General features: G+C 66.9%; 51 protein-coding genes and 1 tRNA gene (2 of these 52 cut by a window edge). 24 read left to right on the top strand and 28 right to left on the bottom strand.

Annotation, left to right across the window (positions count from 1 at the left end):
• A protein-coding gene (locus tag BOS5A_RS12415) for a penicillin acylase family protein (protein ID WP_151955403.1) crosses the window boundary here: on the bottom strand, positions 1 to 1,305 show its 5' portion. Its footprint begins 891 nt before the window's first position; only the first 1,305 of its 2,196 coding nucleotides appear in the window; it begins with the start codon at positions 1,303 to 1,305; its stop codon lies off the left edge, out of view.
• A 34-nt stretch (positions 1,306 to 1,339) separates the two neighbouring features.
• Here BOS5A_RS12415 and BOS5A_RS12410 point away from each other — a divergent pair, with 34 nt between their 5' ends.
• Positions 1,340 to 2,617, top strand: coding sequence for a metal-dependent hydrolase family protein (locus tag BOS5A_RS12410; RefSeq protein WP_151955402.1), 1,278 nt, complete (start codon positions 1,340 to 1,342; stop codon positions 2,615 to 2,617).
• Here the strand turns inward: BOS5A_RS12410 and BOS5A_RS12405 are convergent.
• The 15 genes from BOS5A_RS12405 to rplU form a co-directional block, all read right to left on the bottom strand.
• Positions 2,592 to 4,379: a tetratricopeptide repeat-containing sulfotransferase family protein gene (locus tag BOS5A_RS12405; RefSeq protein ID WP_151955401.1), complete on the bottom strand. Its 1,788-nt coding sequence runs from the start codon at positions 4,377 to 4,379 to the stop codon at positions 2,592 to 2,594. The two genes, BOS5A_RS12410 and BOS5A_RS12405, sit on opposite strands and share 26 nt — an antisense overlap.
• 16 nt (positions 4,380 to 4,395) lie before the next feature.
• Positions 4,396 to 7,578 (bottom strand): TonB-dependent receptor domain-containing protein, encoded by a 3,183-nt coding sequence (locus BOS5A_RS12400; protein WP_151955400.1) that lies wholly within the window; start codon positions 7,576 to 7,578, stop codon positions 4,396 to 4,398.
• Between the two features lie 151 nt (positions 7,579 to 7,729).
• Positions 7,730 to 8,749: a hypothetical protein gene (locus tag BOS5A_RS12395; RefSeq protein ID WP_151955399.1), complete on the bottom strand. Its 1,020-nt coding sequence runs from the start codon at positions 8,747 to 8,749 to the stop codon at positions 7,730 to 7,732.
• A gap of 42 nt (positions 8,750 to 8,791) precedes the next feature.
• The gene (lptG, locus tag BOS5A_RS12390) at positions 8,792 to 9,886 is read right to left on the bottom strand and encodes an LPS export ABC transporter permease LptG (protein WP_151955398.1); all 1,095 of its coding nucleotides are present in this window, start codon (positions 9,884 to 9,886) and stop codon (positions 8,792 to 8,794) included.
• On the bottom strand, positions 9,886 to 11,085 hold the full coding sequence (lptF, locus tag BOS5A_RS12385) for an LPS export ABC transporter permease LptF (RefSeq protein ID WP_199857359.1): 1,200 nt from the start codon (positions 11,083 to 11,085) through the stop codon (positions 9,886 to 9,888). Before lptF ends, lptG begins: the two co-directional genes overlap by 1 nt.
• A gap of 234 nt (positions 11,086 to 11,319) precedes the next feature.
• Complete coding sequence (locus BOS5A_RS12380) at positions 11,320 to 13,194, bottom strand: ATP-binding protein (RefSeq protein WP_151955987.1); 1,875 nt, start codon at positions 13,192 to 13,194, stop codon at positions 11,320 to 11,322.
• A gap of 255 nt (positions 13,195 to 13,449) precedes the next feature.
• Positions 13,450 to 14,712: a serine palmitoyltransferase gene (spt, locus tag BOS5A_RS12375; protein ID WP_151955397.1), complete on the bottom strand. Its 1,263-nt coding sequence runs from the start codon at positions 14,710 to 14,712 to the stop codon at positions 13,450 to 13,452.
• A gap of 95 nt (positions 14,713 to 14,807) precedes the next feature.
• Positions 14,808 to 15,050 (bottom strand): acyl carrier protein, encoded by a 243-nt coding sequence (locus BOS5A_RS12370; RefSeq protein ID WP_151955396.1) that lies wholly within the window; start codon positions 15,048 to 15,050, stop codon positions 14,808 to 14,810.
• A gap of 62 nt (positions 15,051 to 15,112) precedes the next feature.
• A complete protein-coding gene (locus BOS5A_RS12365; protein ID WP_151955395.1) occupies positions 15,113 to 16,012 on the bottom strand; it encodes an NAD-dependent epimerase/dehydratase family protein in 900 nt (299 codons plus the stop codon).
• 88 nt (positions 16,013 to 16,100) lie between these two features.
• Entirely contained in the window at positions 16,101 to 17,204 is a 1,104-nt protein-coding gene (gene proB, locus BOS5A_RS12360; protein WP_151955394.1) for a glutamate 5-kinase, read from the bottom strand.
• A 65-nt stretch (positions 17,205 to 17,269) separates the two neighbouring features.
• Positions 17,270 to 18,316: a GTPase ObgE gene (gene obgE / locus BOS5A_RS12355; RefSeq protein ID WP_151955393.1), complete on the bottom strand. Its 1,047-nt coding sequence runs from the start codon at positions 18,314 to 18,316 to the stop codon at positions 17,270 to 17,272.
• A 136-nt stretch (positions 18,317 to 18,452) separates the two neighbouring features.
• On the bottom strand, positions 18,453 to 19,046 hold the full coding sequence (locus BOS5A_RS12350; RefSeq protein ID WP_151955392.1) for a TetR family transcriptional regulator: 594 nt from the start codon (positions 19,044 to 19,046) through the stop codon (positions 18,453 to 18,455).
• A gap of 120 nt (positions 19,047 to 19,166) precedes the next feature.
• The gene (locus BOS5A_RS12345) at positions 19,167 to 19,712 is read right to left on the bottom strand and encodes a GNAT family N-acetyltransferase (protein WP_199857358.1); all 546 of its coding nucleotides are present in this window, start codon (positions 19,710 to 19,712) and stop codon (positions 19,167 to 19,169) included.
• Positions 19,713 to 19,884: 172 nt separating this feature from the next.
• Positions 19,885 to 20,154: a 50S ribosomal protein L27 gene (gene rpmA / locus BOS5A_RS12340; RefSeq protein WP_151955391.1), complete on the bottom strand. Its 270-nt coding sequence runs from the start codon at positions 20,152 to 20,154 to the stop codon at positions 19,885 to 19,887.
• Between the two features lie 13 nt (positions 20,155 to 20,167).
• Entirely contained in the window at positions 20,168 to 20,548 is a 381-nt protein-coding gene (rplU, locus tag BOS5A_RS12335; protein ID WP_151955390.1) for a 50S ribosomal protein L21, read from the bottom strand.
• Positions 20,549 to 20,821: 273 nt separating this feature from the next.
• Here rplU and BOS5A_RS12330 point away from each other — a divergent pair, with 273 nt between their 5' ends.
• Positions 20,822 to 23,437 (top strand): TonB-dependent receptor plug domain-containing protein, encoded by a 2,616-nt coding sequence (locus BOS5A_RS12330; protein ID WP_234419323.1) that lies wholly within the window; start codon positions 20,822 to 20,824, stop codon positions 23,435 to 23,437.
• 202 nt (positions 23,438 to 23,639) lie between these two features.
• Here BOS5A_RS12330 and hspQ read toward each other — a convergent pair whose 3' ends face one another.
• On the bottom strand, positions 23,640 to 24,014 hold the full coding sequence (gene hspQ / locus BOS5A_RS12325) for a heat shock protein HspQ (RefSeq protein WP_151955388.1): 375 nt from the start codon (positions 24,012 to 24,014) through the stop codon (positions 23,640 to 23,642).
• Positions 24,015 to 24,148: 134 nt separating this feature from the next.
• On the opposite strand from hspQ, the gene BOS5A_RS12320 reads away from it, so the two are divergent.
• From BOS5A_RS12320 to BOS5A_RS12310, 3 genes are all read left to right on the top strand, one after another.
• Positions 24,149 to 24,238: transfer RNA gene (locus tag BOS5A_RS12320), tRNA-Ser, on the top strand.
• Between the two features lie 111 nt (positions 24,239 to 24,349).
• Positions 24,350 to 25,255, top strand: coding sequence for an ATP-grasp domain-containing protein (locus BOS5A_RS12315; RefSeq protein WP_151955387.1), 906 nt, complete (start codon positions 24,350 to 24,352; stop codon positions 25,253 to 25,255).
• Positions 25,255 to 26,271, top strand: coding sequence for an LLM class flavin-dependent oxidoreductase (locus tag BOS5A_RS12310; RefSeq protein WP_151955386.1), 1,017 nt, complete (start codon positions 25,255 to 25,257; stop codon positions 26,269 to 26,271). Before BOS5A_RS12315 ends, BOS5A_RS12310 begins: the two co-directional genes overlap by 1 nt.
• 39 nt (positions 26,272 to 26,310) lie before the next feature.
• Here the strand turns inward: BOS5A_RS12310 and hutU are convergent, their stop codons facing one another.
• The 4 genes from hutU to hutI all read right to left on the bottom strand — a co-directional run bounded on the left by hutU (position 26,311) and on the right by hutI (position 31,607).
• Positions 26,311 to 27,972 (bottom strand): urocanate hydratase, encoded by a 1,662-nt coding sequence (hutU, locus tag BOS5A_RS12305; RefSeq protein WP_151955385.1) that lies wholly within the window; start codon positions 27,970 to 27,972, stop codon positions 26,311 to 26,313.
• Positions 27,969 to 28,769, bottom strand: a complete 801-nt coding sequence (hutG, locus tag BOS5A_RS12300) for an N-formylglutamate deformylase (protein WP_151955384.1) — start codon at positions 28,767 to 28,769, stop codon at positions 27,969 to 27,971. The genes hutU and hutG overlap by 4 nt, the downstream gene beginning before the upstream one ends.
• A 136-nt stretch (positions 28,770 to 28,905) precedes the next feature.
• Positions 28,906 to 30,426, bottom strand: coding sequence for a histidine ammonia-lyase (gene hutH, locus BOS5A_RS12295; protein ID WP_151955383.1), 1,521 nt, complete (start codon positions 30,424 to 30,426; stop codon positions 28,906 to 28,908).
• A complete protein-coding gene (hutI, locus tag BOS5A_RS12290) occupies positions 30,417 to 31,607 on the bottom strand; it encodes an imidazolonepropionase (protein WP_151955382.1) in 1,191 nt (396 codons plus the stop codon). Before hutI ends, hutH begins: the two co-directional genes overlap by 10 nt.
• 61 nt (positions 31,608 to 31,668) lie before the next feature.
• On the opposite strand from hutI, the gene BOS5A_RS12285 reads away from it, so the two are divergent.
• Both BOS5A_RS12285 and BOS5A_RS12280 read left to right on the top strand, forming a co-directional pair.
• Positions 31,669 to 33,018 (top strand): formimidoylglutamate deiminase, encoded by a 1,350-nt coding sequence (locus BOS5A_RS12285; RefSeq protein ID WP_151955381.1) that lies wholly within the window; start codon positions 31,669 to 31,671, stop codon positions 33,016 to 33,018.
• Entirely contained in the window at positions 33,015 to 33,725 is a 711-nt protein-coding gene (locus BOS5A_RS12280; RefSeq protein ID WP_151955380.1) for a UTRA domain-containing protein, read from the top strand. Before BOS5A_RS12285 ends, BOS5A_RS12280 begins: the two co-directional genes overlap by 4 nt.
• On the opposite strand, the gene BOS5A_RS12275 is transcribed toward BOS5A_RS12280, so the two are convergent.
• Positions 33,669 to 34,235, bottom strand: a complete 567-nt coding sequence (locus BOS5A_RS12275; protein ID WP_151955379.1) for a pseudouridine synthase — start codon at positions 34,233 to 34,235, stop codon at positions 33,669 to 33,671. The two genes, BOS5A_RS12280 and BOS5A_RS12275, sit on opposite strands and share 57 nt — an antisense overlap.
• Before the next feature lie 102 nt (positions 34,236 to 34,337).
• Between BOS5A_RS12275 and BOS5A_RS12270 the strand changes: the two genes are divergently transcribed.
• The 11 genes from BOS5A_RS12270 to BOS5A_RS12220 all read left to right on the top strand — a co-directional run bounded on the left by BOS5A_RS12270 (position 34,338) and on the right by BOS5A_RS12220 (position 47,331).
• A complete protein-coding gene (locus tag BOS5A_RS12270) occupies positions 34,338 to 36,764 on the top strand; it encodes a TonB-dependent receptor (RefSeq protein ID WP_151955378.1) in 2,427 nt (808 codons plus the stop codon).
• Positions 36,765 to 36,778: 14 nt separating this feature from the next.
• Positions 36,779 to 38,008, top strand: a complete 1,230-nt coding sequence (locus tag BOS5A_RS12265) for a parallel beta-helix domain-containing protein (RefSeq protein WP_151955377.1) — start codon at positions 36,779 to 36,781, stop codon at positions 38,006 to 38,008.
• Between the two features lie 79 nt (positions 38,009 to 38,087).
• Positions 38,088 to 39,257 (top strand): SO2930 family diheme c-type cytochrome, encoded by a 1,170-nt coding sequence (locus BOS5A_RS12260; protein WP_234419322.1) that lies wholly within the window; start codon positions 38,088 to 38,090, stop codon positions 39,255 to 39,257.
• A complete protein-coding gene (locus BOS5A_RS12255; protein WP_151955375.1) occupies positions 39,254 to 40,510 on the top strand; it encodes a D-arabinono-1,4-lactone oxidase in 1,257 nt (418 codons plus the stop codon). The genes BOS5A_RS12260 and BOS5A_RS12255 overlap by 4 nt, the downstream gene beginning before the upstream one ends.
• A gap of 100 nt (positions 40,511 to 40,610) precedes the next feature.
• Positions 40,611 to 41,753 carry a DSD1 family PLP-dependent enzyme gene (locus BOS5A_RS12250; RefSeq protein ID WP_151955374.1) on the top strand — a complete coding sequence of 381 codons (1,143 nt, stop codon included), beginning with the start codon at positions 40,611 to 40,613 and terminating at the stop codon, positions 41,751 to 41,753.
• Positions 41,750 to 42,895 carry an MFS transporter gene (locus BOS5A_RS12245; RefSeq protein ID WP_151955373.1) on the top strand — a complete coding sequence of 382 codons (1,146 nt, stop codon included), beginning with the start codon at positions 41,750 to 41,752 and terminating at the stop codon, positions 42,893 to 42,895. Before BOS5A_RS12250 ends, BOS5A_RS12245 begins: the two co-directional genes overlap by 4 nt.
• Positions 42,892 to 43,506, top strand: coding sequence for a TetR/AcrR family transcriptional regulator (locus BOS5A_RS12240; protein WP_151955372.1), 615 nt, complete (start codon positions 42,892 to 42,894; stop codon positions 43,504 to 43,506). The genes BOS5A_RS12245 and BOS5A_RS12240 overlap by 4 nt, the downstream gene beginning before the upstream one ends.
• Before the next feature lie 27 nt (positions 43,507 to 43,533).
• Entirely contained in the window at positions 43,534 to 43,977 is a 444-nt protein-coding gene (locus tag BOS5A_RS12235; protein ID WP_151955371.1) for a GFA family protein, read from the top strand.
• Positions 43,952 to 44,722, top strand: coding sequence for an alpha/beta fold hydrolase (locus BOS5A_RS12230; RefSeq protein ID WP_151955370.1), 771 nt, complete (start codon positions 43,952 to 43,954; stop codon positions 44,720 to 44,722). Before BOS5A_RS12235 ends, BOS5A_RS12230 begins: the two co-directional genes overlap by 26 nt.
• 63 nt (positions 44,723 to 44,785) lie before the next feature.
• Entirely contained in the window at positions 44,786 to 46,624 is a 1,839-nt protein-coding gene (locus BOS5A_RS12225) for a M2 family metallopeptidase (protein WP_151955369.1), read from the top strand.
• On the top strand, positions 46,618 to 47,331 hold the full coding sequence (locus BOS5A_RS12220) for an SIMPL domain-containing protein (RefSeq protein ID WP_151955368.1): 714 nt from the start codon (positions 46,618 to 46,620) through the stop codon (positions 47,329 to 47,331). Before BOS5A_RS12225 ends, BOS5A_RS12220 begins: the two co-directional genes overlap by 7 nt.
• A 188-nt stretch (positions 47,332 to 47,519) precedes the next feature.
• Here BOS5A_RS12220 and BOS5A_RS12215 read toward each other — a convergent pair whose 3' ends face one another.
• The 3 genes from BOS5A_RS12215 to BOS5A_RS12205 form a co-directional block, all read right to left on the bottom strand.
• The gene (locus tag BOS5A_RS12215) at positions 47,520 to 48,020 is read right to left on the bottom strand and encodes a hypothetical protein (RefSeq protein WP_151955367.1); all 501 of its coding nucleotides are present in this window, start codon (positions 48,018 to 48,020) and stop codon (positions 47,520 to 47,522) included.
• Positions 48,021 to 48,080: 60 nt separating this feature from the next.
• Positions 48,081 to 49,514, bottom strand: coding sequence for an AMP nucleosidase (locus BOS5A_RS12210; RefSeq protein ID WP_151955366.1), 1,434 nt, complete (start codon positions 49,512 to 49,514; stop codon positions 48,081 to 48,083).
• A gap of 175 nt (positions 49,515 to 49,689) precedes the next feature.
• A complete protein-coding gene (locus BOS5A_RS12205; RefSeq protein WP_151955365.1) occupies positions 49,690 to 50,169 on the bottom strand; it encodes a peroxiredoxin in 480 nt (159 codons plus the stop codon).
• A gap of 110 nt (positions 50,170 to 50,279) precedes the next feature.
• On the opposite strand from BOS5A_RS12205, the gene BOS5A_RS12200 reads away from it, so the two are divergent.
• Positions 50,280 to 50,837, top strand: a complete 558-nt coding sequence (locus tag BOS5A_RS12200) for a YqgE/AlgH family protein (RefSeq protein WP_151955364.1) — start codon at positions 50,280 to 50,282, stop codon at positions 50,835 to 50,837.
• 10 nt (positions 50,838 to 50,847) lie between these two features.
• Here BOS5A_RS12200 and BOS5A_RS12195 read toward each other — a convergent pair whose 3' ends face one another.
• Positions 50,848 to 52,143 (bottom strand): MFS transporter, encoded by a 1,296-nt coding sequence (locus tag BOS5A_RS12195; RefSeq protein ID WP_151955363.1) that lies wholly within the window; start codon positions 52,141 to 52,143, stop codon positions 50,848 to 50,850.
• Between the two features lie 116 nt (positions 52,144 to 52,259).
• On the opposite strand from BOS5A_RS12195, the gene pgsA reads away from it, so the two are divergent.
• Genes pgsA through BOS5A_RS12180 form a run of 3 tightly spaced genes read left to right on the top strand, consistent with a single transcriptional unit; the run spans position 52,260 to position 53,571 of the window.
• A complete protein-coding gene (pgsA, locus tag BOS5A_RS12190; protein ID WP_151955362.1) occupies positions 52,260 to 52,811 on the top strand; it encodes a CDP-diacylglycerol--glycerol-3-phosphate 3-phosphatidyltransferase in 552 nt (183 codons plus the stop codon).
• The gene (gene moaD, locus BOS5A_RS12185) at positions 52,811 to 53,068 is read left to right on the top strand and encodes a molybdopterin converting factor subunit 1 (RefSeq protein WP_151955985.1); all 258 of its coding nucleotides are present in this window, start codon (positions 52,811 to 52,813) and stop codon (positions 53,066 to 53,068) included. Before pgsA ends, moaD begins: the two co-directional genes overlap by 1 nt.
• Complete coding sequence (locus BOS5A_RS12180; protein WP_151955361.1) at positions 53,065 to 53,571, top strand: molybdenum cofactor biosynthesis protein MoaE; 507 nt, start codon at positions 53,065 to 53,067, stop codon at positions 53,569 to 53,571. The genes moaD and BOS5A_RS12180 overlap by 4 nt, the downstream gene beginning before the upstream one ends.
• Positions 53,572 to 53,636: 65 nt before the next feature.
• Here the strand turns inward: BOS5A_RS12180 and BOS5A_RS12175 are convergent, their stop codons facing one another.
• Complete coding sequence (locus BOS5A_RS12175; protein ID WP_151955984.1) at positions 53,637 to 54,200, bottom strand: fasciclin domain-containing protein; 564 nt, start codon at positions 54,198 to 54,200, stop codon at positions 53,637 to 53,639.
• 142 nt (positions 54,201 to 54,342) lie between these two features.
• A complete protein-coding gene (locus tag BOS5A_RS12170) occupies positions 54,343 to 55,245 on the bottom strand; it encodes a hydrogen peroxide-inducible genes activator (protein ID WP_151955359.1) in 903 nt (300 codons plus the stop codon).
• Positions 55,246 to 55,388: 143 nt separating this feature from the next.
• Here BOS5A_RS12170 and BOS5A_RS12165 point away from each other — a divergent pair, with 143 nt between their 5' ends.
• Together BOS5A_RS12165 and BOS5A_RS12160 are read left to right on the top strand one after the other, a co-directional pair.
• On the top strand, positions 55,389 to 55,934 hold the full coding sequence (locus BOS5A_RS12165) for a peroxiredoxin (RefSeq protein ID WP_151955358.1): 546 nt from the start codon (positions 55,389 to 55,391) through the stop codon (positions 55,932 to 55,934).
• A gap of 71 nt (positions 55,935 to 56,005) precedes the next feature.
• Positions 56,006 to 56,519, top strand: the 5' portion of a protein-coding gene (locus tag BOS5A_RS12160; RefSeq protein WP_151955357.1) for a carboxymuconolactone decarboxylase family protein. It continues 8 nt past the right edge of the window; 514 of the gene's 522 nt are visible here — the first part of the coding sequence; it begins with the start codon at positions 56,006 to 56,008; the stop codon falls past the right edge of the window.

Here is a 56,519-nt window from a genome sequence, read left to right as displayed (position 1 = left end):
ATTGAGGACGCTCGGCAGGCTCTCCAGCGTGTGCAGCCCGCGCCAGTCGGTCGCCGGGTCGCTCCCGTCGACCGGCTGCGTGTAATCGAAGCGATCGCTGCGGACCGGCATGAACTGCGGCATCAGGAACGCGACATTGCCCTTGTCGTCGGCGAACAGCGTGTCGTTCGACGAATTCGCCTTCAGCGCTGCGACCTTCATATAGCCGGCAAGGTCGGTTGCCTTGGTGCGCAGATAGCTCTGCTCCAGGGCGGGAACGGGGCGCCACATCAGCGCGGTCGCGATCCAGCGCCCGTCCTTCGCCGCGACCACGGGCCCGTGGTGCGTCCGGTATGTCGTGAAGCGGCGCTCTCCCATCGTCCCGTCGGATCGGCGGAACCGCAGCGTGACGTTGCGGCTCACGACGGGGCGGTTCTGCGCGCCATAGCGATACGTCAGGCGACCGCCGCGCCGCGTGACGGTCTCCGCGAACTCGTCGACATTGTCCACGGTGGACGAGGTGTGCATCCACCCCGCGTGCGCGTTGAACCCCTGATAGACGAAGAACTGCCCCCAGGTGCTGGCGCCGTAAGCGTTCAGCCCGGCATCGCTCGTCATTTGCGCTTCGGACCGGAAGTAGAAGCTGGTGTGCGGGTTGATGAGCAGCAGGGCATGGCCATCGGCGGTCAGGCGCGGCGCGATGACGATGCCGTTCGATCCCGATGGCTCGCGCGGCACCATGCCGATTTCCTCCGCGGTGGGCGGGGTGGGGGTGCCGTAGAACGTCTTCAGGTCGCTCAGCGAAATGCGCTCGATATCGCCGCCGATGCTGCCCTCGGTAAAGCTCAGCGCCATCCACGGTTCGAAGCGGGTCAGGACCTTCGGCTGTGTCTGTGGATGGGTCGCGAGGTAATAGTTGAGCCCATCCGCCCAGGCCTGCGTCAGCGCCTTCAGCCATGGCGGGCTTGCCGCATATTGCGCTTTCAGTGCTTCCGGGTCGACGAAGAGTCGCTGGCGGAGATCGCCCCAGAGCGCGTCCTCGCCCTCGGCTTCCGCGGTGCGGCCGAGCGCGGTCAGGTAGTTCGCCTCGATGCGGGAGAAATCGTCCTCGGCCTGGGCGTAGATCATCCCGAACACGGCATCGGCGTCCGATCGACCGTGGATGTGCGGAATGCCCCAATTATCCCGGGTGATCGTCACGCGCGCGGCCTCGCTTTGCCAGCGCGCCATATCGGCGTCGGGCGCGGCGGGTGCCGAAGCCAGCCCCGTCGTCAGCAGGGCCAGCAGGATCAACGGATTGCGCGCGCGCTGCAGAACTCTATCCATGGGTCGAGCGTAAAGCGGGAAAAGGGGAAAGACCATGCGCTGGCTGGCGACGATCGCCGCGCTGCTTCTGATGCCGGCCGCAACGGCGCGCGGCGTTGAGCCGGCGTCGTTGCTGCTAAAGCCGGACGCGGTGTTCGACGGCGTGGACGGGAAGGTCCATCCCGGCTGGCAGGTGCTTGTCACCGGTGACCGCATCGTCGCGGTCGGCCCGAATCTGGCGGTACCTGCGGGCGCGAAGCCACTCGATCTTGCCGGCACCACGCTGATGCCAGGCATGATCGAGGGGCACGGCCATCTGTTCCTCCACCCCTATGACGAGACGAGCTGGGACGACCAGGTGCTGCACGAGCCGCTGGCACTGAGGACCGCGCGCGCGGTGGCGAATGCGAAGGCGACGCTGCTCGCCGGCTTCACCAGCGAGCGCGATCTGGGGACCGAGGGGGCGGGCTATGCCGATGTCGGGCTGAAGGCGGCGATCGATCAGGGGATCGTGCCGGGGCCGCGGCTGTCGGTTGCGACGCGCGCCATCGTCGCGCTCGGCGCCTACGGTCCCAAGGGGTTCGAGCCCGGTGTCGCGATTCCGCAGGGCGCGGAGGAAGTCTCGGGCGTGGATCAGATCGTCGCCGCCGTCCGCCGCCAGATCGCGGCGGGGGCGGACTGGATCAAGCTGTACGCCGACTATCGCTGGCGTCCGGGCGAGGACAGCCGCGCGACGCTGAGCCTCGACGAGATGAAAGCCGCGGTCGCCGCCGCGCATGACGCCGGCCGCCCGGTCGCGGTCCATGCGGCGACGGCGGAGGGCATGCGGCGCGCGGTGGCGGCCGGAGTCGACACGATCGAGCATGGCTATGGCGGCACGCCGGAGATATTCGCGGCGATGGCGGCGAAGGGGATCGCCCTGTGCACGACGCTGGCGGCGTCCGACGCGACCTCGCGCTATCGCGGCTGGAACGGCAGCGATCCGGCGCCGGCGGCGGTGCTTCTCAACCGCAAGAGCTTTCGCATGGCGATGGCGGCGGGCGTGCCGATCTGCATGGGCGGCGACGTCGGCGTCTTCGCCCACGGGCAGAATGCGCGCGAGATGGAGCTGATGGCGGCGGCAGGGATGGCACCCGCCAAGGTTCTGATCGCGGCGACATCGGGCAATGCGCGGTGGTTTCATACGTCCGACAAGGTCGGTGCTGTGAAGCCGGGGCTGCTGGCCGATCTGATCGCAGTCGAGGGTGATCCCACCGCCGATATCCGCGCCGTCCGCCACGTCCGCATAGTGATGAAGGGCGGGGCGATCATTCCCGGCGAGAAGGCGCGGTGACCTCGGGCGATTTTGGTGGGGACAGGTCGTTCAGCCAAGCCGCATAAGGCGTGGCCCGGTCGATCCCGGATCGGTTGATGGGACGACGAACCTGCTCCGCGCTCGGCGTGGGAACGGGACGGTGGTTCTCGTGCGGCCGCAGGCACGCAGCGTCGAAGGGCAGGCCGATCGCGTGCAGAAGCGCGCGGACCTGCGCTTCCGGATCGGCGACGAGCGCCTCGCAGGACAGGTGGTGAACCCGGCCGGGCAGGACCCGGTCGATATGATCGATCATGCGGCGGTAATCGGTCTGGTAGCCCGCCAGATCGACGAGATCGTTCGAATATCCATGGCCGCGCGGGAAATATTGCGCGAAATTGGAGAAGCCGCACGCTTGGCGGTCGCGCCGCACATCGATGATCGTCGCTTCCGGCAGGATCAGATGGATGAAGGCGATATACGCCCAGTTCTCGGGCAGCTTGTCCACGCAGAACGGGCGCGACGTCCGCCGGCTGGCTGCGGTGGAACGGAGGTAAGACTGGCCGAGCGCGCGAAGGTCGGCGGATGTCAGCCGCGCCAATCCCTCCGGATAGGTGCCGGCCTGGCCCAGCACACGAGCGACGAGGCGCGGGATGTCGGGGCGCTCGGACAGTCCCTCGACGGCCGGGTGGCTCGCGAGAATCTGTTCGACGAGCGAGGAGCCCGATCGCGGCATCCCGACGACGAAGATTGGCGCGACGCTGTCCGTCCCACCTGTCCCCGCCGCGCGCAGGCGTTCTGGCGTGAAGAAGGCGATCGCGCGGTCCACCATGTCGCTCGTCGCGTCGGCATCGTAAGGCAGCAGGCTGCGCTGGATGCGATTGGCGGCGGCGTAATGGCGGAACGATGCCGCGTGCTTCCCCAACCCCTCCAGCGCCCGCCCGAGCGCGAAGTGCATGGGAACGCTGCGCCGCGCGTCCGTGCTCTCGCCGAGCGCGCGCTCCATCGCTGCGACGTCGGTCAGGTCGAGCGGCGGACGCGCGACGTGGCTCAGCCCCAGCCAGGCTTCGCCAAGACCGGCGTCGATCGCCAGCGCCGCGCGAAACGCGTGGGCGGCTTCCTCGCGGCGACCGACGGTGCGCAGCAGATAGCCGAAATCGGTCCACAGCCGCGCATCGCGCCCGCGCCGGCCAAGCGCGTCCTCATACAGCGCGATGGCGCTTGGATAGTCGCCGGATTGCGCCGTGATCGCGAGCCGCGCGGCAAGCGCGCCGTCGTCATCGGGCGCGCCGGCCAGCGCATCGTCGAGCAGTGAGAGCGCGGCCGCATCATCGCCGCGCTGCGCCATCACCTTCGCGAGGTTCACCTGCGCTTCGGTGAAATCCGGCGCGAGCGTCAGCGCGCGCCGCAGCAGCCTTTCGGCCTCGTCCGGCAGGCTGGCGCGCCGTGCGAGCTCCGCAAGCAGGCACAGAGCCGCCACGTCCTCGGCGTCCTGCGCCAGCACGCGGCGCGCAATCGCCTCCGCGCGGTCCAGTCGGCCGGCCGCGAAATGCGCGATCGCCGCGCGGAACGCCGGGCGGCGGGCTGCGGTGTCGATGGCGCGCTGGTCGAGCTGCGCGGCGATGCCCGGCTCGTCGATACCGCGCAGCGCACGGGCCAGCAGGCGCAGCGCGGGACAGTGATCGGGATGACGATCGACGATCTGGGTGAGCGCCGCCGCAGCGCGTCCCGGGTCGGTAGCGACAAGATCGCGCGCGGCGGCAAGCGCGTCGCCCGGATCGTCGGAAAGGGCAGCGGTCGCCATCAGGATACGCGCCGCTTCATCCGAACTTCACCACCGCACCGGCGTAGAACAGGCGCCCGACATTGTCGTAGATGCCGCTGCCGAAGCCCGAGCCGGTCAGCCCGAGCGGCGGCTTGCGGTTCGTTACATTGTCCACGCCGGCGTAGAAGTTCATCCGGTCCTTCACCTGAATGTCGAAGCGGATGTTGTGATACGCGACATCGGGGTAGAAACGGCGATCGGCGTAGTCCGCGTTCTGCGGCGGGCGCCCCTGCTTGCTGAAAGTGTCCTCATATTCGTTGAGGACCATCTTGCCGATGTAGCGCACCTTGTAGCCGATCGTCAGTGGCCCGGTCTTCAGCGCGGTGTCGATCGTGAATTCGTGCTTCGGAAAGCCCAATTCGAGCAGTTGCTGGTTGGCGCGGTTGGGGTCGGTCGGCGACAGGAACGTGTCGTTTTGTAACGACAGCGTGTAGATACCGCGCAGCGAGAGATCGCCAATATTGCCCAATTTCCGTGAGTAGGACGCGTCGAAATCGATCCCCCGCACCTTCAGCTTGGCGTAATTGAGCGGGATGACCTTCAGGCTGTTCTCGAGAATCTGCCCCGGTATCTCGCCGCGTGGTCCAAGCCCCGGTCCGGCGTTGCGCGTGAACAGCCCGCAGAACTGATTGTTGAGATCGGCCGCGTCATAGCATGCGTCGAGGATGTCCTGCGCGTTCGGCGAGGTGATGACCTTGTTCACGGTGATGTCGAAATAATCGACCGTCAGCGCGAAGTTGCGCAGCACGCGCGGCTGGAAGACGAGGCCGAGCGTGTAGGAGTCCGATCGCTCCGCCTTCAACGCCTGGTTGCCGCCGGACTGGAAGGCGAGCGACTGCTGATAGACGAAGTCGTAGCCCGCCGGCACGCCGGCCGCGGCACAGTTCGCAGGCCGCGTGGTGGAGCCGGTTCCGATGTTGCGGGCCGAGCAGGGATCGTTCACCAGCGCGAAATTCTGGCCGAGCGGGCTGTAAAGGTTGACGAGATTGGGCGCGCGGACGGCGCGGGCATAATTGGCGCGGAAGCGCAGGTCGGCGACCGGCGCCCATTCCACGCCCCCGCCATAGGAGGCGACCGTGCCTGTCGCGCCTTTGTAGTCGGCGACGCGGAACGCACCGTTCATCGAGAGCTGCTGGAAGAAGGGCACGTTCTTCAGGATCGGCAGCCGAACTTCGCCGAACACCTCCTTCACCTCGAATGCGGGCGGGGTGAAGGGGGGCAGGGCGTTGTAGAAGGTCAGCCCCGCGGCCGTTGCCTGATCCTGCCGATACGACACTGTCTCGCGGCGATATTCGGCGCCGATTGCGAAGCCGATCGGGCCGCCGGGCAGGTTGAACCATTCGCTGGTGTCGCCGTTCACGAAGCCGCTCAGCACGAACTGGGTGATCTTCCCGCGCGCGAACGAATCCTGGAGGAGATAGCGCCGCGCCGCATCGGTGATGTTGCCTTCGCCGAACAGGTTGATCGGCACGCACGCGGCGACATCGGTGGCAAGCTGACCCGCGGCAAAGACGGGGTCTGTCGCGCCCTCATAGGCGATCCGCGCGGCGGGATCGATCGACGCGCGGCACACGATCTGGCCGTTGGGTGTGCCCGTCTGCACCCGCCCCGCATCGACCGCGTCGATGGCGAGCAGGAAGCGCTGGAGGTTCACATTGCCGAGGATGCGCGTGTTCTCGACGAACTCGCCGTAATTGGCGGAAAGCTCATAACCCCAATCGGTGTTGAACTTGCCGCGGATACCCGCGACGATGCGGTAGGTCTCGCGCCGCGCCGCTTCCTCGCGGTTGGTCAATTCCACCACGTTGCGGATGAAGGTGAAGCCTTGCTCGTCGGCATCGTTGATGCCGTTGGGGATCGGGTTGCCCTCGGCATCGAACGCGCCGGATGTATCGCCGTAGAAATCGCGGATGATGCCGCGCGCCTGATCGGTCAGATACGGGTTGTCGGTGAAGAAGCGCTCTCGCGGGGAACCCGTCGTGCCGCCGGAAAAGAAGAACGGGCCGCTCGCATTGCCGAGCGAATCCGTGCGCACGTATTTCGCCTCGATAAAGGGAACGAAGGCCTCGCTGATCTCGAAATGCGCCACCAGATTGGCGCTGTAGCGATCGAGCTTGGGGAGCAGTCCGAGCTGCCGTCCTTCCCGGAACGTGCTGCCATTGCCGCCGATATAGCTGGGGAGCGGCGGCAGGCCGACCGCTTGGCCGGTTTGCGGGATCAGCGTGCCGTCGGGCTGGAAGAGGAACGGCGCGTAGCTGTCTCCGCCGAGATACGACAGGAAGGTCCCGCCGTTGCTGAACGTGCCGCTGCGGATGTCGCGGTAGAACAGATTGTCGGGGACGCCGTCGCTGCCGTTCACCGCGTCGAACGGATCGGTATCGACGGTGATGAAGCCGTCGGCGTGGCGATAATCCTTGCGTGCTGACGCGTAGAAATCATTCTGGTGGGCATATTCCACGTTGAGCGCGATATTGCCGCGGCCATCGCCGAAATCGACGCCGCCAAGCGCGCTCAGATAGTAGTTTCCGGCATCGCCATATTGGCTGATGCTGCCCTGGCCGCGCAGTTGCAGCCCGCGGTAATGATCCTTCAGGATGAAGTTGACGACGCCCGAGATCGCGTCCGATCCGTAGACCGCGGAGCTCCCCCCGGTCACGATCTCGACCCGCTCGATCAGGTCGGTCGGGATGGTGTTGATGTCGGTCGAGACCGCATTGTTCAGGATATCGCCCGCGACATGGCGCCGGCCGTTGACCAGCACCAGCGTCCGCTCGGTGCCCAGCCCGCGCAGGTCGAGCAGGCTGAGGCCGGCGGTGCCGAGGAAGCGGCTGGAGTTCGACTGGCTGAAGGTGCTGGTGAGCGAGGGCAGGTCGTTCAGCACGTCGCCGATCGAGCTGCGCCCGGTCTGGTAAAAGGCATCGCCCGAGATTGCCACGAGCGGGACGGCCGATTCGAGGTCGGTGCGGCGGATGCGCGATCCGGTGACGACGATCTCGCCGGTCTGCGCCTCTTCGGCCGGCGGCGGCGACGTCTGGAGCGGCGGCGCGTCGCTATCCCCGGTTTCCGTGGCTGCGGCGGAAACGCTCTGCGCCTCCGCGGTCGCTGTCAGCGCCGCGAACAGCCCGCTCGCCGCTGCCGAATACAGCGCGGTCGTGGACAGGAGCGAGGATATGCGCATCGCAGCAGGAACTTTCGGACAGCCGAACGCCGCCGGGCGCAAAGGGCCATAGCGGCCGGGTCAGCATAGGCGCTCGTCGCACCCCTGCCATTGACCACATTGCCTAATGCCTTTGAGGCAGGCAGCGCCGTTCCAGCGCCGCGCGCCGCTGTCAGGGGCAGGACCCGTCACGCCTGCTGCTGACGCTGCCCGTGCCCAGAATGATCTTCGCGCGCCGCTCAAACGTCAGCGCCTGCCAGCGGCCGCTATTCCCGGTGGCGGTGCGGCTTTTCAGGAAGGTCAGGTTCAGCAGCTCATATTGCTCCGGGTCGACCCGGCGGTTGCGGACCAGGCATCGCCACGTCGCGGTGTTCCACCCGAAATCGTTGAGGATTCCGTCCTGATCGATCGTGCGCGAAATCGCATCATACCAGTCGAAGATCGCGGTCAGCCGCGGCCAGTAATCGGACGGCGGCATCGCGGCGAGCTTCGTGCGCAGCCGATAGATGTCCTCGTCCCCCGGCAGCCCGCCCTGCTGCACGCGCGTGTCAATCGCCCAGCGGACCTTGCGCATCGTGATCGGCCGCAGCGCGCCCGGATATTGCGGGAAGACGCGCAGCAGGTCGAGCCGGACCTGATCGAGCAGCGCGACGTAGAGATCGGTCTGCACCTGCAGCATCGCGTCGTCCTCGAACAAGGCGGTGAGCTCGGCCTGGAGGGTGGAGGAGAGCTTTCCCTGTGCATCTTCCGCGGCGAGAATCCCGGCGCGGCACGCGGGTTTGACGGGGACGGCGAGACAGTCGCTGGAAAAGAGCAAGGCGCCATAGGTCGGGGCGATCGTTGCCAGCGCTTGTTCAAAGTCGCGGCGGGAAGCGAAGCCGTCGCGCCAGCGGATCAGCAGCGGCTGGAGGCTGCCGGTGCCGTAGTTCCACTGCGCCATGCCGACCGAGACGAGCTGGCTGTCGAAATTGCCCGCGGGCATCGCCCAACAGCCCATCGTCTCCGGAACCGAAGTCTCCTGCATCCGCGCGAAGATCGCCGCGCGGTCCAGCCCGATTGCGGCCAGCCGCTGTGCGGAATCAGGGTCGATGCGCAGGAATTGCCGGGCACCGTCGCGCGCGGGGCTGTCGCCGACGGTGCGGCACGGCGGCGACTGCGGTACTTGCGCCAGGCCAGCGGCGGGCAGCGCCACAAACCCGGCGATTGCCACCAACAGGCGAAAGAACGCCCGCGTTTATTCTTCCGTGCGGATCAGCACGGCCTCACCGATCAGCAGGAACAGCAGGAACGGCGCCCATGCGGCGAGGAACGGCGGATAGGCGCCGATATTGCCCATCGCGAGCGCGAAATTGTCCGCCACGAAATACAGGAAACCGAGCCCCATGCCGATGACCGCGCGCACGAACAGCTTGCCCGACCGCGCGATTCCGAACGCCGCGACTGCGCCCAGCAGCGGCATCAGCACCGAGGACAGGGGGCTGGAGAGCTTGTGCCACAACGATCCTTCCAGCGCCTTGGTCGGTCGCCCGGATTCGGACAGATCGCCGATCGCCGACTTGAGCGCGCCGAAGGAGAGGCTGTCCGCATCGACGCTCGCGAGCGTGAACTGATCGGGGCGCACGCCGTGGCCGATCACGAGCGACGGCAGCGTCGCGACCTGCCCGCTGGCGACGTCGAAGCGCTTCGCCGGGCCGATCGCCCATCCGTCGCCACTGCGATGCCCGCGCGGCGCCGTGACCAGCGCCTGCAGGCTGCCACCCGACCGGTCGTAGAGCGTCACGTTGCCGAGCTGAGTCGCATCGCCGCGTCCCTTGATCTGATCGACTTCGATCAGGTCGTCGCCGTCGCGCACCCAGACGTTCGATCGGTCGCCCCGGTCGATCGGCAGCTTGCCGTAATTCACCTTCTGCCACTGGCTGAGCGTCGCCGTTGCGCGGCTGACGACGCGGTCGTTGAAGGCGAAGTTCAGGAGCGCGACCCCGAGGCTGGCGACGAGCAGCGGCGCCAGCACCTGATGCGCCGACATGCCCGATGCCTTCAGCGCGACGACCTCGCTGTTCTGGTTCATCGTGATGAGCGTCAGGATCGTGCCGAGCAGCACCGAGAAAGGCAGGAAGAACGCAGCGATCTGGGGCAGGCGGAGCGACACGTAGCGCCAGACTTCGGGATCGCCATTGCCCTGCGTGGCGAGGATTCGCCCGGACTCGCTCAGCAGGTCGAGCGCCTGAAGCACCAGAACCAGCGCAAAGAGGATCGCGAAGGTCCGGATGAGGAACATCCGCGCCATGTAAACCGCGACCGTGCGCGACGGGAAAAAGCCGCTCAGCATCAGACGGTCGCCAATTCGCGGCGACGACGACGCAGAACGTGGCGTGCAAAGCCCTTCCAAGCCTTGCCCGCCCAGCGCTCCAGCGCGGCGATCGGCTGTCCGCCGGGGACATAGGCGATGGTGTAATACATCCACAGCACCAGCGCGGCGAAGACGCAGAACGGCGCCCATAGCGCGATGATCGGGTCGATCCGGCCGAGCTCCCCGATCGACGCGCCATACTGGTTCACCTTGTGGTAGGTGACGATCATCACGATCGAGATGAACACGCCGAGCGCCGAGGATGATCGTTTCGGCGGCACGCCCAGCGCGACCGCGAGCAACGGCAGCAGGAACATCGATGCGACCTCCGCCAGGCGGAAATGGAATTCGGAGCGGCTGCTGTCGCGCAGCTGCTTGGTCGCGCCGTCATGCCCGGTCTTCGCCAGTTCGGGCAGGGTCAGCTCCAGATTGCGCCCGCCGCGCTGGCGGAAGCTTTCGAACTTGGGCAGATCGATCGGCAGATCGTGGCTGCTGAAGGTCAGCACGCGCGGCACCTTGAAATCGGCACGGTTGTGGATCAGCGTGCCGTTGGTCAGGCGGAAGATGATGACGTTCGGGTCGTCGGTCGCCAGGAACTGCCCGCGCTCCGCCGTCACGCCGATCCAGTCGCCCTTGGGGGTCTTCGCGTTGACGAAGATGCCGCTGAGCTTGCTGCCCTTGTCGCGGCTTTCCTCGATCCGGAGCGTCATCCGGTCGCCGAGATGGGTGAACTCCCCCACCTTGATCGAAGCACCGAGCGCGCCGGTGCGCAGCTCGAACCGCAGCTGTTCATAGGCGTAGCGCGCCTTGGGCTGGACATAGCTGACGATCGCGAGGTTCAGGACGGCGAGGCCGATCGCATACATGTAAGGCACGCGCAGCAGCCGACCATAGCTCATGCCAACGCCGCGCATGACGTCGAGCTCCGACGAGGTCGCGAGCCGGCGGAAGGCGAGAAGCACGCCGAGCATCAGCCCGATCGGAATGCCGAGACCGAGATATTCGGGTAGCAGGTTGGCCAGCATCTTCCACACTACGCTGACCGGGCCGCCCTCGGTGGCGACGAAATCGAACAGCTTCTGGATGCGGTCGAGGATGAGCAGCATCGCGGCGATCGTCAGCGTCGCGAACAGCGGCAACGCGATCAGCCGGGCCATGTAGCGGTCGATCGATTTCATGAAGGTGGCGCTACGGCTCCGCTGCTTGAGCGGGGGATATAGGCGGGCGCGGCGCGCGCGTCAGCCTTTTTGTGCGCAGCTCATTCCGCCGCGAGGCTTTGCGGGCGCTGACAGAAATCCTCCCCTGCAAGGGGAGGGGGACCAGCGAAGCTGGTGGAGGGGTGTTCCGCTATCGATGGGGCGATACCCCTCCGTCAGCGCTGCGCGCTGCCACCTCCCCTTGAAGGGGAGGAATTACTCCGCCGCCAGGCTGTGCGGGCCGGCGGCGCGCGCGTCGGCCATTGCCTGGTCGATCGCGCGTTCCAGTGCGGCGATCGTGAACGGCTTGCGGAGCACATGGTGACCGCCGAACAGCCCGGCCTCGCCCGCTTCGCCGGCAAATCCGGTGACGAATAGGACCGCGATCCCGCGGTGGCGCGCATCGATCTCGGCGATCATCTCCGGACCCGTCTTGCCGGGCATCAGCACGTCGGTGATGATGAGATCGATCGATGCCTGGCTCGCCAGCACGGCCGGCGCGGCGAGCGGATCGGGGCAGGCGACGGCGTTGTGGCCCAGTTCCTCGAGCGCTCCCATCGTCGCGCGCAACACGCGCGGATCGTCCTCGACGACGAGGATATCGAGCGGCGAGAGCTCGGCCGGGATGGGCTCGGCGAGCTGTGTTGCAGGCTTCGCCGGGGCGGCGCTCGTGTCGCGCGGCAGCAGCAGCGCGACCGTCGTGCCCTTGCCGGGCGCGGTATCGACCGCGATCGCGCCGCCGAGCTGACGGACGAAGCCGAAGATCTGGCTGAGGCCGAGGCCGGTGCCCTTGCCGACCGGTTTGGTGGTGAAGAACGGCTCGAACACGCGCTCTGCAACGTCCGGCGTCATCCCGGCGCCGGTATCGGTCACGGCGATCGTCAGATAGTCGCCGGGCGGACAATCGGTGCGTTCGCCTGTGGCCAGGACATGCGCGCTCGCGGTGATCGTCATCTGCCCGCGCCCGTTCATCGCATCGCGCGCGTTGACCGCGAGGTTGAGGATCGCATTTTCCAGCTGAACCCGATCGGCCCGGACGAGCCAGCCCTCGCTCGCGTCGATCACCTTGACGGTGATCGCATCGCCCAGCGTCCGGTCGAGCAGGTCGGACATGCCCGACAGCAGTCCGCCCGCGTCGATCGGTTCGGGATTGATCGCCTCCTCGCGCGCGAAGGCGAGCAGCTGCCGGGTCAGCGCGGTTGCGCGCGCCGCGCCTTCCATCGCGCTGTCGATGTGGCGTTCGGCGGCGGTATTGCGGGTGCGCAGGCTGCGCTTGGCAAGCTCCAGTCCGCCAAGAACAACCGCGAGCATGTTGTTGAAATCATGTGCGATGCCGCCGGTAAGCTGGCCGACCGCCTCCATCTTCTGCACCTGCCGCAATCGCGCTTCCTGGGCGCGCAGCTCCTCCGTCGCCTCGGCCACCGCGAAGGCAAGTCCCTCGGCCCGCAGCCGTGCCGCGTCGGCGTCAGCGCGGGCGACCGCGCGCTCGGTCTGCGCACGCACCGTCAGCCAGCCGAGCGCGATCGCTCCGACGACGATGAGCATGCCGAACACCGACAGGACGCTCGCCGCCTTGCCCGACCATTCGACCGTCGCGAGCGCCTGTGCGGTCCGCTGGTCGAGCAGGACGCGCTCGCGGTTGATGATCTGGTCGAGCGTGGTGTTGATCGCGGCGAGCGACGGGGCCTTCCGCGCCTGGTAATAGCGCGAGAGCGCCTGATCGTTCTTGCCGTAATTGGTGCTGAGCGCGATGAGCGAGAGCTCGCCGCCGCGCGCGTAATAGGCGTCGCGCAGGCGATCGATGCGGTGCTGCTGCTCACCGCTGTCGCCGGTGATCTCGTCGAGCCGGGAAAGCTGGTCCGCGGCGAGGCGCCAGTCGTCGAAATAGAGCTGACCCTGCGCCTTGTCGCCCGAGATGACGTAGCGGCCGAGTGACGCCTCCGACCGGCCGATCGTCCCGGCAAGCGTCTTGGCGAGGATCATCACGTCGTAGCTGTGGCTTTGCAGGCGAAGCGCGCGGTCGCGCTGGCTGTTCGCCATGCCGAGCGTGAAGACGAGCGCGACGACGACCGCAACGCCAAGCGCGGCCATCACCACGAGCGTGATCGTGCGCCACTGCGCGCGCAGCCCCCCCCGGGGCGTCAGGACCGCCACCTCATCCACCGCGCACGAGCGTAGCCGATGATGCGCCGAGTGGAAAGAAGCGCGGGACGGGAGGGGGGCGAACCATATCCTCCCCTGGAAGGGGAGGTGGCAGCGCGTAGCGATGACGGAGGGGTATCGCCCTTTCGATAGCGGGACACCCCTCCACCAGCTCCGCTGGTTCCCCTCCCCTTGTAGGGAGGATTAACCGATCGTGCCGGTCGCCTTGCCCGCTGCCTCGAACATGCCGAGGATCGCTTCCACCTGTTCCGGCGTATGCTCCGCGCAGACCGAGCAGCGCAGCAGGAACATCCCCGCCGGCGTCGCGGGGGGGCGAGCGACGTTGACGTAGAGGCCCGCCTCGAGCAGCGCCTGCCACATGGCGACGGCCTTCTCCTGATCGTCGAGCAGCACCGCGATGATCGCCGACTGGCACGTTTCGGTGCCGAGTCTGAATCCCATCGCGGTCAGCCCCGCATGGAGGCGGCGCGAGCTTTCCCAAAGACGCGCGCGCTTTTCGTGCGCGGTCATCAGCTTGCGGATCGAGGTCGCGGCGGTGGCGACGACGGAAGGGGGCAGGCTGGCGGTGAAGATGTACGGGCGGCAGACCATCCGCATGACCTCGAACTTCGGGTGGTTCGACACGCAGAAGCCGCCGACGGTGCCGACCGATTTGGAGAAGGTGCCGACGACGAAATCGACATCGTCGGTGAGGCCCATTTCCTCATACACGCCGCGGCCATGCTCGCCGAAAAAGCCCATGGAATGCGCTTCGTCGACCAAGACCATGCAGCCGTGCTTCTTCGCGACGGCGACCATGTCCTTCAGCGGCGCGATATCGCCGAGCATCGAATAGACCCCCTCCAGCACCACGAGCTTGCCGGGGTCGGCGGGGAGGCGCGAGAGGCGCTTGTCGAGATCCTCGACCGAATTGTGACGGAAACGGACGACCTCTGCATTGCCCATCGCGCAGCCGTCATAGATCGACGCGTGGCTGTCGGCGTCGAGGATGATGTATTCGCCCTTGCCGGCGATCGCGGAAATGATGCCGAGGTTCGCCTGATAGCCGGTCGAGAACACGATCGCGCCGGTCGTGCCATAGAACTCGCGGAGTGCTTCTTCCGCCTCAACGTGATCGCGGAAGGTGCCGTTGAGCATCCGGCTGCCGTTGGTGCCCGACCCGAACTGGTCGAGCGCGGCCTTGCCCGCGGCGATGACGTCGGGATCGAAGGTCATGCCCATGTAATTGTAGGTGCCGAGGAGGATCGTCTCCTTGCCCTTGATCACCGCGAGCGTAGGCGATTTCACCGCGTCCATGACGATCGCGAACGGATCGCGCACGCCGCTGTCGACGAGGGCCTGGCGTTCGGCGATGAGCGCGTCGAACTTCGAGAGCAGGTCGCGTTCGGGGGCGACCGTGTCGGGGGTTTCGGGGAGTGCGTGGGCGGAGGCGGCGGCTTCGGTCATCGGTATTCCTCTATCCCTCCGTTTGCCCTGAGCGAAGTCGAAGGGCCTGAGCCAAAGGTGCTTCGACTTCGCTCAGCACGAACGGAGTGGGGGGATCAGTTCTTCAGCTTCGCGACGGCATCGGCCAGCTGGCCGACCGTCTCGATCTCGGCCTGCATGTTCATCGTGATGATGATGTCGAACTCATCCTCGATCGCGGCGACGAAATCCATGACGGTCAGCGAATCCCATTCGAGATCGCCCTGAAACGTCGTCGCTTCGGTCAGTGCGACGCCCTTCTTGTTGAACGGCTCGATCTGCGCCTTGACGATGTCGAGGATCTGCGCGCGGTCGGTCATGTCGGTCCCTTGGCTTGTAGGCGTCGGCTCTCGCAGCGAAATGCGGCGCGATTTCGACCGGGCTATAGCAGGCCTTGGGCACGATACCACCGCGCGGTCTCGGCAAAGCCGTCTGCCAGCGGGATCGCCGGTGTCCACAGGTCGGGCGGCGGGCGACGGACGGGGTCGGCGGTCCAGTCGGCATGGGCGAGATAGCCGACCCGGTCCGGGGTGAGCTTGGCCTTTTTGCCGCGCATGGCGCCATCGATACGGGCGCCCAGCGACAAGAGCGCTCTCGGCAGGTGGAGCGGGAGGATGCGGGGTTGGCCGACTGCGCGCCCGATTGCGCGCGCCATCTGCTCATGCGTGAGGGGGGCGCCGTCATCCGCCTCGATAATCGCACATGGACCGTTGATCTCGGCCAGCGCCACGAGGAGGCGGGCAAGGTCGTCGACCGCGATCAGCGAGATACGGCCCGGTGGGGGGAGCAGCGCGATGCCGAGCTTCGCCACGCGGAACAGGTCGCGCATTTCCATGTCGCCGGGGCCATAGACTCCGGGTGGGCGCACGATCGTCCACTCTCGATCGGAGGCCTGGACGTGATGTTCCGCTTCGGCCTTCGACCAGCCATAGGTGGAAAGCGCCGGCTCGCGCGCTGCCAGTGACGAGACATGGACGAAGCGCGCAACATTCGCGTCGCTGGCGGCTGCGAGAACGCTAGCCGTGCCGTCGATATTGCCCGCGGCGAAGCCGGCGCGGTCGGACGCGTTCACGACGCCGGCGATGTGCAGCACCGCGTCGGCGCCGCGCATGAGGTCGGCCAGCGCTGTGCTGTCCGACAGGCCGCCAGCGACCCAGGAGACGCCCTCTCGCACCGGTTGCGGCCGCCGGGTGAGGGCGCGGACATGGTATCCTGCCTCCAGGGCGCGGCGGATCGTGTGGCCTCCGACGAATCCGGTGCCGCCGGTGATGGCGAGGATCATTGCGGCGTCCTCGGATGTGCTCCCGCGAAGGCGGGAGCCCAGACTGGGTCCCCGCCTCCGCGGGGACACATCTCGCGCGCGGACGCTTTCACAGCAACGCCATATGGCTGCGATGCACCAGCGCTGCCCGCGGTGCGTAGCCGAGGATCGCGGCATGATCCTCGCTGCGCCGCCCCAGCAACCGGGCGGCATCCTCCGCGTCATACTCCGCAAGGCCCCGCGCGATCGGGCCGTCGGGGCCGGTGATCGCCACCAGATCGCCGCGCACGAAGGCGCCCTCGACCCGCTTCACACCGGCGGCCAGCAGGCTCGCGCCATCGGCCAGCGCCTTCGCCGCGCCCGCATCGACGTGGACCGTGCCGCGCGCGGTCAGCCCGCCCGCGAGCCACGCCTTGCGCGCGGACGCCGTCTTTTCCGCCACGAACAGCGTGTGTCGCGCGTCGGTGGATAGCGGCCGGTCGACGCGCCCGCTGGCGATGGCGAGATGCGCGCCAGTCGCATTGGCGATCCGCGCGGCGGCGATCTTCGACACCATCCCGCCCGACCCCATGCCCGATGCGGAGCCGCGATCCGCCATCGTCTCGATCCGCGCATCGACGCCCTCGACGCGTGGGACATGCACCGCGCCGGGCTCCGCCGGATTGCGATCGTAGAGGCCGTCCACGTCGGAGAGCAGCAGCACGCCCTGCGCCCCCGCCGCCTGCGCCACCCGCGCGGCGAGGCGATCATTGTCGCCGAAACGGATTTCGGCGGTCGCGACGCTGTCATTCTCGTTGATGATCGGCACGACGCCGAGTTGCAGCAGCCGCCCGAGCGTCGCCGACGCATTGAGGTAGCGGCGCCGGTCCTCCAGATCGTCGAGCGTGACGAGCATCTGCGCGGCGGTCAGCCCCTCGGCGCCGAGCACCTCGGCCCAGACCTGGCTGAGCGCGATCTGCCCGGTCGCCGCGGCGGCCTGCGCATCCTCAAGGCTCGCACGGCCGCCCTTGGCAAGCCCCAGCCGCCGCGCGCCGAGCGCGATCGCCCCCGAGGAGACGACGGCGACCTGCTGGCCCTCGCGAATGCGCACCGCGAGGTCGGCCGTGATCCCCGAAAGCCACGCGCGCCGCACCGCGCCGTCCGGATCGACGAGCAACGCCGACCCGATCTTGACGATCAGACGCGGTGTCGTGGCGGGCGGAAAGAGGGACATGCGGTAAGCGTTAGCGGGAAGGGCTTGCCGGGCCAATCCGTGGAAAAGGGGATGTCCTTAAACTTTCACACCGGCGACCATTCGATCGCGTCCTCGCCGTCGTCGTCGGCTTCCACGCTGGCGGCGGTATCGGGGATCGCTTCAAGCAGCCGGTCGAGCGCCCAGTCGGCACCAACGCCGCTTGCGCCGGAAATCGGCAGCACCTCGGTGCCGCTCGCGTCTTCCAGTTCGGCGGACAGGGCGGCGATGAGCTCGTCGTCGAGCGTGTCGATCTTGTTGAGCGCGACGACGTGGGGCTTGTCGGCGAGCCCCGCGCCATAGGCCTCGAGTTCATCGCGGACGATGCGGTAGCTCTCCGCCACATCCGCGTCGTTCGCATCGACGAGGTGGAGCAATACGCGGCAGCGCTCGATATGCCCGAGGAAGCGGTCGCCGATGCCGGCGCCATCGGCCGCACCCTCGATCAGGCCGGGAATGTCGGCGATCACGAACTCGCGGCCCTTGTGGCGGACGACGCCCAATTGCGGGCGCGTGGTGGTGAACGCGTATGCGCCGACCTTGGCCTGCGCGTTCGTCACCGCATTGATGAAGGTCGATTTGCCCGCATTGGGCAGCCCGACAAGGCCGGCGTCGGCAAGCAGCTTCAGCCGCAGCCACACCCACGCCTCTTCGTGAGGCCAGCCGGTGCCCTGCTGGCGGGGCGCGCGGTTGGTGGACGTCTTGTAGCTGGCGTTGCCGCGCCCGCCGTCGCCGCCGCGCAGGAAGACCTCGCGCTGGCCGACCTTCGTGAAGTCGAGCAGGACCTCGTCCTTGTCTTCGGACAGGACCTGCGTGCCGACCGGCACCTTGATAACGAGATCGTCGCCGCCGCCGCCGGTGCGGTTGCTGCCCGATCCGCCGTGCCCGCGGGGCGCGCGGAAATGCTGGGTGTAACGAAAGTCGATGAGGGTGTTGAGCCCGGCGACCGCTTCGAACACGATATCGCCGCCCTTGCCGCCATTACCGCCGTCGGGGCCGCCATATTCGATGAACTTTTCGCGCCGGAAACTGACCGCGCCGGGGCCACCGGCGCCGGAACGGGCGAAGATCTTTGCCTGGTCTAGGAAGTGCATGGCGCGCTGCCTAGCGCTTTAGCGCCGCTAAAGCGACAGCCAGCAGCGCGCCCGGCCGGCGCGATGCCATCGCGGCCAGGTTTTGGCTAACGGGCGTGCGAGGTGTCTCGACTTCGCTCGACACGAACGGTTGGGGTTATTTTTCCTTCCGCCCCGCGATCAGCAAACCCCGCGCCAGTTCGCGCGCACGTTCGCGCGGCACGCCGAGTGCGCGGGTGAGCGGCGCACCGAACAGCGCGTCGCCGAGCGCGAGCAGAACGAGTTGCAGCGTTTCGTCCTCGATCGGCTGGTCGGGCTTCGAATGGTCCGCCGACAGATCGTCGACGAGATCATGGATCGCGTTGAGGATGGGATCGAGCGCGTCCTCGTTGCCGGAGAGGATCATCCAGCTGGCGAGCGCGCCCGCGCCGCCCGAGTCGAAGGCGTCGAAGGCGAGGTCGACGATTTCGGACGGGTTCTGATCGCCGCCGCGCTGACGCAGCACGGCCTCGCGGATGGTGGAGGTCACGAAGGCGGCCATGCGGGCGATGAGCGCCTTTTGCAGCCCGTCGGCCGAGCCGAAATGGTGGAGGAGGTTGGCGTGGGTCCGCCCGATCCGCGCGGCGACCGCCTTCAGGGTGACGGCCTGCGGGCCGACCTCGACGAGGAGCGCGCGGGCGGCTTCCAGCGCGGCGTCGCGGGACTCCTCGGGGGAGAGGCGCTTGCGGGTGGGGAGGGGGACGACGGACATGACGGGGGGTGTCGGCTTGTTTGGAGCGGAAGGCAATCGGAGCACGGTGAGGATGTGCTCCCGCGAAGGCGGGAGCCCAGTCTGGGTCCCCGCCTTCGCGGGGACACATCCGTCAACCATTTAAGCCGCGATCGGCATGTCGCCGGTTCGGTCGCCGTCCAGCACATCGCCTTCGAACACCGCGCACGCGACGTCGCGGTCCTGCGCGAGGCTGTAGCGCATCTGCTCGCCGACCTTGCGCAGGCCGAGCTTCGCCAACACCCGCCCGGAGGCGGGGTTGGCAAGCTGATGATAGGCGCGGATCGGGCGGCGGGGCAGGGCGTGGCGCGCGGTGTGGAGGACGGCTTCACCCGCCTCCGTTGCGTAGCCGCGACCCCAGGCGTTGGGGGTCAGCCAGTAACCGAGTTCCCACCAGCCACCCTCGGCACGCAGGCCGATCGAACCCACCAGCTGCGGATGGTCCGCCTCGTGACTGAAGATCAGGAAGGACGGATCGGTCGCCGCGCGCGGGATCGACAGGAAGGTAACCGCGTCGTCGATCTGGTACGGCCACGGCATGCGCGCGAGTTTGGTCGCGACGCATTCGTGCGCGATCGCCTGCGTCAGGGCAGCGGCATCCTCGGGCCAGCCGGGGCGTAACGTCAGTCTCTTCGTCCGCGCGAACATTATCTCGCTCCTCACCTGCGCGAGCCGCTGCCACGTCTGTGTGACGCGGCGGCGACAGGGTTGAGGGAGCAAGAAAAAAGGGAGCCGGGGCGGACCCGTCTCCCTTGTCTGGCTGGTTCCTGTGCAAGAAACCCGGGTCGCCCTGGTGGGCAACCCGTGTGGTTACCCGATGTTATTCGGCCGCTTGCGCAATCATATCGACCGAACAGAACTTTCGGCCGAGCTTGCCGTCGTGGAACACCACGCGGCCGTCGATAAGCGCGAAAAGGGTGTGATCCTTGCCGATGCCGACGTTGCGGCCCGGGTAGAACTTCGTCCCGCGCTGGCGGACGAGAATATTGCCCGCGGTCGCTTCCTGACCGCCGAACTTCTTCACGCCAAGGCGACGACCGGCCGAATCACGACCGTTGCGCGACGAACCGCCTGCTTTCTTATGTGCCATTGCGAACTACTCCTTACGCCTGCGCGGCCGGGGCCGGGGCCTCGGACTCGGCGGTCTTGGCGGCAGCCTTTTTGGGCGCGGCCTTCTTCTTCTCTTCGCTGCCGACGCTCACGATCTTCAGGATCGTGTGCAGCTGGCGGTGGCCGTTGCGACGACGATAATTGTGGCGGCGGCGCTTCTTGAAGACGATGACCTTCTCGCCCTTCGCCTGCGCGACGATCTCGGCAGCGACGGTCAAGCCGGCCGCGGCCTTCAGGTCCGAGCCCTCGCCAGCGAGCAGCACGTCGCCCAGCGTGATGGACGAACCGGCTTCGCCGTCGATCTTGTCGACGACGATCTTGTCTCCGGCGGCGACGCGATACTGCTTGCCGCCTGTGCGCACGATAGCGAACATGGCCTCGAATCTTCCCAAATACATGTGCCCGCACGAGGATGGCCTCGCCGGGAGAAGGGCCGCTGCTATGGCAGGTGGCGCGCGCTGTCAACCGCGAACCCACGCCTTGCGGGATGCATCAGGGCCTCCGTGCCCGCTGTTGCGTTGCAGCAACACCCCGATCACCAAATGAGCGCCGGAGGTCGTTACGGCATTGTGACATGGCGCTTAGGTCATAAAGTGTCGGGGAAAGGGCGACTTACGGATCGTCCGTTACACGGCAGGGGGTCGATGATGCGCAGAAACTTGCTCGCGGTGGCGCTGACCACGACGGCGATGGCGTTTGCTCAACCTGCGCTGGCGCAGACCGTGCCCGATCAGCTGCCCGCCGATCAGGCCGCTGCGCCGGATGCCGACCCCTCGCAGGACATCGTCGTGACGGGCAACCGCGTCGGCGGACGCACCGTCGCCGACAGCCCGGTGCCGATCGACGTCATCGGCGGCGATCAACTTTCCAATTCCGGGCAGACCGAGACCAACAAGGTCCTCAATCAGCTCGTTCCCTCCTTCAACTTCCCGCAGCCGTCGCTGACCGATGGCACCGATTCGCTGCGCCCGGCGACGCTGCGCGGGCTCTCGCCCGACCAGACGCTGGTGCTGATCAACGGCAAGCGGCGGCATCAGGCGGCGCTGCTCAACCTCAACGGATCGGTCGGGCGCGGCGCCACTGCGGTCGATCTGAACGAGATCCCGCCGATCGCGATCGACCGGATCGAAGTGCTGCGCGACGGCGCGTCGTCGCAATATGGTTCCGATGCGATCGCCGGCGTCATCAACATCCAGCTGTCGCGCAAGGAAGGCGTCGCCGGATCGGTGACCTACGGCCAGTACCGCACCAAGATGGACGGCGTGAATTCGGTGACCGGAGTCGCGACCGACGCGAACGGCCTGCCGACAGTGCTGACCGCAGGTTCGAACGCGCAGGGCGATATCCTGAAGCTCAACTACGGCGGCGAAGTCGTGCGTCACGATGGCGACACGCTGACGCTGGCGACCCGGCTCGGCCTGCCGATCGGCCCCGGCGGCTTCTTCACCTTCTCCGCGCAGTTCCGGGATCGCGACCCGACCCAGCGTTCGGGTGCCGATCCGCGGCGGCAATATTTCAATGTCGGCGATCCGCGCGAACTGACGATCGATCGCTTCACCCATGGCTATGGCGACGGCAAGGCGACCGACTACAACCTCTTCGCCAATGCGGGCATGAATATCGGCGCGACCGCCGAGCTCTACGCATTCGGCAGCTACGGCATCCGCGACGGCATCGGCGCGGGCTTCTACCGCCGCTCGAACGACGCGCGGAACCGCGATTTCAATGCGTCGACGACGACGTTCGTGCCCTATTATGCGGACGGATTCCTGCCCAAGATCCAGAGCGAGATCGAGGATGTCTCGGGCGCGGTCGGCATCAAGGGCGATGTCGCGGGGCTGAAGGCGGACCTGTCGGTCGTCTACGGATCGAACGAACTCAACTACAAGACGATCAATAGTTTCAACACGTCGCTCGGCGGCGCCTTGTCGCCCAATCGCTTCGACGCGGGCGGGATCGCTTACGGCCAGACGACCGCGAACCTCGACCTCAGCCGCAAATGGGATGTGAGCTGGCTGTCGAGCTTCGGCATCGCGTTCGGTGCCGAATATCGCAACGAGAACTTCAAGATCCGCGCAGGCGATGTGGCGAGCTACATCAACGGGCCGTTCACCGCGAACGGGGCGGGCGGCGGGGCGCAGGTGTTTCCTGGCTTCCGCCCGACCAACGCGATCGACGTGTCGCGGGACAGCTATGCCGGCTATTTTGAGGTCGATGCCGATGTGAGCGAGAAGTTCACGCTGCAGGGTGCCGGCCGCTACGAGCATTATTCCGATTTCGGCGACACCGTGAACGGCAAGATCGCCGCCCGGCTGGAACCGGTGCGCGGCATCGCGGTGCGCGGATCGATCGCGACGGGCTTTCGCGCGCCGAGCCTGGCGCAGCAATATTTCGCGACGACCTCCACCAACAACACGGTCGTCAACGGCGTCGCGCAGCTGATCGAGGTCGGCACCTTCCCGGCGACGAGTCCGGTCGCGGTCGCGCTCGGCGGCAAGCAGCTGAAGCCGGAAAAGGCGCTCAACATCGCGGGCGGGCTCGTGCTCACGCCGTTCAGCGGGTTCAGCCTCACCGCGGATTACTACAACATCCTGATCAAGGACCGGGTGACGCTGACCGAGAATCTGACGGGAACCTCAGTGGTCACCCTGCTGAACGCGGCGGGGATCACCAACGTCACGTCGGCGCGCTTCTTCGTCAACGGCGTGGATACGCGCACCCAGGGTGTCGATGTGGTCGGCACGTACCGTGTGCCCGATTTCGGTGCGGGGAAATTTACCCTCACCGCCGGCTACAATTATAACGAGACGAAGATCCTCAGCCGCGCCGTGCTGCCGTCGCTACCGGGTGTGGTGCTGTTCGGGCGCGCCGAATCCTTCCGCCTGACCGACGCGCAGCCGCGTACCAAGCTGAACCTGTCGGCGGACTGGGATCTCGACAGGATCGGCGCGACGATCCGCACCAACCGCTACGGCACCGTATGGTCGGCCGCATCCGGCGCGCTGTCGGCGCCGCTCGGCACGGTCGCTGGCGATTTCAAGATGACGCCGAAATGGGTGACCGACGTCGAGCTGCGCGTGCATCCGATCGACCAGGTGACGCTGGCGGTGGGCGCGGACAACGTCTTTGACGTCTATCCCGATGCGCTGCCGCTCGGCACCGCAGGGTTCAGCCCGAACAGCTACTTCCTGCCGTACAGCAGCCTGTCGCCATTCGGCTTCAACGGGCGGTTCCTGTATGGCCGCGTGGCGTTCAATTTTTGAGGCGGGCAGAGGGGTCGGCAACGCCGGCCCCGTCTGACGGCGAGTGTGCTTCGACTTCGCTCAGCACTAACGGATTTGGGAGGAGAAAGTCGGCCCAAACGCCACCGCCCTCCGTTCGCCCTGAGCGAAGTCGAAGGGTCCAGGCCGCGCCGTCAGATGAAGGCGGCGTTGCCACCTCCGCTGCCGCCGCGATCCGCCAGCATCAGTGTCGGTGTTCGCGCCTCAGGCTGTAGCGGCCGTCCTCATATCCTGTGAACAACCCCGCGATGGCGGGGTGGTCGATCGGCTCGTCGCTGTCGTCCGACACCAGGTTCTGCTGGCTCACATAGGCGACGTAGCTCGATTCGGCATTTTCGGCGAGCAGGTGGTAGAAGGGCTGGTCCTTTGCCGGGCGCAGCTTTTCCGGGATCGCCTCATACCATTCCGCGGAATTGGCGAAGACGGGGTCGATATCGAACACGACGCCGCGGAAATCGAACAGCCGGTGGCGCACGACATCGCCGATCGCGAAGCGGGCATGGCTGACCGGCGGCGCTTGCCGAAGGGAATCGTCGATCGAGATTTGCGGGGAGATCATCAGCCCAATCTAGTGCGCGTTCGGCGGTGCACAAGCGTTCTGCGTCAGGGCGCTTGCGCCCACCCTTCGATGCCGTTAGAGGGCGCCGCTCGACCCGTTGGGCAGCGTGTTCGCGCTGCCGGATACGTCCTCGCGGAGAGGTGGCAGAGTGGTCGAATGTACCGCACTCGAAATGCGGCGTGCCCTCACGGGTACCGTGGGTTCGAATCCCACCCTCTCCGCCATTTACGAAACGCGTCGGACATTCACGCGCGCAGCGACGCGCTGCATTTTAGGTCGGACAGAGGCGTGCGATAGACGCTAGGGCGTTCCGCGCAAACCCACTGGAATCGCCCGTGACCGATCTAGCAATCCTCTACGAACATCCCGTCTGGTTCGCGCCCTTGTTCGCGGCGCTCGACCGTCGCGGGGTTGACTACACGCCGCTGTCGACGGGAGTCGCGTTCGATCCCGCCGATCGGTCGCTGCCGGCGCCGGTCGTCTTAAACCGGATCGCGATGTCTGCCTTCCTCAGGGACGCTGAGCATCCGATCTACTGGGCCGGCGCGCGTCTCGGCGGGTGGGAGCAGGCCGGCGCGCGCGTGCTGAACGGGACCGCGGCACTGGCGATCGATACGTCAAAGGCGCGCCAGCTGTCACTGATCGCGAGCCTCGGCCTGGCGATCCCAGCAACCCGCGTCGTCCACCGCGCAGCCGATACGGTCGCGGCGGCGGAGACGATCGGATTTCCGCTGATCGTGAAGGCCAATATCGGCGGCGCGGGAGCGGGGATCGCGCGTTATGACGACCGGGAAGCATTACGCGCTGCGATCGCGGATCATACGCTTCCGACGAGCATCGACGGCGTGCTGCTGGTGCAGGATTATGTGCCGGCGCGCGGCGGCACCGTAACGCGTATCGAGACGCTCGACCGCGTGCATCTCTACGCGATCGATATCGCCGGTGCGGGGGCGTTTGACCTGTGTCCCGCCGATGCATGCCAGGTGCCGAGCAGCGCGATCCAGATGACGGCGTCGGAACCGCCGACTGGCTTGCGCGAGGCGGCCGAGGCAATCGCGCGCGCGGCGCACCTCGATGTCGGTGGGGTCGAGGTTATGATCGACGATCGCGACGGTTGCCCTCGCTTCTACGACATCAACGCGCTGTCCAATTTCGTCGCACGGCCGCTGGACGTGCTGGGCTGGGACCCGCATGACCGCCTTGTCGACCGGCTGGTCGGCTGGATCGAGGAGGCGCGCTGATGCGCTACGGATATTGGACGCCGGTGTTCGGCGGCTGGCTGCGCAACGTGCCCGATGAAGGCATGGCGGCGACGTGGGAGTATACGAAGCGCCTGACCCAGGCGGCCGAGCGCTGGGGTTACGACCTGACGCTCATCGCCGAGCTGAACCTCAACGATATCAAGGGCGTGGAGCAGCCCGCGCTCGACGCCTGGTCGACCGCCGCGGCGCTTGCCGCGGTCACGGAGTCGATCGAGCTCATGGTCGCGGTCCGGCCCAACTTCCACCATCCGGCGCTGTTCGCGAAGGCGGCCGCCAATATCGATCGGATCGCCGGAGGACGCCTCGCGCTCAACGTGGTGTCGTCCTGGTGGGCCGACGAGGCCAAGCAATATGGCCTCCAGTTCGACCAGCATGACGATCGCTATGCCCGCACCGCGGAATGGCTGCGCGTCGTCGACGGCCTGTGGAGCAAGGATCGCTTCACGTTCGATGGTCAGTTCTACACGACGCAGGACGCGATCTGCGCACCCAAGCCGGAAAAGCGCCCGACCGTCTATGCCGGCGGCGAGAGCGACGCGGCCAAGACGATGATCGCGACACAGTGCGACGCCTATGTGATGCACGGCGACCCTGCGACCGCGATTGCACCCAAGATCGCCGACATGGCGGCACGGCGGGCGGCGGCGGGCGGCGGGCCGATGCACTATGGCATGGCCGCCTATGCGATCGTGCGCGACAGCGAGGCGGAGGCGAAGCGCGAGCTCGAACGCATTACCACGGTCAGCGAACTGCCCGCAGGCTATGCCAATTTCGATCAGTGGCTGTCGGGCACCCAATTGGAGCGCGAGCTGAAGGTCCGGGAATACTCGGTGTCCAACCGCGGGCTGCGCCCCAATCTGGTTGGAACGCCGGAACAGCTGCGCGAGCGGATCGCCGAATATGAAGCCGCGGGTCTCGACCTGCTCCTGCTGCAGATGAGTCCGCAGCATGAGGAAATGGAGCGCTTCGCGTCGCAGGTGATGGGCACCGCCTGATCCCGCGCGCGGCGGAGATGCGAGCGACTGCTCGCAGAGTCACACGCTCGGCAAATCCAGGTCGCAGGTCGCGGCGCAAGCGATCGCGTCGGCATAGCCGGCATCGGCGTGGCGCATGACGCCGGTTGCCGGGTCGTTCCACAAGACGCGCTCCAGCCGCGCCGCGGCCTCCGGCGTGCCGTCCGCGACGATCACCATGCCGGCGTGCTGCGAAAACCCCATGCCGACACCGCCGCCATGGTGCAGCGATACCCAGGTCGCGCCGCTTGCAGTGTTCAGCAGCGCGTTGAGGAGCGGCCAGTCGGAGACGGCGTCCGATCCGTCGCGCATCGCCTCGGTCTCGCGATTGGGGCTGGCGACCGAGCCGCTGTCGAGATGGTCGCGGCCGATCACGACCGGCGCCGACAACTCACCCGAGGCGACCATGTCGTTGAACGCAAGGCCGAGCCGGTGGCGGTCGCCTAACCCCACCCAGCAGATGCGCGCGGGCAGCCCCTGAAACTGGATTCGCTCGCGCGCCATATCAAGCCAGCGGTGCAGCGCCGCATTGTCGGGCAGCAGCTCCTTCACCTTGGCGTCGGTCCTGTAGATGTCCTCCGGGTCGCCGGACAGTGCGACCCAGCGGAACGGGCCGATGCCGCGGCAGAAGAGCGGGCGGATATAGGCGGGCACAAAGCCGGGAAAATCGAACGCGTTGGCGACGCCTTCGTCCTTTGCGACCTGTCGGATATTGTTGCCGTAATCGACCGTCGGCACGCCCGCACCCTGAAAATCGAGCATCGCGCGGACGTGCGCCGCCATCGAGGCCTTCGCGGCGCTGGCGACGCCAGCAGGGTCGCGCTCGCGGCCTCCGGCCCATTGCTCCAGCGTCCATCCGGCGGGGAGATAGCCGTTCGCCGGATCGTGCGCGGAGGTCTGATCGGTCAGCAGATCGGGACGGATGCCGCGGCGGTATATCTCGGGCAGCAGCTCGGCGGCATTGCCGAGCAGCCCGACCGACACCGGCTTGCCGTCCGCCTTTGCGCGGTCGAGGATCGCCACCGCGTCCTCGATCGTATCCGCGCGCGCATCGAGATAGCCGGTCTGGAGCCGCATCTCGATCCGGCTCGGCTGGCATTCGATCGCGAGGCACGAGGCGCCCGCCATCACGCTGGCAAGCGGCTGCGCGCCGCCCATCCCGCCAAGGCCGGCGGTGAGCAGCCAGCGGCCGGTCAGATCGCCGTCATAATGCTGGCGCCCCATCTCGACGAACGTCTCGTAAGTGCCCTGAACGATGCCCTGGCTGCCGATGTAGATCCAGGAGCCGGCGGTCATCTGGCCGTACATTATGAGCCCGGCCCGATCGAGCTCGGCGAAATGCTCCCACGTCGCCCAGTGCGGCACGAGGTTGGAGTTGGCGAGGAGCACGCGCGGCGCATCGCGGTGGGTGCGGAACACGCCGACGGGCTTCCCCGACTGGATCAGCAGGGTCTGGTCGTCCCCAAGCCGCCGCAGCGTCTCGACGATCCGGTCATAGCTTTCCCAGTCGCGCGCGGCGCGACCGATGCCGCCATAGACGACGAGTTCCTGGGGGTTTTCCGCAACCCGCGCGTCGAGATTGTTCATCAGCATCCGCAGCGGCGCTTCGGTGAGCCAGCTCTTCGCGCTGAGTGCGGTGCCGGTGGGCGCGGCGATGTGGCGCTGGTTGTCGAGGCGGGTCATGTCTGGTCCTTGGCGAAGGCGGTGACGGCGGCGAGGATGCGTTCGAGGTCGGCGCGCAGCGGCGCGGCGCGCGCGGGGTTCCAAACGGGTGGCCAGTTGTGCTCGTCCGGTTCGTCCGGCGGCTCGTCGAGATAGGCGCGCATCGCGATCTCCATCTGGATGGCATGGACACCCTCTTCGGGTCGCCCGTAATGCCGCGTCGTCCAGCCGCCGCGGAACCGGCCGTTCAGGATGTGTGATCGCCCGCGACAGGCTGCGACCACCGCTTCGCTGAGAGCCGGGGCACACGTTGCGCCGCCATCGGTGCCGATATTGAGTTCGGGCAATTCGCCATCGAACAGGCGCGGGATGCGGCTGCGGATCGCGTGGCAATCGTAGAGCACGACGCGGGGATGGTGCGCGCGCAACCGCGCGATCTCGGCCTCGATCGCCGCATGATAGGGGGTGAACCAGGCAGCGCGGCGCGCGGCGATGTCGGGCGTCGCGCCGTCGCGATACAGCGGCTCGCCATCGAACGTCTCGGTCGGGCAAAGCCCGGTGGTCGCCTGTCCGGGATAGAGCGATGCGCCGGACGGATCGCGGTTGCAGTCGATGACGCTGCGCGACATGTCATTCCAGATCATGGTGGCGTCGGCAAGCCCGTCATAGAGTTGGCGAATATGCCAGTCGGCATCGCGGATCGCCCACCAGCGCGAACGGAAGGCGCCGAGCAGGTCGTCGGGGATTGCGGTGCCGCCGTGCGGGAAGGCGAGGATCAGCGGGGTGTCCGCGCGGCGTACGTGGAGCCAATGGGTCATGTCCGGCTCTCCCCTTGATTCCTCCCCGGCGAAGGCCGGGGTCCAGTTAGGGCACGATCATTGGGAGAATGCCGCACCAGAGCACTGCCACCTTCCCAACTGGGCCCCGGCCTTCGCCGGGGAGAATTTATGGCGCTCACCCCGCCACTCCCGGCAACGTGCCCACCGCCGCCAGCAGCTCCGGCGCGCGGATCAGCACCGCCGCGGCCTCGATGTCCGGCGCCATGTAGCGGTCGTGGTCGAGCGTCGGCACCTCAGCGCGCAACAACGCCCGGACCGCCTCCACCGGCGCGCTGGATGCGAGCGGGGCGTGGAAGTCGCAGCCCTGCGCACCCGCGAGCAGCTCGATCGCCAGCACCTGTTCGACATTGGCGGCCATCTCGATCAACCGCCGGGCGCCGTGCGCTGCCATCGACACGTGATCTTCCTGATTGGCCGAGGTCGGGATCGAATCGACGCTTGCAGGATAGGCGCGCTGCTTGTTCTCGCTGACCAGTGCCGCAGCGGTCACCTGCGGGATCATGAATCCTGAATTGAGCCCCGGCCGCGGGGTCAGGAAGGCGGGCAGGCCCGAAAGTGCGGGATCGACGAGCATCGCGATCCGCCGCTCGGACAGGCTGCCGATCTCGCACAAGGCGATCGCGATCATGTCCGCGGCAAACGCGACCGGCTCGGCGTGGAAGTTGCCGCCCGACAAGGCTTCGTCGGTGTCGGCGAAGATCAGTGGGTTGTCCGACACGCCATTGGCTTCGGTCAGCAACGTGTCCGCCGCCTGGCGCAGCAGCGTGAGCACCGCGCCCATCACCTGTGGCTGGCAGCGCAGGCAATAGGGGTCCTGCACCCGCAGATCGTCGATCCGGTGGGATGCGCGGATCGCCGACCCTTTCATGAGTCCGCGCAAGGCCGCGGCGGTTTCGATCTGGCCTGGGTGTCCACGCAAAGCGTGGATGCGGTGGTCGAACGGCGTGTCGGACCCCTTGGCCGCCTCGGTCGACAGCACCCCGGTGACGAGCGCGGTGCGATACAGCCGCTCCGCCTCGAAGAGGGCGGCGAGCGCGTAGGCGCACGAGAATTGCGTGCCGTTGAGCAGCGCGAGTCCTTCCTTGGGGCCCAATTCCAGCGGCGCGAGGCCCGCATCGGCCATCGCCCGCTGCGCGGGTATCCGCGCGCCGTCCACGAAAACCTCGCCGACACCGATCATCGCGGCGGTCATGTGTGCAAGCGGGGCGAGATCGCCCGAGGCGCCGACCGATCCCTTGGCCGGCACCACCGAGGTAAGCCCGCGCGCGAGCATCGCTTCGAGGAGCGCGACCGTCGCGGGCGCCACGCCCGAGGCACCGCGGGCGAGGCTCGCGAGCTTCAGCGCCATCATCAGCCGCGCCACCGGCACCGGCATCGGATCGCCGACACCCGCGGCGTGGCTCAGCACGATGTTACGCTGGAGCGCGGCCAGATCGCAGCCTTCGATCCGCACACTCGCGAGTTTTCCGAAGCCGGTGTTGATGCCGTAGACCGGTTCACCCCGCGCGAGAATCCGTGCGACCGCAGCGGCGCTTTCAGCAATAGCCGGGCGGCAATCCGGATCGAGGACGGGGATCGCGCCCGCGTAGATATCGCGCCACGCCGCAAAGGAAACGGCGCCGGGGGTTAGCAGCATCGGCCGTCCTTCACGCGCTGGAACAGGGGATTGAAGCCGATCCGGTAGACCAGCTCCGCCGGGTCGGTGATGTTCCAGACAGCGAGATCGCAGGCTTTCCCCGTTTCGATCGTGCCGATTGAGGCGGAGCGACCGAGCGCGCGGGCGGCATTCGCCGTCACCCCGCGCAGGCATTCCGTCACCGTCAGCCGGAACAGCGTCGCCGCCATGTTGAGCATGAGCAGCAGCGACGTCGTCGGCGATGTGCCCGGATTGCAATCTGTCGCGATCGCGATCGGCACGTGATGCGCGCGGAACCGGTCGATCGGCGGCAGCTGCGTCTCGCGCATGAAATAATAGGCGCCGGGCAGCAGCACCGCGACGGTTCCGGCCTCGGCCATCGCGCGGACGTCGCTTTCGTCGGCATGCTCCAGATGATCGGCGGAGAGCGCGCCATAACGGGCAGCGAGGCTTGCGCCGTTGAGCGCCGAGAGTTGCTCGGCGTGGAGCTTCACCGGCAAGCCTGCCGCCTTCGCCGCGTCGAACACGCGCGTGGTCTGCTCGGTCGAGAAGCCGATTCCTTCGCAAAAAGCATCGACAGCGTCCGCCATGCCCCTGGCGGCGGGGATCATTTCGTCGGCGACCAGCGCGACATAGTCGTCCGCGCGCCCGACATATTCCGGCGGCAATGCATGCGCGCCGAGCAGCGTCGTAGCGACGCTGACTGCGCGGGCATCGCCCAGCGCCCGCGCCGCGCGGAGCATCTTGAGCTCGTCCGCCGTGGTAAGTCCGTAGCCCGACTTCACCTCGATCGTCGTGACGCCTTCCGCCAGCAGCGCATCGAGCCGCGGCAGGGCGGTGGCGACGAGTTCAGCCTCGCTTGCCGCGCGGGTGGCGCGCATCGTCGAGAGGATGCCGCCGCCGGCACGCGCGATTGCCTCATAGCTCGCACCTTCCAGCCGCATCGCCCATTCGCCGGCGCGGTCGCCGGCGTGGATCAGGTGGGTGTGGCAGTCGATCAGCCCCGGCGTAATCCACCGCCCGGCGCAGTCGATGATCTCGCCTGCCATATCGGGTGCAGCCGCGCGCGGGCCGGCATAGGCGATCCGCCCGTCGCGGCTGGCGACCACGCCGTCTTCGACAATGCCCAGCCCGTCACCGGTCATCGTCGCGAGTCGGGCATTGGTCCACAGCCGATCCATGCCGCGATGTTGCGCAACGCGCCCGATTATGTCTAGACATAATATGCGCGAGGGAGGCCTGATGACACATCTCTGGTTCGAAAACGCCCTGTTGCCGCAAGGCTGGGCGCAGCGGGTGCGGATCGGGATTTCCGGCGGGTGCATCGTCTCGGTCGACGCCGATATTGCGCCGCTGCCGGGGGACGAGCGGCACAGCACCGCGCTCCCTGGCCTGTGCAACGTCCACAGCCACGGTTTCCAGCGTGGCATGGCGGGCTTGTCGGAACGACGTGGGCGCCCGGACGACGATTTCTGGAGCTGGCGCGAGGTCATGTACCGGTTCCTCGACCGGCTGACTCCCGACGATATCGCCGCGATCACCGCGCAGGCCTATGTCGAGATGCTGGAATCGGGGTTCACCCGCGTCGGCGAATTCCACTATCTTCACAACGACATTGATGGCCGGCGCTATGCCGATCCTGCGGAAACCGCCGGTGCGATCGTCGCGGCGGCGCAGACGAGCGGGATCGGGTTGACGCTGCTCCCGGTGTTCTACGCGCATGGCGATTTCGGCGGCGCCGCGCCGGCGCCCGGCCAGCGACGTTTCCTGTCGACCATCGATGATTTCGCGCCGCTGGTCGAGGCGAGCCGGTCGAAGCTTCCCGCCGACGCGCGGCAGGGCATCGCGCCCCATTCGCTGCGCGCGATCACGCCGGATGAGCTGGCCGCGATTCTTCCGCTTGCGCACGACGGACCCATCCACATCCACGCCGCTGAGCAGATGCGCGAGGTCGAGGCGTGCGTCGCGTGGAGCAGGGCGCGGCCGGTCGAGTGGCTGCTCGATCATGCCGAGATCGACGCCCGCTGGTGCCTGATCCACGCCACCCATCTGAGCGACGCGGAATGCGACCGACTGGCAGCCAGCGGCGCGGTCGCGGGACTGTGCCCGGTGACCGAGGCCAATCTGGGCGACGGCATCTTCCCGGCCGAACGCTACCTTGGCGCGGGCGGTCGGTTCGGGGTCGGCACCGATTCGAATATCCTCGTCGATGCCGCGGCCGAACTGCGGGCGATCGAATATTCGCAGCGGCTGACGCATCGCCGCCGCGCCGTGCTCGCTGACGACCGCGAGCCATCGGTCGGAAAGCGGCTGTTCACGACCGCGCTACAGGGCGGCGCGCAGGCGCTCGGCGTCGCGGGCGGATTGCAGGTCGGCGCTTCGGCCGACCTCGTCTCGCTCGACAGGACACATCCCGCGATGGCCGGCGCCGACACCGACACGCTGTTCGATCGCTGGGTCTTCGCCGCGCGGTCCAGTGTCATCGATTGCGTGTGGCGCGGCGGTCGCAAGCAGGTCGAGGGCGGCCGGCATGTCGCGGCAGGCCAGGTTTCTGAGGCCTATCGCCGCACCGTGGCCGGCCTGCTTTCGTGACGATCGAACGTCGCATCCGCAGCGATATCGAGGCGCGGATTCACTCTGGCGAATGGCGCCCGGGCGACCGTATTCCGTTCGAGCATGAACTCGTGGCGACCTATGGCTGCGCGCGGGCGACGGTGGGCAAGGCACTGGGAACGCTCGCGCGGTCCGGGCTGATCGAACGGCGGCGCAAGGCCGGATCGTTCGTCGCGCATCCGCAGGTCCATTCGGCGGTCCTCGCCGTGCCCGATCTCGCCGAGGTCATCACCGCGCGCGGGGAGGCGTATCGCTGGCAGCAGACCGTGCGCCGTGACAGTCGCCCGGACGACTGCCCCGACTTTCCCTCGCCGGCGTTGCTGATCGAGGGCGTGCATTGCGGCGGCGGCGAACCCTTCGCGCTCGAACGTCGCCTGATAGTGCTCGCCGTGGTGCCGGACGCGGCCAAGGCCAGCTTTCTGGAGGAGGCGCCCGGCACGTGGCTGCTGCGCCACGTGCCGTGGACGACGGCGGAGCATCAGATCAAGGCGGTCGAGGCGTCGCCTGCCGAAGCGCGCGCGCTTGGCCTGCGTGCACGGAGCGCCTGTCTGGAACTGAGGCGCACGACATGGCGCGCGGAGGAAACCGTGACATTCGTCCGGCAACTGTTTCGCGGCGATCGGTTCGATCTAGTCGCCCGGTTCAGTCCGGGGACCGGCAGCGCTGCGCCATTCTCCGGGCGCTAGGCCCTCGATCGACCAGTCGCCGATGCTCCAGCGCACGAGCCGCAGCGTCGGGTTGCCGATCGCGGCGGTCATGCGGCGAACTTGGCGGTTGCGTCCTTCGCGGATCGTCAGGCGAAGCCAGCAGTCGGGGATGGCCTTGCGGACGCGGATCGGCGGATTGCGCGGCCAGAGTTGCGGGTCGTCGATCCGCTCGATCTCGGCAGGCCGGGTCGGGCCGTCCTTCAACCGGATGCCGCGCCGCAGCGCGATCAGCGCGTCGTCCGCGACCTCCCCTTCAACCTGCACGAGATAGGTTTTGGGCATCTTGAACCGTGGATCGGCGATCCGCGCCTGCAACCGGCCATCGTCGGTCAGCAGCATCAGGCCTTCACTATCGCGATCGAGTCGTCCTGCCGGATAGACGCCCGGCACATCGATGAAGTCCGACATCGTGCGCCGCGTCGATCCGGCGGTGCCGCGATCGGTGAACTGGCTGAGCACGTCATAGGGCTTGTTGAAGAGGATCAGCATGCGCGGCGCTGTAGCCTGAGCCCATCAGCGCGCCAATCGCACCCCCTTTCGATACCGATCGCTATATGATAGCCATGGCTCACAAAAATAAGGGGACAGGGGATGGCGGGGCAAAACATGTTCGCGATCATGGTGTCGGGCCTGGCACTGGCAGCGGCGACATCCGCGCAGGCGCAGGTCGCGCCGGACAACCCGTCGGCGGCCACCCAGACGCCGCAAGGGGATGACCTTGCGGTGGACGACATTATCGTCACCGCCCAGAAGCGCGAGCAATCGCTGCAGAAGGTGCCGATCAGCATCAAGGCCTTTGACGGCCAGGCGCTGGCGGCGCTCAGCGCGGAGACGATCGGCGATCTCGACACCTTCACGCCGGGCCTCACGATCAACGACGATTCGGTGACCCAGCCGAGCTATTCGATCCGCGGGGTGAAGACCGACGATTTCGGGATCGGAACCGAGCCGTCGGTCGGCATCTTCATCGACGGGGTCTATTCGGGGCGATCGGGTTCGTCGCTGATCTTCTTCAACGATGTCGCGCGGGTCGAGGTGCTGAAGGGGCCGCAGGGCACGCTCTTCGGGCGAAATACCTCCGCTGGCGCGATCTCGATCATCACCAACCAGCCGAACGACAAGACCGAGATGAAGGGCACGATCCAGCTCGGCAATTACGAAAAGGCGCGGCTCGACGTCACCGGGAATACGCCGATCGCCGACAATCTCTTTCTGCGCGTGAATGGCGTGATCAATCGCCGCAACGGCTATCTAAAGGACGCGCTGAACGGGGCGCGGCGCCAGAAGGAGGACAACACATCGGGGCGCGCGGCACTACGCTGGGAACCGTCGGCCGCAACCGACGTGACGCTGGCCTATGACCATGACGACACCGCACAGGACGGCCCGACCGCGATCGGCATCGGCGTCTACGCGCTCAGCAAGTCGCCGTTCGGGCCGTTCTCGAACGACGTAATCGACAACAAGGAAACGCGGCTTCTGAACGCCGTCACGCTGACCGCGAATGCGCGGGCGGGCGACCTCACCTTCACGAGCATCTCCGCGTTCAAGCATTTCGAAACGCACAACCGCGAGGACGAGGACGGCACCGCCAATCCGCGGCTGTATCTCGATACCGAGAATATCGAGCGGAATGCGAGCCTCTATCAGGAATTGCGCGCATCCTACGACACCGATCGGATCAACGCCCTTCTGGGGGTGAGTTACTTCCACGAGCGCGCCCGGCAAACCAGCGCGGTGACGTTGCTGTCGGATTCGGTCGATAATCTGCTCGGCGCTGTCGCGGATTTTCCGATCTTTTCGATCCTCGATTCTGTCGGCATCCCGAACGTCTTCGGCCAGCAATTCCGCGAGGATATGAACAACCGCGCCGCCAACGAAAGCTTCGCGGCATTCGGCGACGCGACCTTCCGCATCACCGACAAGCTGAGCCTGATCGGCGGCATTCGCTACACGCACGATCTTAAACGCTTTACCTGGCTCAACGGCGGCTTCGACGGCGGGGGGCTGGAGACGACGGGCGCGGACGGTGCGGTCTACAACGCCATCCTCGGCGCGAACCTGTTTCCGGTCGGCACCTTCGTCAGCGCCGCAGATTTCTACCGCGCGACGGTCGGACCCAACGGCCTGATCTTCGATGTAGGCGCGCTGGAGAACGTGCCATTTACCCGGCGCGCGGTCTTCAACGATGTGTCCCCGCGCTTCGTCGTCCAGTATCAGGCCGATCCGAACGTGCTGCTCTATGCCTCGGCAACGCGCGGCTATAAGGCGGGCGGGTTCAATTCGGTGCAGATCAACTCGTTCTTCGCCCCGGAGAATGTCTGGAACTACGAAGGTGGCTTCAAGACCGAGCTGTTCGATCGGCGCGTGCGCTTCAACGCCTCGGGCTATTATTTCAAATACAAGAACCGCCAGTCGATCAGCCTGGAGGATACCGGCGGGCAGTTGCCGCAGTACATCACGCGGTCCGGCGACTCGGAGGCGTATGGCGTCGATGTCGAGACCCAGTTCGTCGTCAGTCGCGATTTCTCGCTTTCGGCGGTCGCGGGCTACGTCAATTCGAAGTGGGTGACGCGAACCGAACAGAATATCGACATTTCGGGCCAGCCGACCGGCGAACCGCGCTTCCGCGGCGTCCTGTCGGGGCATTTCGATCATGATTTCGGCGGACCCGGCAGCCTGTTCGCGGATGCGAGCTGGAGCTACACCTCGCGCATCCTGCTCAACGATGCGACGCGCGCGATCAATGCCGGGCTTGCGGCGTCGGTTGCGGATGGCGGATCGGAGGTCGACTTCTCGAAGCTCGGCAAGCTCTACAGCGCGCGCAGCAACGTGAATGCGAAGATCGGCTGGCGGCTGCCGGGGGACCAGTTCACGGTCGCGGTCTACGGCGAGAACATCTTCGACGATCAGCGGCCGCGCGCGCTCAACACGATCAGCGCCGATATCTTCCGGACGCCCTATGTCCGGCTCGATCGCCCGGCATTCTACGGCGTCGAAATCGGGTTCAAATTCTGAAGGAGAGGATCGCAATGCGTAAGGTCGTTATAATCGCCGCGCTGGCGACGCTGCCGCTGCTCGGCGGGTGCGGCAAGAAGACCGACGCCGAAGGGTTCGTCGTCGATGCCGGGTTCGAGAAGAAACTGCAGCAGCAGTTGCTCGACGCCAAGCCCGGCGACGTGATCGACATTCCGGCGGGCAAATATGCGCTGAGCCGCAGCCTGAGCCTCGCCGCCAACGGCGTGACGATCAAGGGCGCGGGAATGGACAAGACGGTCCTGTCCTTCGCCAAGGCCAATTCGGGTGCCGAGGGGCTGCTCGTCACCGGCGATGATTTCACGCTGCAGGATATCGCGCTGGAGGACACGAAGGGCGATGCGCTGAAGATCAACGGCACGAAGAACGCGGTAATGCGCCGCGTGCGCGCCGAATGGACTGGCGGGCCGAAGACTTCGAACGGCGCCTATGGCCTTTATCCGGTGCAGGTCACGAACGTGCTGATCGAAGGAAGCGTGGTGAAGGGCGCATCGGACGCCGGCATCTATGTCGGCCAGTCGAGCAACATCATCGTCCGCGACAATCGCGCCGAGGGCAATGTCGCCGGGATCGAGATCGAGAATTCGAGCCACGCCGACGTCTATGGCAACACCGCGACCGGCAATGCCGGCGGCATCCTGGTGTTCAACATGCCGAACCTGCCGGTGCCGGGCAGCGCGACGCGCGTGTTCAAGAATGTGGTGAAGGCCAACAACCACGCGAATTTCGGCGCGAAGGGAAGTGCGGTCAGCAGCGTGCCGCCGGGTTCCGGCATCATCGTCAATTCGAACGATATGGTCGAGATCTTCGACAACGACATCGCCGACAACCAGACCGCGAACGTCATCATCTCGAGCTACTATTCGACCGGCTTCGATACCAAGCGCGGCATCGCCGAAGCCTATGATCCCTATCCGCAGGACATCTACATCACCGGCAACCGCTTTTCCGGCGGCGGCACGAATCCGGGCAACCGCTATGCACCGTTGAAGGCGCTGGCCGGCGGGACGCTGCCCGCGGTGCTGTGGGACGGCTTCGTCGATCCCAAACGCCCTGATCCGGGTATCTGCGTGCAGAATGGCGACGCGAAGACGCTGAACGCCGACGGGCCGGGCAAGTTTGCGAAAGCGCGGATCGACACCGCAGTGAACTGCGCGCCGAAGACGCGGTTGCCGGAGATCACGCTACCAGCTGCGATGACCAAAGATAGCGGCACCGCGAAATGACCTGGCTCGATATCAAATGTGTCCCCGCGAAGGCGGGGACCCAGTCTGGGCTCCCGCCTTCGCGGGAGCACATTTTCCCGTGATTTTGCGTATCCTGACATTGCTGGCGTGCCTATTTTCGTTCGGCTGCACGCGCCCTCCCGATCGGGTGACGTTCCACGCCGACCGCAATCCGGAGAAGCTGTCCGAATGGGGACTTTTCACGGTCGCCGGCGGGCGGATCGCGCCCCATGCAGGCATGGTGACGTACGAACTCGCGACGCCGCTGTTCAGCGATTATGCGCAGAAGTGGCGCACGATCTGGATGCCGAAGGGCGCCTCCGCCAGATACGATCCGGACAAGTGGTTCGACTTCCCGTTCGGCACGATCGTCACCAAGACCTTCTATTACACCACGCCCGCGGGTGCTGCCGATCCGCAGGGTAGCGGGACGGTCGTGAAGATGACACCTGCCACCTATCAGACGGGGGTGAACGGGCTCGACCTCAAAAGCGTCAGGTTGATCGAGACCCGCCTGCTGGTGAAGCGCGCGGCAGGCTGGGTCGCGCTTCCCTATGTCTGGAACGCCGACGGCAGCGACGCGACGCTGGAGCGGACGGGCGCTGAAATTCCGCTGACGTTCCAGGACGGCGCCGAGAGGAGCCAGTTCGTCTATTCGGTGCCGAACCAGAACCAGTGCGCCGGCTGTCACGCGCAGGATTTCCGGACCCGCGCGATCGATCCGATCGGGTTGAAGGCACGGCATCTGGACCGCGACTTTCCCGGCGCGGGCGGCGACATCAACCAGCTGAAACGCTTCGTTGCGCTCGGCTATCTGACCGGCGTTCCGGGGACGGCGCTGCCGCGCAATGCAGACTGGCAGGACCCGCGCGAGGGCACGACCGCGCAGGCGCGCGCCTATCTCGATATCAATTGCAGCCATTGCCACAACGCGACCGGCGCGGCGCGTACGTCGGGGCTGTGGCTCGATGCGAAGACGATCGACCCGCGGGTGCTCGGCATGTGCAAGCCGCCGGTCGCGGCGGGGCGGGGCACCGGCAACCGGTCGTTCGATGTCGTGCCGGGGCATCCCGACGCGTCGATCCTGACCTACCGGATGGCGAGCACCGATCCCGGCGAGATGATGCCCGAACTCGGCCGCGCGCTGCCCCATAAGGAGGGTGTCGCGCTGGTCACGAAATATATCCTAGATCTGAAAGGGGCATGCGAGGAAGACGATGGCCCGCGCGAGATCGCGAGCCGGCGATGACGCGCTGGTCGAACTGGTCGGGCAGCGTAACCGCCGAGGCGAGCGTGCTGCGGCCTCGTGACGAGGATGAACTGGCGGGAGCCGTCGCCGCGGCGAGCCGCGTGCGCGCGACCGGTGCTGGGCATTCGTTCATGCCGCTCTGTGCTTCCAACGATTTCATCGTGAACCTGGAGGATATGGCGGGAAGTTTGGGCGTGGCGGCGGATCGGCGGAGCGTGCGCGCGCCGGCGGGGTGGAGCCTCAAGCGGCTCACCGCTGCGTTGTGGGACGAGGGGCTGGCTCTCGCCAATCAGGGCGACGTGAACCCGCAGTCGCTCGCCGGATCGACCGCGACCGGCACGCATGGCACCGGTCGCGAACTGGGATCGCTGTCCACCTTCGTGCGTGGCATGCGGTTGATCGGGTCCGACGGCGATGCGTGCTGGTGCAGCGCGGATGAGAACCCCGATCTTTTTCAGGCGGCGCGGCTCTCGCTCGGTATGTTCGGCATCGCGACCGAGATCGAGATCGCGGTGGTCCCGGCCTTTCACCTTGCCGAACGGATCGAGAAACGCCGTTGGGCGGAGGTGCGCGAGCAGTTCGACGATCTGGTCGAGCAGCAGCGCCATATCGAATTCTGGTTCTTCCCGCATGCCGACAGCGTGATCCTGAAGACGCTCGAACCCTGCGACCCGTGCGATCTCCCGCCATCGACGACTGACATGGAGGAAACCGCGTTCCGGCGCGTGCTGAACATCGGCGCGGTCGTGCCGGCACTGGTGCCGTTCCTTCAGCGACTGATGATGCGCGCGCGGCTGAGCGGGCGGCGGCGCGGGCCGGCACACGCGATCTTCCCGTCCGACCGGACGCTGCGCTTCGAGGAAATGGAATATGAGATGCCGCGCGCGGTCGGGCTCGACACGCTGGACGAGGTCGTGCGCTGGATCCGCGCGAAGCGGCTGCCGGTGTCCTTCCCGTTCGAATACCGCGTCGTCGCGGCGGACGATATCTGGATGAGCCCGATGCACGCCGGGCCGGTCGCGTCGATCTCGATGCATCAATATGCGAAGATGCCGTGGCAAAAGCTGTTCGCCGACTCCGAGGCGATCTTTCGCGCACATGGCGGGCGCCCGCATTGGGCCAAACGGCATACGTTGACGCGCGACGATGTCGATGCGCTCTATCCCATGGCAGAGCGATACCGCGCGGTGCGGCGCGAGGCTGATCCCGCGGGCAAGTTCCTGAACCCGCATCTGGCGGCGTTGTTCTCGTGATGCGCGCCCTATCCGATGTATCCCCGCGAAGGCGGGGATCCAGTCTGGGCTCCCGCCTTCGCGCGAGCACATCTCCAAAAAACGGGGACCTTGCGAGTTCATGACTGACGAGGAACTTCATAGACACCTGATCGGCCAGCAGGGCTCCCGCGCCGCGCTCAATACGCCGGTGCTTGTCCTCGACCTCGACGCACTCGATCGCAACATCGCGACAATGGCCGCGCTCGCAAAGGCGCGCAGCGTGGCGCTCCGGCCGCATGCCAAGACGCACAAGAGCGTCGATATCGCACGACGTCAGATCGCGGCCGGCGCGGTGGGGCAATGCTGCGCCAAGATCGGCGAGGCCGAGGTGCTGGTCGATGGCGGGATCGCGGGCGTGCTCATCACCTCGCCGGTCGCCGCGCCGGGCGCAATCGAGCGGCTGGCGGCGCTGGCGGCGCGCGCTTCGGGGTTGATGGCGGTCGTCGATCATCTGGCGGTGGCGACAGCGATCGATCGCGCGCTCGCCGAAGCGGGTGCGACGCTCGACGTGGTGATCGATATCGATCCCGGCATTCGCCGCACCGGGGTCGCCTCGCCCGAGGCGGCAGTGGCGCTCGCACAAACCATAGCAGCCCTGCCGAACCTGACGCTGCGCGGCGTGCAATTCTATTGCGGCGCGCAGCAGCATATCGAGGACTATGCCGAACGACGCGCCGCGATCGCGGAGCGCACCGACTATCTTCGGGAGGTGATCGACGCGTTGACCGGGGCGGGTTTCGCGCCGGACATCATTACCGGCGGGGGCACCGGCACGCACCGGATCGATCTCGACCTCGGCGTCTTTACCGAATTGCAGGTCGGCTCCTACATATTCATGGACCGCCAGTATCTCGATTGCGACCTGACGGGTGACGGCACGCCGCCGTTCGAAACCGCGCTTGCCGTCGATGCGCGGGTGGTGAGTGCGAACCACGCGATGCTGGTGACGATCGATGCCGGGTTCAAATCGCTATCCACTGACGGCGGCGCGGCTCGCGTGATGCGCGGCGCGCCGGCCGATACGCATTTCGCCTTCATGGGGGACGAGCACGCTGCGCTGATCGGTGACGGCATCGGTGAGAGGCTGCGACCCGGCGATGCGGTGACGCTGACCGTGCCGCACTGTGACCCGACCGTGAACCTGCATGACACCTATCATATCGTCCGGGGCGACACGCTGATCGATCTCTGGCCGGTGTCGGCGCGGGGCCGGGCGCGATGAGTGGCGGCTTCACCGTCGCGCAGCGCATCGCGGTGCTCGCGGTCGGTGTCGTCGGTGTGCTGATCCCCGGCCTCCAACCGCAATTGCTCGGCGCGCTGGCGGCGGAGGGGCGGGTCAGCGAGAGCCTGCTCGGGCATGTCGCGACCGCCGAACTGCTCGCGATGGGCATCGCCGCGGGCGGAGCGGGCTTCGTCCTGCCGATCACCCGATTGCGAGCCACCGCAGCCGCAGTGATCCTGCTCGTCGCCGCGCTCGACGCGCTCACCCCCGGCATCTCCGGCGCTGCCCTGGTGGCGATCCGCGCGGTAGTGGGGCTGGGGGAGGGCGTGCTCATCTGGCTCGCGATCGGGTTGATCGTGCGCGCTGCAGAACCGGCGCGATGGTCGGGCGTCTATCTCGCGATCCAGACGCTGGCGCAGTTCGCGGTCGCGACCCTGCTTGGGTTGTATGTCATTCCGGCGGCCGGATCGGCCGGGGGCTTTCAGGCGCTCGGCATCGCGACGGTGCTTGGCCTGATCGCAGTGCCGTGGCTGCCGCGCCGCTACGCGCCACTGGTGCGCGATGATGCGGCGAATGCGGCGCCGATCCCCGCGCGCGGCTTCATGGCACTCGCGGGCGTGCTGGTCTACCTCGCCTTCGTGGTTGCGGTGTGGGTCTATGTCGAGCCGCTCGCCCGTGAACGCGCCATTCCCGCAGGAACGATCGCCGTCATCGCGCCGCTGTCGCTTGCGATGCAGGTGGTCGGGGCTGGCGCCGCGACGATGCTGGCCGGCCATGTTCCGGCGCTGCCGACGCTGGTCGCGGTGGGCGCGGTGAATCTGCTGCTGCTGTTCGTGATCGGCACGCCGCCGAGCGCGGGGGCTTTTCTCGCCGCGACTTCGGTGTTCGGGTTCCTGTGGCTCTTCGCGATGCCGTTCCAGGTGCCGGCGGTCATCGCCGCCGATCCGTCGCGACGCGCCGCCGCGCTGATCGGGGGGGCGCAGCTGGTGGGATCGAGCCTTGGCCCGTTTACCGCCGCCTTGCTGATCGGCGACGGCGCAACGGGCGCGGTGCTGTGGTTCGGCGCGGCGAGCATCATCGTCGCGATGCTGTTGTTGACGGTTGCCGCGCGCCGCCGCCGCGTGCAGACGCTTGCCCTATGACCGCCGCCCTTGCCGCCCGCCGCTCGCGTCCGAAGCAGGAACGCGCGCAGCAGACCTATGACCGGCTGCTCGCGGTCGCGGGCGAGCTGCTCGCGGAAGTCGGCATCGACCAGATTTCGACCAACCTGATCTGCGCGCGCGCCGGGCTGAGCCCGCCTGCGCTCTACCGCTATTTCAAGGACAAATATGCGGTGCTCGAGGCACTCGGCAGGCGGCTGATGGACCGCCAGAACGCCGTGCTCGAACGCTGGATCGCGCGCCATGTCGATGACGGCGCCGACGCGCTGCGCGATCATATCGAGGACCTGCTGCGCGAAACCGCCGAGGTCACGAAGCAGGAGCCGGGCGCGGAATGGATTCTGCGCGCGCTGCACGCCTCGCCGCGGCTCATCCATATCCGGCTGGAATCGCACCGCTTCGTGACCGACCGCCTGACGGACGCCTATGCCCGCCACCTGCCTGACGTCGATCGCGCCGATCTGTGGCAACGGTTACGCCTGTCGGTCGAGATCGGCTTTGCGGTGGAGGAGATGCTGCACGAGGAAGGCGGCATATCCCCTGACACCGCATTCGCCTATGTCGCGCGCCTGTTGCGGCATGACACGGCCTGACGGGCAAGCGCGGGAAGGGAGACGGCGATGACGGAGACTGTCCACGGCGGCTGCCAGTGCGGGCGAGTGCGCTATGCGGTCGAGATCGCGGATGACGAGGCCTATCTGTGCCACTGCCGGATGTGCCAGCGCGCGACCGGCGGCGTCTCGATCGCGTTCAAGGGCGTGCCCGTAACGGCGGTGACTTGGGAGAGCGAGCCGGACTGGTATCGATCCTCACCGATCGCGCACCGGCCGTTCTGCCGCGAATGCGGGACGCCGCTCGGCTTCGCCTTCCTCGATGGCGCGAATATGGATCTGACGGTGGGGAGTTTCGACCATCCCTACCGCTTTCGCCCGGTCCACCATTACGCGATCGAGAGCATCCATGAAGCGTGGGTCGACACGCACGGCCTTCCGCGGATACGGACCGAGGAGAACCCGAACGTCGTGAAAAGGTGGATGGATGCCGTCGGCAAGCTTCCCGACTGACCCCGAATATTTCGAAAGCTTCGACGGCACGCGGATCGCGTGGCGCGAGTTGGGCGAGGGGCGCCCTGTGGTGCTGATCCACGGCTATTTCTCCAATGCCGAGGTCAATTGGGTGCGCTACGGGCATGCCGCTGCCATCGCCGCCCAAGGCTTTCGGGTCATCATGCCCGATCTGCGCGGGCACGGGGCGAGCGACAAGCCGCACGACAAGGCGGCCTATGCCGCCGATGCGCTGATGCGCGACGGGTTGGCGCTCATCGAGCATCTCGGCCTGACGGATTATGACCTGGGCGGCTATTCGCTCGGCGCGCGCACCACCGTCCGGATGCTCGTGAATGGTGCGGAGCCGCGTCGTGTCGTGCTATCCGGCATGGGGCTGACCGGGATCGTCAGTACGGCGGGGCGGGGGGGCTATTTCCGCCACGTCCTCACCAACCTCGGCAGCTTCGAGCGCGGGACGAGCGAGTGGCTGACCGAGGCGTTCCTGAAGACGACCAACGGCGATCCGGTCGCGCTGCTCGGTGTGCTCGACACCTTTGTCGATACCCCCGTCGAGGCGCTGGCGGGGATCATCCAGTCAACGCTCGTCGTGTCGGGCGTGGAGGACGAGGATAACGGATCGGCGGCGGCGCTGGCGGATGCGCTGCCCGCCGCGATCTTCCGCGAGGTGCCGGGTAATCATATGAGCGCGGTGACGAAGCCGGAGCTTGGCCAGGCGATCGCGGACTTTCTCGCCGCCGCTTGACCGGGCACGCGCGGGCGGACAGGTTCAGGCGATAACCAGAAACCTGCCCCGGGGAGTTCCTTCATGTTCCGCACCGCCGTATCCGCCCTCGCGCTCGTCTGCGCGACGCCCGCGCTCGCCCAGGCCGCCGCGCCGGCCGCGCCCGCCGCTGCGCCCGCTCAGGCGCTGACCGCCGCCGATGCCGACGCTTTTGTCGAGCGCGCGCAGAAGGAGTTCTACGCCTATTCGGTCGATGCCCAGCGCACCGCCTGGGTGAACGCGACCTTCATCACCGACGATACCGATGCGCTGGCGGCGAAATCGGGGGCGATCGGCACCGAGATGGCCGTGCGGTTCGCGCTGGAGGCGGCGAAGTTCGACAAGGTTTCGGGCATCTCGACCGACACCCGCCGCAAGCTCGACCTGATGAAGAACGCGATCACGCTGCCGGCGCCGACCACGCCCGGCGCGGCGCAGGAATTGAACGACATCTCCACGAAGCTCGCCTCGTCCTATGGCAAGGGCAAGGGCATGCTGAAGGGGCAGCCGATCAACGGATCGGACATCGAGGCCGCGATGGGGACCGATCGCAACCCCGATGAACTCAAGGAGATGTGGGTCAGCTGGCACGACAATGTCGGCGCCCCGATGCGCGGCGACTATGCGAAGCTGGTCGGCATCGCGAACGCGGGATCGAAGGAGCTGGGCTATGCCGATACCGGCGCGATGTGGCGATCGGGCTACGACATGCCAGCCGATGACTTCGCCAAGCTGACCGACCAGCTCTGGGGCGAAGTGAAGCCGCTGTATCTCGCGCTCCACACCTATGTGCGGTGGAAGCTGAACGAGAAATACGGCGATGCGGTGCAGGCGAAGACCGGCCCGATCCGCGCCGATCTGCTCGGCAATATGTGGGCGCAGGAATGGGGGAACATCTACGATGTGGTGGCGCCCAAGGGATCGGGCGACCTTGGCTATGACGTCGGCGAGCTGTTGACGGCGAAGGGCTATGATCCGGTCAAGATGGTGAAGACGGGCGAAGGCTTCTATTCGTCGCTCGGCTTCGCGCCGCTACCGCAGACCTTCTGGGAGCGGTCGCAGATCGTGAAGCCGCGCGACCGCGAGGTGATCTGCCATGCGTCCGCCTGGGATATCGACAGCAAGGACGATGTGCGCATCAAGATGTGCACCAAGGTCAATGCCGACGATTTCGTGACGATCCACCACGAGCTCGGCCACAATTACTATCAGCGCGCCTATAACAAGCAGCCGTTCCTCTATCAGAACGGCGCGAATGACGGTTTCCACGAGGCGATCGGCGATTTCGTCGCGCTCTCGATCACGCCCGATTATCTGGTGAAGATCAACCTGCTCGATCCCGCGAAGGTGCCGGGGGCGGACAAGGATATCGGGCTGCTGCTGCGGCAGGCGATGGACAAGGTCGCGTTCCTGCCGTTCGGGCTGCTCATGGACAAGTGGCGCTGGGGCGTGTTCTCCGGGGCGATCCCGACGGGTAGCTACCAGAAGGGCTGGGACGATCTGCGGCTGCAATATCAGGGCGTCGTGCCCCCGGTCGCGCGTGACGAGACGAAGTTCGATCCGGGCGCGAAATACCACATCCCGGCCTCGACGCCCTATGCGCGCTATTTCCTCGCCCGCATTCTCCAGTTCCAGTTCTACAAGGCGGCGTGCGATCAGGCCGGGTGGAAGGGGCTGCTCCACCGCTGCTCGTTCTTCGGCGACAAGACGGTCGGCGCGCGGCTGAACGCGATGCTGGAAATGGGCCAGTCGAAGCCCTGGCCTGAGGCGCTGAAGGCGTTCACCGGCACGTCGCAAATGTCGGGCAAGGCGATGGTCGAGTATTTCGCGCCGCTGAAGGCTTGGCTCGACAAGCAGAACAAGGGGAAGCCGCAGGGGTGGTAAAGACCGCACTCACCGCGATGGCGCTCGTCGCCAGCGCACCGCTCGCCGCGCAGCAGGGAACGACGCTGCTGGAGCCGAACGAGACGTTGCTGCAGGTGGAGGCGGAGGGGGTCGTAAAGGACGTGCCGGATCAGGCCGAGTTTTCGACCGCTGTAACGACCGACGGGCGAACCGCGAAGGAGGCGATGGATGCCAATGCGCTGCGGGCTGGGCGCCTGGTCGCGGCGATCGGTTCGGTCGGGGTTCCGGCCATGGATCAGCGGACGAACAACCTTTCGGTTCGTGCCCGCTACAAGAAGGATAAGGATGGCGACGATACTGACGAGCTTATCGGTTATAGGGCGAGCAATCGGCTGACCTTGACGGTGCGCGACATTTCCCGTGCGCCAGCGGTGCTCGACGCCTTGGCCAAGGCAGGTGCGACCGAGGTCGAGGGGCCGAACTTCAGCTTCGCCGACGATGCGCTCTTAAAGAAGGCTGCTCGGAAGAGGGCGGTTGCAGCGGCATCCATGCAAGCGGAGGATTACGCATCGGCATTGGGGATGCGGCCGTTACGGGTGCTGCGCGTAAGCGAGAGGGCGGCACGATCGGACGGCGGAAGCGACATCGTCGTGACCGGATCGAGAGCAGCGGCTGCGCCGATCCGGCCGGGTCAGCAAGAGACGCGGGTTACAGTGTGGATCGATTATGCGCTGGTCGCGAAGTAGATAGGCTTAGCCCCGCTTCGGAGGGGTATGAATCGCAATCTACCGCCTGTTGTTGCCGTATCCCCGCGAAGGCGGGGATCCAGGGCCAAGCAGAGAAACGGTCTATTGTTAGAAACCCTCGGCTCCCGCCTTCGCGGGAGCACGGAGCGGTTTGGGCGCGTGTTGCTCCGTCGAACGAAGTCGATCGCTCAATCCTTGTCGGGGATCGTGTTCTCGTCGGCGATGCCGGCCTCGAAGGACTTCGATGAGTCCTTGCCGTCGGGCTGATGCGCGTGCTTGCCCTTCGGCGTCGGCTTGTCCTTCGGCGTCGAGCCGCGCAGCGACAGGAGCGCTGCGGTCGCGACGGCACCCACCGCGGCAATCCCGCCCGCGATCGTCGCGGTTCCCCATTTACCGGTCTTTTTGGTGGAAGCCTTGGGCTGGCTTGCGCTGACCGGCGCGCGGTGCGGAGCGACTGGCTTGGGTCGCGCAGCGGCGCGCGGCTTGGCGGCGACGGTCTTGCGCGTGGATGCGGACGCTGGCGCGCTGGCCGCTGGCGCAGCAGCGGTTACGGTGCGCTTCGTGGCAGGCTTGCGCGCCGCAGGCTTCTTTGCCGCTCCGGTCGCGGTGGTCTTGCGCGGCGCGCGGCGGCGGGTTGCTGCCGGCTTTTTGGCCTCAGTCGGCGTCGGCGTGTCGGTGTCGTTGGCCATGATGAATCCCCGTTTGATCGTTCGCTTCGCGTAACGCTCGAGCGGCGATTCCGCTCCGGATCAGCGAAAGGGCGGCTCGTTGAACGCGCGCAGCTTGCGGCTGTGCAGCTTCGCGCCCTCGCGCCGAAGCTCCTCGCAGGTCTCGATGCCGATCTTCATGTGCTCCGCGATCGCGCGTTCGTAGAAGCGATTGGCCTGGCCCGGCAGCTTCAGCTCACCGTGGAGCGGCTTGTCCGACACGCAGAGCAGCGTTCCGTACGGCACGCGGAAGCGATAGCCCTGCGCGGCGATCGTCGCTGACTCCATGTCGATCCCGACCGCGCGGCTCAAGGAAAAGCGCAGCGCGGAGCGGCTGTAGCGCAACTCCCAGTTGCGATCGTCGGTCGTCACGATCGTGCCGGTGCGCAGCCGGCGCTTCAGCTCCTCGCCCGACTGGCCGGACACGGTTTCCGCCGCACGCGCGAGGGCCTGCTGCACCTCGGCGATGGCCGGGACCGGGATTTCGGGCGGCAGCACGTCGTCGAGGACATGGTCGTCGCGAAGATAAGCGTGCGCGAGGACATAATCGCCGATCCGCTGCGACGGGCGCAGGCCGCCGCAATGCCCGATCATCATCCACGCCTCGGGCCGCAGCACCGCCAGATGATCGGTGATCGTCTTCGCGTTCGACGGCCCGACACCGATATTGACGAGGGTGATCCCGGTGCGGTCGTCCGCCATCAGGTGGTAGGCGGGCATCTGCAGCCGCCGCCACGCGCTGTCGTCCAGGATCGCGGGGTCGTCGCCCGCCTGAAACAACACGCCGCCGGGGCCGGAGAGCGCGGTGTAGCGGCTGTCGCCGCCGACCTGCTGCGCGCCCCAGCGGACGAACTCGTCGACATAGCGGTGATAGTTGGTGAACAGCACGTAGCGCTGGACGTGCTCGGGCGGGGTGCCGGTATAGTGGCGCAGCCGCGCGAGGCTGAAATCGGTGCGCAGCGCATCGAACAGCGCGAGCGGGCGGGTGCCGTCGATCGATGCCCACAGCCCGTCTGCGATCTCGTCGCCGATATAGGCGAGCTCGGTCGCGGGGAACCAGCGTGCGAGTTCGGCGGCGGAGACTGCGTCGAGGCTCAGCGCGTGGCCGGGATCGAGAACGTAGGGGAAGGGAATTTCGGTCGAGCCGGGCACTGCTTCGACCGTCACGTCATAATCCTCGACCAGCAGCGTGAGCTGTTCGGCGAGGTAATCGGCGAATTGCGTCGGCTTGGTGACGCTGATCCGATACTCGCCGGGTGCAGTCAGGCGGCCGAACGACCGTAGCGGGGCAGGGCGGGGATCGGCGCCGGCGTAGCGCAGGCGGATTTCCGGATAGGCGAAGCTGCCGTCCTTGCGCGCCTTGGGATCGGGGGTGGTCCCGTCCGCCAGATACGCGGTCAGCGCTGCCTGAAGGCGCGAGACGGAGGCGGAATAGAGCCGGTCGAGCTCGGCGACGATCGTCTGTGCAGTTGTCATCCACGAGCGTTACGCGCGCGGTGTGACGCTGGCAAGACCGGGGGACAGGTGATCCTCCCCTGGAAGGGGAGGGGGACCATGCGCAGCATGGTGGAGGGGTATCGCCCTCTCGATCGGGTGATACCCCTCCGTCAGCGCTGCGCGCTGCCACCTCCCCTTGCAGGGGAGGATTTAGCTACATCTGCTCGAGCATGTGCTCCGCCGAGCTGACCTTGAACTCGCCCGGACCCTCGACGTTCAGCTGCTCGACGACGCCGTCGTTGACGACCATCGAATAACGCTGGCTGCGCTTGCCCATGCCGAACTTGCTGCCGTCCATGGTGAGCCCGATCGCCTCGGCGAAATCGCCATTGCCATCCGCCAGCATCGTGATGTCGCCGGCACCCGCCGACTTGCTCCACGCGCCGAGCACGAAGGGATCGTTGACCGCGGTGCAGGCGATGGCATCGACGCCCTTGGCCTTAAGCTCGCCTTCCTTGTCGACAAATCCGGGCAGGTGCTTGGCCGAGCAGGTGGGCGTAAACGCACCCGGCACCGCGAAGAGCGCGACGCGGCGGCCCTTGAAGAAGCTTTCGGTATCGGTCGCATCGGGACCGTCGGGGGTCGCCTTCACGAGGGTGGCCTGGGGCAGGCGGTCGCCGACCTTGATCGTCATGGTGCAAGTCTCCTGATGCGCTGGTGTTGGCGTCGCTGCCCAACTCGGGGAGGAGGCGCCGGATTTCAAGCGTGGCGTGCAGCGAATGCGCGCACTATCTTCGGGCGATCATGGACTCCCAATATCTTACCGGTCAGTTTCTGCTTGCGATGCCGGGGATCGGCGACCCACGGTTCGAGCGCGCGGTGATCGCGGTGTGCGCACATGACGAGAATGGTGCGATCGGCGTCGGCATCGGCGCGGAGATCGACGGGCTGACCCTCCACGATGTTCTCTCCCAGCTCGAGATCGAGCCTGGCAACGCCCCCGACGTACCAATTCATTTCGGCGGTCCCGTCGAGCCCACGCGCGGCTTCGTGCTGCACACCGACGACTGGGCGGGGCAGGACACGATCGACGTCGCCGGGCGCTGGGCGCTGTCGGGCACGATCGACGTGCTGCGCGCGATCGCGCAAGGCAAGGGGCCGACGCACTGGCTCGTGGCGCTCGGCTATGCCGGCTGGGGCGAGGGGCAGCTCGACGGCGAGATGACCCGCCACGGCTGGATGAACGTCGCCGACGATGCCGGGATGATCTACGCGACCGATGTCGCCGATCGGTGGGAGCGGGGTTTCGCGACCGCGGGAATCGACCCGCGCCTCCTCGCCAGCGAGAGTGGGCACGCCTGACGCGCCCGGCTCAGTCGCAGGCGCGGTGGAGCTTCTGCGCGAGCAACGCGGAAACGAGGCACATGCCGACGACGATCAGCAACAGCTGCCCGGTGGTCACGCCCGCAGCGCTCGCGCCGGCGACCGCGACCGAGCCGAGCGTCATCGCGCCCGCATTGACGACGTTGTTGGCCGCGACCGTGCGTGCCGTCTCGTCCTTTGCGACGGTCGTGGTCAGGAAGGCGTAGAGCGGCACGACGAACATGCCGCCGAAGATCGCAACGAACAGCAGCGTGACGAGCACGAGCGCGGCGTGCGGGTGCGCGAGGAAGGTCCACACGGTGTAGAGCTGGCCCACAGGTGCCGGCGTCCACAGGTTCACCACGAAGTGAAAGGCGAGAACCGCCGCACCCATCGCGATGACCGAGGCCGGGGCGTAGCGCGCGGAAATCGCGCCTTTCAACAGCAGGTTGATGACCACGGATCCGATCGCCACACCGATCGAGAAGATCGCGAGAACCAGGCTCGCGACGCCGGCATCGGAGGTGAGGACGTTCTTCACCAGCGGCGGGAAGACGATGATGAGGACGGAACCGATCGTCCAGAAGAAGCTGATCGCCACGATGGCGAGGAACAGCCGCGGGATGTGCATCGTGGCGTTGATGAGCCGCCACGAGGCGCGGAACGGGTTCCAGTCGAGCACGAGCGGCGGCCCGAGGCGCGGCGCGGGCGGGACGGCGCGCGCGGTCAGCAGGCCCAGCAGCGCGACGACGAGGGTCGTGCCGACCACGATGAGCGTGGAGCGGTAGATGAAGCCTGCCAGGATGGTGCCCAGCAGGATCGAGAGATACGTCCCCGCCTCGACCAGCCCGGTGCCGCCCAGCACGTCGTCCTCGTCCAGATGCTGCGGCAGGATCGCGTATTTGATCGGGCCGAAAAAGGTCGAGTGAACCCCCAGCATCGTCACCGCGGTCAGCATCAGCACCAGCGGCGCCGTCACCGCCCCCGTCCGCGCGAGCAACAGCCCTGCGCCGCCGACGAGCATGATGACGATCTCCCACACCTTTACCAGCCGGATGATCTTCGCCTTGTCGGTAGTGTCTGCGATCTGCCCGGCGAGCGCCGACAGCAGGAAAAAGGGCAGGATGAAGAGCGCGGCCGCGAGCGCATTGAAAAAGCTCTCCGCCTTTTCATCGGCGAAGATCTCGTAGGTGGCGAACAGCACCATCGCGGTCTTGAACAGGTTGTCGTTGAAGGCACCCAGAAACTGCGTGGTGAACAGCGGCAGGAAACGGCGCCGCTTGAGGAGCCCGAGGGCATTGATCATGAACGCTGGACGCCCGGTTGTGGCAGGATTGCGGCGGGCATAGCGCAGCATGAAGGCGCGGCCAAACGCAAATGCGCGCCTTGCGGTCTGCCCGCGCGGGGCTACAGCTAGGTTCGATGCTGACGCTGCCGAACATCCTCACCCTCTCGCGGATCGTCGCGCTGCCGCTGCTCGTCGCGTGTCTGTGGTGGCCGGCGTGGGCGGCGGGCTATGCGCTGGCGTTTGCGCTCTACTGCCTGATGGGCATCACCGATTACTTCGATGGCTATCTGGCGCGCGCACAGGGCGCGGTGTCGCGGTTGGGCATTTTCCTCGATCCGATCGCGGACAAGATCATGGTCGCGGCGGTCATTCTGATGCTGGTCGGCACGCACGACATCATGGGGATTCACCTGATCGCGGCGCTCGTCATCCTGCTGCGCGAGATCGCGGTGTCGGGGCTGCGAGAGTTTCTGGGCGGCATCCAGGTTTCGGTGCCGGTGAGCCGTCTCGCCAAGTGGAAGACGACGTTGCAGCTGGTCGCGCTAGGTGCGCTGATCCTCGCCGGGGCGCTGCCGGTACAGTGGTGGATCAAGGACGTCGGGCTTGCCGCGCTCTGGGGCGCGGCTGCGCTCACCCTGGTGACCGGCTGGGACTATCTGCGCGTCGGCCTGAAGCACATGGACTGATCGGCATGCGTATCCTGTATTTTGCCTGGGTGCGTGAGGCCGTCGGCATGCCCGAGGAGATCATCGATCCGCCGCCCGAGGCGGTAACGGTCGGTGCGCTCATCGACTGGCTGGCGACGACGAGCGAGGGCCATGCCCGCGCCTTTGCGGATCGGGACCGCCTGCGCGCCGCGGTCGATCAGGCCTTTGTCGGATTGGATGCTTCGGTGCGCGGCGCGCGCGAAATCGCGATCTTTCCGCCGGTGACTGGCGGATGATCCGGGTCATCGTTTCTGAAGTGCAGATCGACGTCGCCACCGAAATGGCGATGATCGAAGGGTCGGCGGGCGCGGTTGCGACCTTCACCGGCCTCGTCCGCGCCGACGACGGCGTTTCGGTGCTGGACCTGGAGCATTATCCCGGAGCGACCGAGGCTGCGCTGGTGCGGCTGGCGAACGTGGCTACTTCGCGGTGGTCGCTCTGCGCCGCGACGATCGTCCACCGCGTCGGCCCGATGGCGCCGGGCGAGCGGATCGTCTTCGTCGGCGCGAGCGCAGCCCACCGCGGCGCCGCGCTGGAGGCGTGCACCTACCTCATCGATCGACTGAAGACCGACGCGCCCTTCTGGAAACGCGAAACGCGGGGAATGGCATCGAACTGGGTTGAACCGCGCGACAGCGACGATGCCGCCGCCGCGCGGTGGACCCCTATCAATCCTCCCCTGGAAGGGGAGGTGGCAGTCGCGTCAGCGACTGACGGAGGGGTGTCGCGCTCTCGATAGGGCGATACCCCTCCACCATGCTGCGCATGGTCCCCCTCCCCTTGCAGGGGAGGATAAGGGACGCCTTACCCCAGCTTCGGCACCATCACGCCGTTCACCACATGCACGACGCCGTTCGACTGGCGCACGTCGGGGGTCTCGACATAGCTCTTGTTGCCGTTGACGTCGGTCAGCACGATCGCCTGGCCTTCCATCATGATCGTCAGCGGCGCGCCTTCGACGGTGGTCAGCGTTGCCTTGCCGCCGCCGGCCTGCATCTTCGCCTGCAGGTCCGCGCCGGTCAGCGTGCCGGGGACGACGTGATAGGTCAGGACCTTGACGAGCGAGGCCTTGTTCTCGGGCTTCAACAGATTCTCGACCGTGCCGGGGGCGAGGCGGCCAAAGGCGTCGTTGGTCGGCGCGAAGACGGTGAAGGGGCCGGGGCCGGACAGCGTCGGGACCAGGCCGGCGGCTTTCACCGCGGCGACGAGCGTGGTGAGATTGGGCGCCGCCGAGGCGTTGTCGACGATCGTGCGGGTCGACAGCATCGCGGCGCCGCCGACGGTGGGATTAGCAGGGGCCGCCGGTTCCGCCGGAGCAGGGGCCGCGGCGGTCGTATCGGCGGGGGCGGCGGTATTGGTGGTGCCCATCGTCTCGCAGCCTGCGAGCGCGAATGCCGCGACGAGCGCGACGAAGGGCAGCTTCGATCTGGTCATGAGTCTCTCCCGGACTGGTTGGTCGTGCGTCGCACGGCGGAGATACGGACCGGGGGCGAAATGGTTGCGCGGGGCGCTACGTGCCCGCCGCGCCGAGCACGTCCGCCAGCAGCCGAAAGTCGCGCTCGCGCGGCGAGCCTCGGCGCCAGACGAGCGCGATCGTGCGCGAGGGATGATCGGCCTCCAACGGGCGAGCGGTGACGCGGGTGTGATCGAGAATGCCTGCCTTCACCGCCATTTCGGGCAGCATCGTCACGCCCAGCCCGTTATCGACCATCTGGACGATCGTGTGGAGCGAGGTGCCCATCATCGTCGCCTCGGCGCGCAGTTCCGGTCGGTTGCAGGCGGAAAGCGCGTGATCCTTCAGGCAATGCCCGTCTTCGAGCAGCAGTAGCCGCGTCTCGTCGATATCCTGCGCGGTGATCGTCGGCGCGGCGTCGATCTCGCCTTCGGGAAAGGCCAGGAACAGCCGGTCGTCGAACAGCGGCGCGGCGGTCACTTCGCCGCACGCATAGGGAAGCGCGAGCAGCACGCAGTCGGCGCGCCCGTTGTGGAGCGCCTCGCATGCCGCGCCGCTCGGCTCCTCGCGCAGGAACAGTTTCAGGTCGGGATAGTCTCGGCGAAGGCGCGGCAGGATGCTCGGCAGCAGGAACGGCGCGATTGTCGGGATGACGCTCATTCGCATTTCGCCCGAGAGCGGACGGCCGGCGGCGCGCGCCATGTCGCCCAGCTCGTCCGCCTCGCGCAGGACCTTGCGCGCCTTGTCCGCGATCCGCTCGCCCAGCGGCGTGAAGCGGACGACGCGCCGCGTGCGCTCGACCAGCGTCACCCCGATCAGCGTCTCCAGTTCGCGAAGTCCAGCGGACAGCGTCGATTGGGTCACGAAGCACGCCTCCGCCGCGCGGCCGAAATGGCCGTGGTCGCGCAGCGCGACGAGATATTGGAGCTGCTTGAGCGTGGGCAGGTAGGTCGCGGCCATTGATTGCCTCAATCGATCGATATTTATGAAATAGGCTATTGGATCGATTAATCCACCGTCTATATCGCCCCCCGTCAACGACACGGCGAAGAGCCGGCGCGAGAGGGTGTGACTGAGGTGACCCATTCCATACGGAGGCCACCATGCTCACCATCGGCGATCAGTTTCCCGCCATCACAATTCCCGTCCAGCAGGGCACCGACGCACTTCCCGCGGGCGAGACGCTCGATCTGACCACCGCCTATCCGGGCAAGTGGAAGGTGCTGTTCTACTGGCCGAAGGACTTCACCTTCGTCTGCCCGACCGAGATCGTCGGCTACAGCGACATCAAAGGCGATTTCGAGGATCGCGATGCGGTGCTGATCGGTGCGTCGACCGACACCGCGCACGTTCACCTCGCCTGGCGCAAGTCGGACCCGGACCTCGCCGCGGCGGACTTCCCGTGGCTTGCCGATAACGGGGCGAAGCTCGCCGACGCGCTCGGCATCCTCGACAAGGCCGAGCATGTCGCGTTCCGCGCGACGTTCATCATCGATCCGGACAATGTGATCCAGGCAGTGCAGGTCAACGGGCTGAACGTCGGCCGCAACCCGGCCGAGACGCTGCGCGTGCTCGACGCGCTCCAGACGGACGAGCTTTGCCCGTGCAACTGGAACAAGGGCGACGACGTGCTGAAGATCGCGGCGTAACCGACCCGCATAGAGTTGGGGCGCGGGAGGAAATCCTGCGCCCCTTTTCGTTGCTCACAGGAGACTTTCCCATGTCGCTCAAGGATTTCGCGGGAACGCTTCCCGATTTCGCCAAGGACGTGCGGCTGAACGTCGGATCGCTGCTGAACGAGCCGCAACTATCCGATCAGCGCAAGTTCGGGCTGTTCCTGGCCTGCGCGCATGCGACCGGCCACAAGCCGCTGGTCGATGCCGCCGAGGCAGAATGCGCGCCGAAGCTGTCGGCGGAGGCCGCAAATGCCGCGCGGGCCGCGGCTGCGGTGATGGCGATGAACAACGTCTATTACCGGTTCACCCACCTCGCCGGGAACGAGGAATACGCCAGGATGCCGGCGAAGCTGCGGATGAACGTCATCGGCCAGCCGGGAATCGAGAAGGTCGATTTCGAGCTGTTCAGCCTGGCGGTGAGCGCGATGAACGGCTGCGGCCGCTGCATCGACGCGCACGAGGCCGTGCTGAAGGGCGCTGGCGTCTCCGCCGACATCATCCAGACGTCGGTCCGCATCGGCGCGGTCATGACGGCGGTCGCGACGGTCCATTCCGCGC

The organism is Sphingomonas sp. EC-HK361, from assembly GCF_902498785.1.
Taxonomy (GTDB): Bacteria; Pseudomonadota; Alphaproteobacteria; order Sphingomonadales; family Sphingomonadaceae; genus Sphingomonas.
Note: the sequence above shows the minus strand (reverse complement) of the source record. Positions and strands in the feature narration are given on the sequence as shown.

Bases quoted from the DNA above. Each gene is read 5' to 3' on its own strand.
- BOS5A_RS12345 (WP_199857358.1), bottom strand. From the start codon at position 19,712: ATGTTCGCGCGGACGAAGAGACTGACGTTACGCCCCGGCTGGCCCGAG.
- obgE (WP_151955393.1), bottom strand. From the start codon at position 18,316: ATGCACTTCCTAGACCAGGCAAAGATCTTCGCCCGTTCCGGCGCCGGT.
- BOS5A_RS12245 (WP_151955373.1), top strand. From the start codon at position 41,750: ATGAGTGGCGGCTTCACCGTCGCGCAGCGCATCGCGGTGCTCGCGGTC.
- pgsA (WP_151955362.1), top strand. From the start codon at position 52,260: ATGCTGACGCTGCCGAACATCCTCACCCTCTCGCGGATCGTCGCGCTG.
- BOS5A_RS12380 (WP_151955987.1), bottom strand. From the start codon at position 13,194: ATGGCCGCGCTTGGCGTTGCGGTCGTCGTCGCGCTCGTCTTCACGCTC.
- hutG (WP_151955384.1), bottom strand. From the start codon at position 28,769: ATGACCCATTGGCTCCACGTACGCCGCGCGGACACCCCGCTGATCCTC.
- BOS5A_RS12215 (WP_151955367.1), bottom strand. From the start codon at position 48,020: ATGGCCAACGACACCGACACGCCGACGCCGACTGAGGCCAAAAAGCCG.
- hutH (WP_151955383.1), bottom strand. From the start codon at position 30,426: ATGCTGCTAACCCCCGGCGCCGTTTCCTTTGCGGCGTGGCGCGATATC.
- lptG (WP_151955398.1), bottom strand. From the start codon at position 9,886: ATGCTGAGCGGCTTTTTCCCGTCGCGCACGGTCGCGGTTTACATGGCG.
- lptF (WP_199857359.1), bottom strand. From the start codon at position 11,085: ATGAAATCGATCGACCGCTACATGGCCCGGCTGATCGCGTTGCCGCTG.
- BOS5A_RS12205 (WP_151955365.1), bottom strand. From the start codon at position 50,169: ATGACGATCAAGGTCGGCGACCGCCTGCCCCAGGCCACCCTCGTGAAG.
- rplU (WP_151955390.1), bottom strand. From the start codon at position 20,548: ATGTTCGCTATCGTGCGCACAGGCGGCAAGCAGTATCGCGTCGCCGCC.
- BOS5A_RS12235 (WP_151955371.1), top strand. From the start codon at position 43,534: ATGACGGAGACTGTCCACGGCGGCTGCCAGTGCGGGCGAGTGCGCTAT.
- hspQ (WP_151955388.1), bottom strand. From the start codon at position 24,014: ATGATCTCCCCGCAAATCTCGATCGACGATTCCCTTCGGCAAGCGCCG.
- spt (WP_151955397.1), bottom strand. From the start codon at position 14,712: ATGACCGAAGCCGCCGCCTCCGCCCACGCACTCCCCGAAACCCCCGAC.
- BOS5A_RS12210 (WP_151955366.1), bottom strand. From the start codon at position 49,514: ATGACAACTGCACAGACGATCGTCGCCGAGCTCGACCGGCTCTATTCC.
- rpmA (WP_151955391.1), bottom strand. From the start codon at position 20,154: ATGGCACATAAGAAAGCAGGCGGTTCGTCGCGCAACGGTCGTGATTCG.
- BOS5A_RS12165 (WP_151955358.1), top strand. From the start codon at position 55,389: ATGCTCACCATCGGCGATCAGTTTCCCGCCATCACAATTCCCGTCCAG.
- BOS5A_RS12230 (WP_151955370.1), top strand. From the start codon at position 43,952: ATGCCGTCGGCAAGCTTCCCGACTGACCCCGAATATTTCGAAAGCTTC.
- BOS5A_RS12350 (WP_151955392.1), bottom strand. From the start codon at position 19,046: ATGTCCGTCGTCCCCCTCCCCACCCGCAAGCGCCTCTCCCCCGAGGAG.
- BOS5A_RS12225 (WP_151955369.1), top strand. From the start codon at position 44,786: ATGTTCCGCACCGCCGTATCCGCCCTCGCGCTCGTCTGCGCGACGCCC.
- BOS5A_RS12400 (WP_151955400.1), bottom strand. From the start codon at position 7,578: ATGCGCATATCCTCGCTCCTGTCCACGACCGCGCTGTATTCGGCAGCG.
- BOS5A_RS12275 (WP_151955379.1), bottom strand. From the start codon at position 34,235: ATGCTGATCCTCTTCAACAAGCCCTATGACGTGCTCAGCCAGTTCACC.
- BOS5A_RS12265 (WP_151955377.1), top strand. From the start codon at position 36,779: ATGCGTAAGGTCGTTATAATCGCCGCGCTGGCGACGCTGCCGCTGCTC.
- hutU (WP_151955385.1), bottom strand. From the start codon at position 27,972: ATGACCCGCCTCGACAACCAGCGCCACATCGCCGCGCCCACCGGCACC.
- BOS5A_RS12170 (WP_151955359.1), bottom strand. From the start codon at position 55,245: ATGGCCGCGACCTACCTGCCCACGCTCAAGCAGCTCCAATATCTCGTC.
- BOS5A_RS12365 (WP_151955395.1), bottom strand. From the start codon at position 16,012: ATGATCCTCGCCATCACCGGCGGCACCGGATTCGTCGGAGGCCACACG.
- BOS5A_RS12240 (WP_151955372.1), top strand. From the start codon at position 42,892: ATGACCGCCGCCCTTGCCGCCCGCCGCTCGCGTCCGAAGCAGGAACGC.
- BOS5A_RS12195 (WP_151955363.1), bottom strand. From the start codon at position 52,143: ATGATCAATGCCCTCGGGCTCCTCAAGCGGCGCCGTTTCCTGCCGCTG.
- BOS5A_RS12405 (WP_151955401.1), bottom strand. From the start codon at position 4,379: ATGGCGACCGCTGCCCTTTCCGACGATCCGGGCGACGCGCTTGCCGCC.
- hutI (WP_151955382.1), bottom strand. From the start codon at position 31,607: ATGGATCGGCTGTGGACCAATGCCCGACTCGCGACGATGACCGGTGAC.
- BOS5A_RS12270 (WP_151955378.1), top strand. From the start codon at position 34,338: ATGGCGGGGCAAAACATGTTCGCGATCATGGTGTCGGGCCTGGCACTG.
- BOS5A_RS12310 (WP_151955386.1), top strand. From the start codon at position 25,255: ATGCGCTACGGATATTGGACGCCGGTGTTCGGCGGCTGGCTGCGCAAC.
- BOS5A_RS12255 (WP_151955375.1), top strand. From the start codon at position 39,254: ATGACGCGCTGGTCGAACTGGTCGGGCAGCGTAACCGCCGAGGCGAGC.
- BOS5A_RS12330 (WP_234419323.1), top strand. From the start codon at position 20,822: ATGCGCAGAAACTTGCTCGCGGTGGCGCTGACCACGACGGCGATGGCG.
- BOS5A_RS12285 (WP_151955381.1), top strand. From the start codon at position 31,669: ATGACACATCTCTGGTTCGAAAACGCCCTGTTGCCGCAAGGCTGGGCG.
- BOS5A_RS12200 (WP_151955364.1), top strand. From the start codon at position 50,280: ATGGACTCCCAATATCTTACCGGTCAGTTTCTGCTTGCGATGCCGGGG.
- BOS5A_RS12370 (WP_151955396.1), bottom strand. From the start codon at position 15,050: ATGACCGACCGCGCGCAGATCCTCGACATCGTCAAGGCGCAGATCGAG.
- BOS5A_RS12180 (WP_151955361.1), top strand. From the start codon at position 53,065: ATGATCCGGGTCATCGTTTCTGAAGTGCAGATCGACGTCGCCACCGAA.
- BOS5A_RS12175 (WP_151955984.1), bottom strand. From the start codon at position 54,200: ATGGGCACCACCAATACCGCCGCCCCCGCCGATACGACCGCCGCGGCC.
- BOS5A_RS12250 (WP_151955374.1), top strand. From the start codon at position 40,611: ATGACTGACGAGGAACTTCATAGACACCTGATCGGCCAGCAGGGCTCC.
- BOS5A_RS12410 (WP_151955402.1), top strand. From the start codon at position 1,340: ATGCGCTGGCTGGCGACGATCGCCGCGCTGCTTCTGATGCCGGCCGCA.
- proB (WP_151955394.1), bottom strand. From the start codon at position 17,204: ATGTCCCTCTTTCCGCCCGCCACGACACCGCGTCTGATCGTCAAGATC.